The 57671-nt window shown below is 36.2% G+C and carries 58 protein-coding genes and 4 pseudogenes (2 of these 62 cut by a window edge); 26 read left to right on the forward strand and 36 right to left on the reverse strand.

The window, feature by feature from the left end; translation table 11 throughout:
- The 3 genes in view from YN1551_RS00645 to YN1551_RS00655 are tightly spaced (at most 37 nt apart) and all read right to left on the reverse strand, a layout consistent with a single transcriptional unit that may run on beyond the window.
- Positions 1 to 370, reverse strand: partial view of a uracil-DNA glycosylase gene (locus YN1551_RS00645; RefSeq protein ID WP_012712503.1) — the 5' portion only. 299 nt of this gene lie to the left of the window's left edge; only the first 370 of its 669 coding nucleotides appear in the window; the start codon lies at positions 368 to 370; its stop codon lies off the left edge, out of view.
- Between the two features lie 37 nt (positions 371 to 407).
- On the reverse strand, positions 408 to 671 hold the full coding sequence (locus YN1551_RS00650) for a hypothetical protein (RefSeq protein ID WP_012712502.1): 264 nt from the start codon (positions 669 to 671) through the stop codon (positions 408 to 410).
- Between the two features lie 37 nt (positions 672 to 708).
- Positions 709 to 996: a hypothetical protein gene (locus YN1551_RS00655; RefSeq protein ID WP_012714547.1), complete on the reverse strand. Its 288-nt coding sequence runs from the start codon at positions 994 to 996 to the stop codon at positions 709 to 711.
- Between the two features lie 156 nt (positions 997 to 1152).
- Between YN1551_RS00655 and YN1551_RS00660 the strand changes: the two genes are divergently transcribed.
- Positions 1153 to 1785, forward strand: a complete 633-nt coding sequence (locus YN1551_RS00660) for a carbonic anhydrase (RefSeq protein WP_012716967.1) — start codon at positions 1153 to 1155, stop codon at positions 1783 to 1785.
- Here the strand turns inward: YN1551_RS00660 and YN1551_RS00665 are convergent.
- Positions 1772 to 2323, reverse strand: a complete 552-nt coding sequence (locus YN1551_RS00665) for a DUF433 domain-containing protein (RefSeq protein ID WP_012716800.1) — start codon at positions 2321 to 2323, stop codon at positions 1772 to 1774. The genes YN1551_RS00660 and YN1551_RS00665 overlap by 14 nt on opposite strands.
- A 38-nt stretch (positions 2324 to 2361) precedes the next feature.
- Positions 2362 to 3675, reverse strand: coding sequence for a M20/M25/M40 family metallo-hydrolase (locus tag YN1551_RS00670; RefSeq protein ID WP_012716799.1), 1314 nt, complete (start codon positions 3673 to 3675; stop codon positions 2362 to 2364).
- Between the two features lie 129 nt (positions 3676 to 3804).
- On the opposite strand from YN1551_RS00670, the gene YN1551_RS00675 reads away from it, so the two are divergent.
- Positions 3805 to 5322 (forward strand): 4-hydroxyphenylacetate 3-hydroxylase family protein, encoded by a 1518-nt coding sequence (locus tag YN1551_RS00675; RefSeq protein ID WP_012716968.1) that lies wholly within the window; start codon positions 3805 to 3807, stop codon positions 5320 to 5322.
- Positions 5323 to 5337: 15 nt separating this feature from the next.
- On the opposite strand, the gene YN1551_RS00680 is transcribed toward YN1551_RS00675, so the two are convergent.
- Together YN1551_RS00680 and YN1551_RS00685 are read right to left on the reverse strand one after the other, a co-directional pair.
- The gene (locus YN1551_RS00680; protein ID WP_012716969.1) at positions 5338 to 6090 is read right to left on the reverse strand and encodes a CBS domain-containing protein; all 753 of its coding nucleotides are present in this window, start codon (positions 6088 to 6090) and stop codon (positions 5338 to 5340) included.
- 33 nt (positions 6091 to 6123) lie between these two features.
- Positions 6124 to 6657, reverse strand: a complete 534-nt coding sequence (locus tag YN1551_RS00685) for a hypothetical protein (protein WP_012716970.1) — start codon at positions 6655 to 6657, stop codon at positions 6124 to 6126.
- A 107-nt stretch (positions 6658 to 6764) separates the two neighbouring features.
- Between YN1551_RS00685 and treH1 the strand changes: the two genes are divergently transcribed.
- From treH1 to YN1551_RS00700, 3 genes are read left to right on the forward strand one after another with little or no spacing between them, the layout of a single operon-like run.
- Positions 6765 to 8501, forward strand: coding sequence for an alpha,alpha-trehalase TreH1 (treH1, locus tag YN1551_RS00690; protein WP_012716971.1), 1737 nt, complete (start codon positions 6765 to 6767; stop codon positions 8499 to 8501).
- 22 nt (positions 8502 to 8523) lie between these two features.
- Positions 8524 to 9717 (forward strand): Nre family DNA repair protein, encoded by a 1194-nt coding sequence (locus YN1551_RS00695; protein WP_012716972.1) that lies wholly within the window; start codon positions 8524 to 8526, stop codon positions 9715 to 9717.
- A complete protein-coding gene (locus tag YN1551_RS00700; RefSeq protein WP_012716792.1) occupies positions 9714 to 10490 on the forward strand; it encodes an SPL family radical SAM protein in 777 nt (258 codons plus the stop codon). The genes YN1551_RS00695 and YN1551_RS00700 overlap by 4 nt, the downstream gene beginning before the upstream one ends.
- A gap of 2 nt (positions 10491 to 10492) precedes the next feature.
- Here the strand turns inward: YN1551_RS00700 and YN1551_RS00705 are convergent, their stop codons facing one another.
- Positions 10493 to 10831 (reverse strand): DUF2173 family protein, encoded by a 339-nt coding sequence (locus tag YN1551_RS00705; RefSeq protein WP_012716973.1) that lies wholly within the window; start codon positions 10829 to 10831, stop codon positions 10493 to 10495.
- 206 nt (positions 10832 to 11037) lie between these two features.
- Positions 11038 to 12291 (reverse strand): MFS transporter, encoded by a 1254-nt coding sequence (locus YN1551_RS00710; RefSeq protein WP_012716974.1) that lies wholly within the window; start codon positions 12289 to 12291, stop codon positions 11038 to 11040.
- A 153-nt stretch (positions 12292 to 12444) separates the two neighbouring features.
- Here YN1551_RS00710 and YN1551_RS00715 point away from each other — a divergent pair, with 153 nt between their 5' ends.
- Both YN1551_RS00715 and YN1551_RS00720 read left to right on the forward strand, forming a co-directional pair.
- Entirely contained in the window at positions 12445 to 13233 is a 789-nt protein-coding gene (locus YN1551_RS00715; protein ID WP_012712489.1) for an aldose 1-epimerase, read from the forward strand.
- Positions 13234 to 13304: 71 nt separating this feature from the next.
- Positions 13305 to 14114 carry a hypothetical protein gene (locus YN1551_RS00720; RefSeq protein WP_012716975.1) on the forward strand — a complete coding sequence of 270 codons (810 nt, stop codon included), beginning with the start codon at positions 13305 to 13307 and terminating at the stop codon, positions 14112 to 14114.
- Here YN1551_RS00720 and YN1551_RS00725 read toward each other — a convergent pair.
- Positions 14109 to 15149, reverse strand: a complete 1041-nt coding sequence (locus YN1551_RS00725; protein ID WP_012716976.1) for an encapsulin — start codon at positions 15147 to 15149, stop codon at positions 14109 to 14111. The two genes, YN1551_RS00720 and YN1551_RS00725, sit on opposite strands and share 6 nt — an antisense overlap.
- Positions 15150 to 15318: 169 nt before the next feature.
- Positions 15319 to 15426 (reverse strand): annotated as a pseudogene (locus YN1551_RS16400) (IS5/IS1182 family transposase); the annotation flags it as partial.
- A 294-nt stretch (positions 15427 to 15720) separates the two neighbouring features.
- On the opposite strand from YN1551_RS16400, the gene YN1551_RS00735 reads away from it, so the two are divergent.
- On the forward strand, positions 15721 to 16881 hold the full coding sequence (locus tag YN1551_RS00735; protein WP_012715521.1) for an IS110 family RNA-guided transposase: 1161 nt from the start codon (positions 15721 to 15723) through the stop codon (positions 16879 to 16881).
- Here YN1551_RS00735 and YN1551_RS00740 read toward each other — a convergent pair.
- From YN1551_RS00740 to treH2, 5 genes are all read right to left on the reverse strand, one after another.
- Positions 16870 to 17703 carry an IS5 family transposase gene (locus tag YN1551_RS00740; protein WP_012716978.1) on the reverse strand — a complete coding sequence of 278 codons (834 nt, stop codon included), beginning with the start codon at positions 17701 to 17703 and terminating at the stop codon, positions 16870 to 16872. The genes YN1551_RS00735 and YN1551_RS00740 overlap by 12 nt on opposite strands.
- Before the next feature lie 87 nt (positions 17704 to 17790).
- Entirely contained in the window at positions 17791 to 19140 is a 1350-nt protein-coding gene (locus tag YN1551_RS00745) for an ATP-binding protein (RefSeq protein ID WP_012716979.1), read from the reverse strand.
- 2 nt (positions 19141 to 19142) lie between these two features.
- Positions 19143 to 19643 carry a hypothetical protein gene (locus YN1551_RS00750; RefSeq protein WP_012716980.1) on the reverse strand — a complete coding sequence of 167 codons (501 nt, stop codon included), beginning with the start codon at positions 19641 to 19643 and terminating at the stop codon, positions 19143 to 19145.
- Between the two features lie 318 nt (positions 19644 to 19961).
- The gene (locus YN1551_RS00755) at positions 19962 to 20495 is read right to left on the reverse strand and encodes a hypothetical protein (protein WP_012716981.1); all 534 of its coding nucleotides are present in this window, start codon (positions 20493 to 20495) and stop codon (positions 19962 to 19964) included.
- On the reverse strand, positions 20495 to 22249 hold the full coding sequence (gene treH2, locus YN1551_RS00760) for an alpha,alpha-trehalase TreH2 (protein ID WP_012716982.1): 1755 nt from the start codon (positions 22247 to 22249) through the stop codon (positions 20495 to 20497). Before treH2 ends, YN1551_RS00755 begins: the two co-directional genes overlap by 1 nt.
- Positions 22250 to 22571: 322 nt before the next feature.
- Between treH2 and YN1551_RS00765 the strand changes: the two genes are divergently transcribed.
- The gene (locus tag YN1551_RS00765; RefSeq protein ID WP_012716983.1) at positions 22572 to 23969 is read left to right on the forward strand and encodes a glycosyltransferase family 4 protein; all 1398 of its coding nucleotides are present in this window, start codon (positions 22572 to 22574) and stop codon (positions 23967 to 23969) included.
- A 2-nt stretch (positions 23970 to 23971) separates the two neighbouring features.
- On the opposite strand, the gene porB is transcribed toward YN1551_RS00765, so the two are convergent.
- The 5 genes from porB to YN1551_RS00790 form a co-directional block, all read right to left on the reverse strand.
- A complete protein-coding gene (gene porB / locus YN1551_RS00770) occupies positions 23972 to 24871 on the reverse strand; it encodes a pyruvate synthase subunit PorB (protein WP_012714530.1) in 900 nt (299 codons plus the stop codon).
- Positions 24840 to 26042 carry a transketolase C-terminal domain-containing protein gene (locus tag YN1551_RS00775; RefSeq protein ID WP_012716984.1) on the reverse strand — a complete coding sequence of 401 codons (1203 nt, stop codon included), beginning with the start codon at positions 26040 to 26042 and terminating at the stop codon, positions 24840 to 24842. Before YN1551_RS00775 ends, porB begins: the two co-directional genes overlap by 32 nt.
- Positions 26039 to 26302: a 4Fe-4S binding protein gene (locus YN1551_RS00780; protein ID WP_012716985.1), complete on the reverse strand. Its 264-nt coding sequence runs from the start codon at positions 26300 to 26302 to the stop codon at positions 26039 to 26041. The genes YN1551_RS00775 and YN1551_RS00780 overlap by 4 nt, the downstream gene beginning before the upstream one ends.
- Entirely contained in the window at positions 26289 to 26843 is a 555-nt protein-coding gene (locus tag YN1551_RS00785) for a 2-oxoacid:acceptor oxidoreductase family protein (protein WP_012716986.1), read from the reverse strand. Before YN1551_RS00785 ends, YN1551_RS00780 begins: the two co-directional genes overlap by 14 nt.
- A 63-nt stretch (positions 26844 to 26906) precedes the next feature.
- Positions 26907 to 28103 carry a 4Fe-4S dicluster domain-containing protein gene (locus YN1551_RS00790; RefSeq protein WP_012716987.1) on the reverse strand — a complete coding sequence of 399 codons (1197 nt, stop codon included), beginning with the start codon at positions 28101 to 28103 and terminating at the stop codon, positions 26907 to 26909.
- Between the two features lie 66 nt (positions 28104 to 28169).
- Between YN1551_RS00790 and YN1551_RS00795 the strand changes: the two genes are divergently transcribed.
- The gene (locus YN1551_RS00795) at positions 28170 to 28418 is read left to right on the forward strand and encodes a hypothetical protein (RefSeq protein WP_012712476.1); all 249 of its coding nucleotides are present in this window, start codon (positions 28170 to 28172) and stop codon (positions 28416 to 28418) included.
- Here YN1551_RS00795 and YN1551_RS00800 read toward each other — a convergent pair.
- Genes YN1551_RS00800 through YN1551_RS00815 form a run of 4 tightly spaced genes read right to left on the reverse strand, consistent with a single transcriptional unit; the run spans position 28402 to position 33501 of the window.
- Positions 28402 to 30690, reverse strand: a complete 2289-nt coding sequence (locus YN1551_RS00800; protein WP_012716988.1) for a xanthine dehydrogenase family protein molybdopterin-binding subunit — start codon at positions 30688 to 30690, stop codon at positions 28402 to 28404. The two genes, YN1551_RS00795 and YN1551_RS00800, sit on opposite strands and share 17 nt — an antisense overlap.
- A complete protein-coding gene (locus YN1551_RS00805; RefSeq protein ID WP_012716989.1) occupies positions 30687 to 31883 on the reverse strand; it encodes an acyl-CoA dehydrogenase family protein in 1197 nt (398 codons plus the stop codon). Before YN1551_RS00805 ends, YN1551_RS00800 begins: the two co-directional genes overlap by 4 nt.
- Positions 31884 to 31907: 24 nt before the next feature.
- Positions 31908 to 32771, reverse strand: a complete 864-nt coding sequence (locus YN1551_RS00810) for an electron transfer flavoprotein subunit alpha/FixB family protein (protein ID WP_012716779.1) — start codon at positions 32769 to 32771, stop codon at positions 31908 to 31910.
- 1 nt (position 32772) lies between these two features.
- On the reverse strand, positions 32773 to 33501 hold the full coding sequence (locus YN1551_RS00815; protein ID WP_012714522.1) for an electron transfer flavoprotein subunit beta/FixA family protein: 729 nt from the start codon (positions 33499 to 33501) through the stop codon (positions 32773 to 32775).
- Positions 33502 to 33597: 96 nt separating this feature from the next.
- On the opposite strand from YN1551_RS00815, the gene YN1551_RS00820 reads away from it, so the two are divergent.
- From YN1551_RS00820 to YN1551_RS00830, 3 genes are all read left to right on the forward strand, one after another.
- On the forward strand, positions 33598 to 35481 hold the full coding sequence (locus tag YN1551_RS00820; protein ID WP_012716990.1) for a 4Fe-4S binding protein: 1884 nt from the start codon (positions 33598 to 33600) through the stop codon (positions 35479 to 35481).
- 83 nt (positions 35482 to 35564) lie between these two features.
- The gene (locus YN1551_RS00825; RefSeq protein WP_012716777.1) at positions 35565 to 36542 is read left to right on the forward strand and encodes an NAD(P)/FAD-dependent oxidoreductase; all 978 of its coding nucleotides are present in this window, start codon (positions 35565 to 35567) and stop codon (positions 36540 to 36542) included.
- A gap of 30 nt (positions 36543 to 36572) precedes the next feature.
- A complete protein-coding gene (locus YN1551_RS00830; RefSeq protein ID WP_012716776.1) occupies positions 36573 to 37928 on the forward strand; it encodes a coiled-coil domain-containing protein in 1356 nt (451 codons plus the stop codon).
- Between the two features lie 29 nt (positions 37929 to 37957).
- Here the strand turns inward: YN1551_RS00830 and YN1551_RS00835 are convergent, their stop codons facing one another.
- Complete coding sequence (locus YN1551_RS00835; protein WP_012716775.1) at positions 37958 to 38554, reverse strand: immunoglobulin domain-containing family protein; 597 nt, start codon at positions 38552 to 38554, stop codon at positions 37958 to 37960.
- Between the two features lie 19 nt (positions 38555 to 38573).
- On the reverse strand, positions 38574 to 38717 hold the full coding sequence (locus YN1551_RS16920) for a hypothetical protein (protein WP_012953322.1): 144 nt from the start codon (positions 38715 to 38717) through the stop codon (positions 38574 to 38576).
- 111 nt (positions 38718 to 38828) lie between these two features.
- Here YN1551_RS16920 and YN1551_RS00840 point away from each other — a divergent pair, with 111 nt between their 5' ends.
- Genes YN1551_RS00840 through YN1551_RS00850 form a run of 3 tightly spaced genes read left to right on the forward strand, consistent with a single transcriptional unit; the run spans position 38829 to position 41681 of the window.
- The gene (locus YN1551_RS00840) at positions 38829 to 39758 is read left to right on the forward strand and encodes a mechanosensitive ion channel family protein (protein WP_012716774.1); all 930 of its coding nucleotides are present in this window, start codon (positions 38829 to 38831) and stop codon (positions 39756 to 39758) included.
- A 27-nt stretch (positions 39759 to 39785) separates the two neighbouring features.
- Positions 39786 to 41021 carry an amidohydrolase family protein gene (locus YN1551_RS00845; RefSeq protein ID WP_012716773.1) on the forward strand — a complete coding sequence of 412 codons (1236 nt, stop codon included), beginning with the start codon at positions 39786 to 39788 and terminating at the stop codon, positions 41019 to 41021.
- 33 nt (positions 41022 to 41054) lie between these two features.
- Positions 41055 to 41681, forward strand: coding sequence for a membrane protein (locus tag YN1551_RS00850; protein ID WP_012716991.1), 627 nt, complete (start codon positions 41055 to 41057; stop codon positions 41679 to 41681).
- Positions 41682 to 41683: 2 nt separating this feature from the next.
- Here the strand turns inward: YN1551_RS00850 and YN1551_RS00855 are convergent, their stop codons facing one another.
- The 8 genes from YN1551_RS00855 to YN1551_RS00890 are packed head-to-tail and all read right to left on the reverse strand — an operon-like array spanning position 41684 to position 48543.
- Positions 41684 to 42598, reverse strand: a complete 915-nt coding sequence (locus YN1551_RS00855; RefSeq protein WP_012716992.1) for a fumarylacetoacetate hydrolase family protein — start codon at positions 42596 to 42598, stop codon at positions 41684 to 41686.
- Positions 42599 to 42628: 30 nt separating this feature from the next.
- Positions 42629 to 44224: a thiamine pyrophosphate-binding protein gene (locus YN1551_RS00860; protein WP_012716771.1), complete on the reverse strand. Its 1596-nt coding sequence runs from the start codon at positions 44222 to 44224 to the stop codon at positions 42629 to 42631.
- Between the two features lie 25 nt (positions 44225 to 44249).
- Positions 44250 to 45299: a glycosyltransferase family 4 protein gene (locus YN1551_RS00865; RefSeq protein WP_012716770.1), complete on the reverse strand. Its 1050-nt coding sequence runs from the start codon at positions 45297 to 45299 to the stop codon at positions 44250 to 44252.
- 17 nt (positions 45300 to 45316) lie between these two features.
- Complete coding sequence (locus tag YN1551_RS00870; RefSeq protein WP_012714512.1) at positions 45317 to 45586, reverse strand: ferredoxin family protein; 270 nt, start codon at positions 45584 to 45586, stop codon at positions 45317 to 45319.
- Entirely contained in the window at positions 45583 to 46806 is a 1224-nt protein-coding gene (locus tag YN1551_RS00875) for an FAD-dependent oxidoreductase (protein WP_012716769.1), read from the reverse strand. Before YN1551_RS00875 ends, YN1551_RS00870 begins: the two co-directional genes overlap by 4 nt.
- A 19-nt stretch (positions 46807 to 46825) precedes the next feature.
- Complete coding sequence (locus YN1551_RS00880) at positions 46826 to 47182, reverse strand: hypothetical protein (RefSeq protein ID WP_012714510.1); 357 nt, start codon at positions 47180 to 47182, stop codon at positions 46826 to 46828.
- A 28-nt stretch (positions 47183 to 47210) separates the two neighbouring features.
- Positions 47211 to 47630 (reverse strand): universal stress protein, encoded by a 420-nt coding sequence (locus YN1551_RS00885; RefSeq protein ID WP_012712458.1) that lies wholly within the window; start codon positions 47628 to 47630, stop codon positions 47211 to 47213.
- Positions 47631 to 47664: 34 nt separating this feature from the next.
- Positions 47665 to 48543 carry an aldo/keto reductase gene (locus YN1551_RS00890; protein ID WP_012716767.1) on the reverse strand — a complete coding sequence of 293 codons (879 nt, stop codon included), beginning with the start codon at positions 48541 to 48543 and terminating at the stop codon, positions 47665 to 47667.
- Between the two features lie 101 nt (positions 48544 to 48644).
- Here YN1551_RS00890 and YN1551_RS00895 point away from each other — a divergent pair, with 101 nt between their 5' ends.
- Both YN1551_RS00895 and YN1551_RS15575 read left to right on the forward strand, forming a co-directional pair.
- A complete protein-coding gene (locus YN1551_RS00895; RefSeq protein ID WP_012716766.1) occupies positions 48645 to 49682 on the forward strand; it encodes a thiamine pyrophosphate-dependent dehydrogenase E1 component subunit alpha in 1038 nt (345 codons plus the stop codon).
- Positions 49683 to 49908: 226 nt separating this feature from the next.
- Positions 49909 to 50064: pseudogene (locus tag YN1551_RS15575) on the forward strand (DUF4322 domain-containing protein); the annotation flags it as partial.
- 272 nt (positions 50065 to 50336) lie between these two features.
- Here YN1551_RS15575 and YN1551_RS00900 read toward each other — a convergent pair.
- Positions 50337 to 51575, reverse strand: coding sequence for an IS256-like element ISC1332 family transposase (locus tag YN1551_RS00900; protein WP_012716994.1), 1239 nt, complete (start codon positions 51573 to 51575; stop codon positions 50337 to 50339).
- Between the two features lie 42 nt (positions 51576 to 51617).
- On the opposite strand from YN1551_RS00900, the pseudogene YN1551_RS00905 reads away from it, so the two are divergent.
- The 8 genes and pseudogenes from YN1551_RS00905 to YN1551_RS00940 all read left to right on the forward strand — a co-directional run.
- Positions 51618 to 52118 (forward strand): annotated as a pseudogene (locus YN1551_RS00905) (IS4 family transposase); the annotation flags it as partial.
- A gap of 169 nt (positions 52119 to 52287) precedes the next feature.
- Positions 52288 to 53321 (forward strand): annotated as a pseudogene (locus YN1551_RS00910) (ISH3 family transposase).
- Between the two features lie 13 nt (positions 53322 to 53334).
- The gene (locus YN1551_RS00915) at positions 53335 to 54264 is read left to right on the forward strand and encodes an alpha-ketoacid dehydrogenase subunit beta (protein ID WP_238527861.1); all 930 of its coding nucleotides are present in this window, start codon (positions 53335 to 53337) and stop codon (positions 54262 to 54264) included.
- Between the two features lie 60 nt (positions 54265 to 54324).
- A complete protein-coding gene (locus YN1551_RS00920) occupies positions 54325 to 54612 on the forward strand; it encodes an AbrB/MazE/SpoVT family DNA-binding domain-containing protein (protein ID WP_238527862.1) in 288 nt (95 codons plus the stop codon).
- A gap of 118 nt (positions 54613 to 54730) precedes the next feature.
- Positions 54731 to 54922 carry a hypothetical protein gene (locus YN1551_RS00925; RefSeq protein ID WP_012716763.1) on the forward strand — a complete coding sequence of 64 codons (192 nt, stop codon included), beginning with the start codon at positions 54731 to 54733 and terminating at the stop codon, positions 54920 to 54922.
- Between the two features lie 88 nt (positions 54923 to 55010).
- A complete protein-coding gene (locus YN1551_RS00930; RefSeq protein WP_012716998.1) occupies positions 55011 to 55595 on the forward strand; it encodes a DedA family protein in 585 nt (194 codons plus the stop codon).
- A 94-nt stretch (positions 55596 to 55689) separates the two neighbouring features.
- On the forward strand, positions 55690 to 56307 hold the full coding sequence (locus tag YN1551_RS00935; RefSeq protein WP_012716999.1) for a mechanosensitive ion channel domain-containing protein: 618 nt from the start codon (positions 55690 to 55692) through the stop codon (positions 56305 to 56307).
- A gap of 413 nt (positions 56308 to 56720) precedes the next feature.
- Positions 56721 to 57671, forward strand: the 5' portion of a protein-coding gene (locus YN1551_RS00940) for an ATP-binding protein (RefSeq protein ID WP_012717000.1). The gene runs 366 nt beyond the window's last position; only the first 951 of its 1317 coding nucleotides appear in the window; its start codon is at positions 56721 to 56723; its stop codon lies off the right edge, out of view.

Consider the following 57671-nt stretch of genomic DNA (forward strand, 5'->3'; position numbering starts at 1 on the left):
ATGTTGAACAGTTAATTATCTCATCCTTATTAGGCTTATTTTGTGGAGGTGCACATTTCACTGCAGAGGTAATGTAAACACGAAACAACTTTAAGCCATCATCCTTAGAAATTGAAAACGGCTGATTTGCAAATCCAACTGCATATAAAGCATTGGTAAGATTATTAGAACTCTCATCTCCGGTAAACATTCTTCCTGTCCTATTTCCCCCATTCGCTGCTGGTGCTAAGCCTATTATCACTATTTCAGCATTAATCTCACCATTTGGAGGAACTGGCTTTTTCCAGTAATTATCGGGAAAGGAGTTTCTATATTGTGTAAGTCTAGGGCACTTGTTGCACGAAATTAGCCTAGATATAAAGTTTTCCACTAATCTCTTTTGTAACAAAAGAATTTTAAGCTTTTATTTACAATTTAGTGGCAATATACCTAATTATTGTTTTCTTTAGAAAATTAACAATAACAAGATTATTACTATTATCATCAACTACCTCACATTCACCAGTATCCTTATTACATTTTATCCAATAGTTTTCAATCTTTATGCCATTCTGTTTGACGTCAGTTATCAAAGTGTTAAATTCGGTATCCTTTCTAATAGTTTCCAGTTTGAATCCGAAAATATCTGGTCTCTCCACGAGATACTTAATGTCAGAGATTGAAACTCCCATTATAAATAGAAACTACATAGTAAAATATAAGCTCTATTCAATCTGAGAAGAGAGACTCGTCTACGTTATATGCGTAAATATCATCGCTGACTTTAAACACTTTTATATCACTATCTATATCACTTATCGGTATTTCATACTTTACATTATCATTTCCCTTTTCATTAAATCTTATGGAATTTCCATTCACTTCCCCATAATAAATCATTCTCTCGCCATTGCAGACTGTTATAAATATGAATTTCTCATTTTTACAAAGACTTAGAAATGATTGGCATTCCCTTTTATCTTTAATTAATGTTCTTAGAATTGCAGAATAATCCATAACTAATAGTTTTTAATATGGTTTAAAAAGCATTATCCCTAATAATACCAAAATACTAAGATATGAATATTATTATAGCGCAATGTTATTTTAATCTTGTGTATCATTGTTTAAATCTTTAATAGATATTTTCTTAATAAATGTTTAAATTCACTTATGTCCGTATATAGTGGGATGAAGTTAGTTGTTTCTTGTATGGATAGGAGATTAAATTCTTATCTGAAGAAAAAGTATCCAGATGCTATAGTCATTAGAAATGCTGGAGCCAATGTTAATTCACTTTTGATAACGTTCGAAAAATACAAGGATAGAGTTGATGATGTGATTTTATTACCCCATACCGATTGTGGGGCAATGAAGGTTGTTTACTCCTCCTTAAAAGAAGGAAAGAAAATAACATCGCTTGTTGAGGAGAAGCTAGTGAGTCAGTTTAGCTCAAAGAAATTTAGCTCCCTTTCAGAGTTGGAAAGGTTGAACATGGAAATTCAAAAGGAAAATCTGAAAAGAATATTTGGAGATAAAGTAAGGACTGAGTTAATAGATGTAAATAAGATAGAAATTCCACCTTCTAACGAGCCTTACATGGCCTACGTAAGTAAACCTTCCCAGTTAGCTGAATTGAGTTCAAATATCTACCATATTTCAGCTGAAGATAAGGAAATTTGGGACAGTTTAGATATAGCAGTCTACGCTATGAAGATAAATAAAATTATAACTCCAGACGAGAAAACTGTTGAAAAGATAAAAGCTGCCTACCCTTCAGTTATCGTCTCTACTACTTCTTTCTAATATAGTTAAAGGATTCAATTACTACTGAAGCAGGATCCTTGAACTCAGATAACGATAAGTGAAAATCATCTATAAGTGAAGCAGAGTAGAGAATTGACTCAATTACGGCCTCTTTGGGTATACTTAGCTCCTCAGTTACTTGTGAAATTTCCTTTCCTTCATATAGTTTGTTTAGAACATCTACTACTTTCACATTAGAATTTTTTATTGTAGGATCATATTTATTATTTTCATTTTCCTTATCTATGAAAGCGTAGCTAGTAGGTCCTAATTTTCTCTTCAACCGTCTTGGGACTTTCGGCTTTACTTTCTTATAATATTTTAATATTTTCATCACATCAATGGCGTATTTTATACACTCCTTGATTTGTTTTAAGTTTATTTGATTGTAAAACGCCTTTGAAACTTCGTCAAATGTTTTATCTTTTGCAAGTTCATATAGTACGCTTTCCGGCCTGATTAAAGTTCCAGCTATATGTGGTCTCCCAAAATGAATATCCTTATATACTACGATGTAATCGTAACCTGGAAGGTCCACATTGAACTTTTTACTTTCTTATTTATTAAGATTATATATTATAGTGTCGAATATAATTTTAGAAATTCCTCAGTATGTTTTATAGCTTTATAGTAGTCATCTATCCTAATATTTTCATTAGGCGCATGCGCATTCGAGTAATACCCTCCAGCACCTATTGCACTGACTGCATCCCTTATCCCCAACTTATAAACAAAAAGCCCCATGGGTTGCGTACCAGCAGAATTAGGAATAACTTGTGGTTCAGTGCCATATACTCTTCTAGCGGATTCTATCATTGCTTTGACTACTGGAGAGTTAACTGATGTCCTAACAGGATATTCGAAGCCATGAGTAATTATTTCCCCATTAAAGCCAACCTTTTGGAGGTGTTTCTTCAACAGCTCGAAAATCTTGTAAGGATCTTGATTAGGGACTAGCCTAAAATCCAATTTCGCAAATGCTCTATGCGGTACGATTGTTTTACTGCCCTTTCCAGTATATCCACATTCGAATCCATCAATATTACAAGTTGGATAAGTTAGTAATGCTTCAGCAATCTTTTCCCTATCAGAATACCTTAATTCTTTAAACCCTAACGCTTTCCTTAGTTCCTCTACATCGATATCATATTTCTTTATTAACTCTCTTTCTTCTTCCGTTAATTCTCTTACATCATTATAAAACCCCTCAATCAACACTCTTCCTTCCATATCTACCAATGTAGATATTACCTTAGATAGGTCTATGCATGGATTTCTAACCAAGGGCGCATTTGAAGAGTGTAGATCTTTAGTTCCATAGTCAAGCACTAGTTCAACATATAATAACCCTTTTACTCCTAGCACTATTTGTGGTCTTCCTTTAGGGTCTAAACCAGCACCCTCCATTATCACTGAATCTGCCTTTAGTTTATTATCATTCTTTTCGATATAGTCTTCCAAATTTACACTGCCAATTTCCTCCTCTCCCTCGTAAAGTAATTTCACATTAACATTCAATTCGTGCTTATCTATTAAGTGCTTAATAGCAAATAACCTTGCCATTAAAGTTCCTTTATTGTCCGAGGCTCCTCTGGCGTAGATTCTGTCATTTTCAATTGTTGCTGAAAAGGGTGCTCTTTTCCACTCGCTTATTGGATCCACTGGTTGAACGTCATAATGGTTGTAAACAAGTAGCGTTTTTTTAGCATTAACGTTAATTTCAGCATACACTACCGGATGACCCTTAGTCTTCTCAATATTTGACTTTACGCCCAATAATTTCTCGATGGTTTCCTTGAGATAGTTCGCCGTTTCTTCTATTCCTTCTCCAGTTGCAGATATAGAGGGTTTCTTTAAGAATTCAATTAAAGTATAAAGTTCCTCATCCACTAGAGAATAATGTATTCTGTCTTTTTAAGTATGTTGGTTTGAATTTTAAAAATGTCAGTCATAAAGTTTTTATGATTATATTTATTGGCATATATCTAACTTTATAAACTAGTTCTACTATTATATAATATGGTTCTAAGAACTGGGGAAGAGTACGTTAATGCAATTAGACATAGGAATAAGGTTGAAATTTACGTTATGGGGAAGGAAGTAAAGGATGTAACAGAGCACCCTTTCTTAAAGCCTTCAGTACTTGCATTTAAAGCAACTTATGATGCAGCCCATGAGGAGGATAGTAAATCTTTAGGTAGAGCATGGAGTTCCTTTATTAATGAAGAGGTAAATAGATTCACCCATATCCATAGATCTCCAGAGGATTTGGCAGTCAAGGTTAAACTTCTGAGAAAGATTAGTCACAAAACGGGAGCTTGTTTTCAAAGATGCGTAGGTTGGGACGCACTAAATACAATATACGTCACCTCCAGACTTATGGCGGAAAAGGGTAAAAAGGAGTATTATGAGAGATTTGTTGAATATCTGAAATACGTTCAAAAGAATGATATAGCGTTAGCTGGAGCCATGACCGATGTTAAAGGTGTAAGAACGTTAAGACCTAATGAACAACCTCACGCCTACTTAAGAGTAACTCAGGTTACTAAAGATGGTATTTATGTCTCAGGTGCTAAGGCCAATATAACCGGAATAGCAGCATCTGAAGAAATTATTGTAATGCCAACTAGAGCAATGGGTGAGAAAGATAAGGATTTTGCGGTAGCCTTTTCCATCCCCTTAGATACTGAGAGTATTAAAGTTATAATAGGAAGACAAGTTAATGATGGGAGAAGGTTAGAAGAAGGGGAGATAGATGGATTGCCCTATCGCACTAATCATGAGGGCTTGGTAATATTTGATAACGTCTTCGTCCCAATGGAAAGAGTGTTTATGTTAGGGGATTGGCAGATGAGCGGAATCCTAGTTGAAATTTTCAGCTCCTATCATAGGCAAGGCTATGGAGGTTGTAAATCTGGATTAGGGGATGTGATAATTGGCGCAGCATATAATTTAGCTAAACAAATTGGAGTTGAAAAAGCTCCACATATTCAGAACAAGCTGAATGAAATGGTTTTGTTGAATGAGAACATGTATGGAAGTGGTATTGCTGCCAGTCTAGACGCAGTTAAGTTATGTGAGGATGGGTGCTGGTGGGTGAATCCCATGTTTGCAAACGTTACTAAGCAATTAGTTACGAGATTTCCTTACGAGATTACTAAGTTTTCAACAGATATCGCAGGAGGTATAATAGGCACTGCTCCTAGTGAGTGGGACTTAAAGAACCCTAAACTTAAACCATATATTGAGAAGTACCTACAAGGTATGATGGACTACAGTACGGAAGATAGGCTAAGAATGGTAAGATTATTGGAGAATATAGGGTTTAGTGTAGCGTTTCTCATTGAGTCAGTTCACGGAGCAGGTAGTCCAGAGGCTCAGAGAATTGCAATAAATAGGGTTTATGATTACGAGTATGCTGAAAAGATTGCTAAATACTTATCACAAACAGAGAAGAGAATTGAGTTTAAGGAAAACGCAGAGCCTTGGAGAAGTACAGATACGGAAAAGCTAGCTAATAATGGAGGCCAAAAATAAATAATTAAAAAGTTTTTATACTATGTTAATGTATGCATACATAAGGTCTCTTTCAGTAACTATTCCAACTAATTTTTGATTCTCCATAACTGGTAATGTGCCTATTCTCTTTTCTATCATCAATTTAGCCGCATTTAATATACTGTAATATCTGCTAATAGTTATTGGGTTTTTAGTACCAGCATCTAGGACTTTTCCTATGTTTTTATTCTTAGCTAGATATTTAACTATATCAGCTGCAGTAATTATGCCAATCAGTTTGTTATTCTTGCTAAATACTGGTAATCTCCTCACGTTATTCATGGCCATTAGTTTGGCAGCTTCTAATATTGTGCTTTCCTCACCTATGGATACTACGTTACTTGACATCACGGAATCAACTAATCCAGAGAACATCGAGGATGCTATTAGTTTCAAGACCTCTCTTTCAGTAAAAATACCCACAATAGCGTTATTATCAACTACTGGAATTCCTCCAATATTGTTCATTAACATTATTCTAACTACATGATTGACGTCATCATTGGGCCAGACAGTAATTAAATCCTTACTCATTAAATCCTTAACCTTTAAATCGTATATATTAGTCCCGTATTCGCTGAAAGAGGCAACAACATCCCTAGTAGAAACCATTCCAATAGGCTTTTCCTCCTTCAAAACAACAATTCTACCTGTTGGATTATTGGAAAGTATATCAATTGCCTCCTTTAAGGAGGACTCTGGGAAAACAGTTATTACAATAGGATTTGCTACATCAAGCACTTTCATATATAATATATTGTCATGATAGTTAAAAAAGTTTCAAATGACGACTCTTGTGTTTTTCCCTACCTTCTCCACATTTCTCAACAATTCCCTATAATCACTTACAAAGGTAAAATTGTGCAATTTCATGTTTATCTCATAATATCCCTCTCTATCCTTAGCCTTGATCATCAGCCTATCGTTCCTATAACTTACACTATAGTAGTATGAGCTTGACGACAACGTTGTTTCATTATCTCCATATTTTGAAATTGGGTTTTCTGCTAAAATAATAGATCTTATTTCAAAAAATGTTTTCGATAATATTAGTTCCACAAAGCCTTCGATGTCCTCCTTTTCGGAAACGAATATTGCTATGGAACTAGTAGCTGAGAGAAACGGATCATTTCTCAACGCGTAATCCAAATTCTCGAACAAGTGAATGCTATTTAAGCCGTCTAATGGGAAGTTCCACAACTCCTCATAACTAGCCATATAAGGCTTTCCATTAACTATAGCCCTTATTTTGAAATTATATGATGAGCATACAACATTAGCTGGTATCCTTTTCCTATCGTCAAGACAGTACATCTTTAATCATAATATTTCTTATCAACTTATATCTTAAATAATGATTATAATCTAGTTGCCTTATTTGGCTAATGACTTATATAGTTGTTTAACCTTTCTTGATAGTTATGAAAACACTTGGATTCATATCAAATCAGATAACATCAGCCCTAATTGATTTATCCTCAATTGTTTGGTTTCCAGTACCCAAGTTCGACTCTCCGTCAGTGTTCACTAGGTTGTTAGATGAAGATGGAGGAGAGTTTTCCATATTACCAGAAGGACAAGAAATAATAGCTGTTAAACAAGAATATGTTTATCCATTAGTAATAATGACTGTCATACGTACTAAGCAAGGCGAAATAAATATTACTGATCTCATACCATTGGGTGAAACAGTAATTATAAGAAAGGTTGAATCGGAAATTCCTTTTAAGGTCGTGTTTAGACCTAGATTCTATTATTCTCTATACAAGCCCATAATCGGTGGTAGTAAATTTGTAAATCCAAGAGGAAGGGATTGTATAGCGTTTCTTTACGACTTTTCAGGCAAGGTCAAAAGATCCGGAAATTACGTTTGGAATTTTAGTAATGGGAAAGGATATTTAATAGCCAACTATGCCTCTGACGTTAAACACGGCGTTTTTAGCGAAAGGGGTTCAACGTTAAATGCCATGTATGAAAGATCATTTGAAAATACGATAAACTATTGGAAAAGTACTGATGTGAAAGACGTTAAATCATTTAATGACCTTTATAAGGCATCCATATATACAATGCTAGGCTCTATTTATGCGCCTTCTGGAGGAGTAGTTGCAGCTCCTACAACTTCTTTACCAGAAGTTGAAGGTGGAAAGAGAAATTGGGATTATAGATTTGCATGGATAAGAGATTCTTCGATTATAGCTGAAGCCTTGTTAGAAGCTGGATTCATTGTAGAAGCTAGAAGAATAATAAACTTCTTACTTTCACTCATAAATTTCTCGTCAAAGCCATTTTACTATCCCCTATATACAATAGAAGGTACAATTCCTCCCCCTGAAAGGAAATTACGATGGCTATCTGGATACAAGAATTCTAAACCAGTAAGAATAGGAAACGGGGCTTCTTCTCAGATTCAATTAGATATCGAAGGATTTTTCATTTCGGCTCTTTATAAATATGTAAAGTTGACTAATGATCAAGTGTTTCTGAAAGACGTTTTTAGTAAAGTGAAGTACATTGGGGACTGGATAGCAGAGAATTGGAGCTTAAAAGATTCTGGTATTTGGGAGGATAGGGGGAGTCCTCAACACTATACTCACTCTAAAATTATGATGTGGATAGCACTGGATAAAATAGGGAAACTAGCAAACTTAATCGGATATGCTGACATTTGGGCTAAAGAGAGGGATAAGCTTAGAAACTGGATATTCACTAACTGTGTAAAGAACAATTATTTTATCAGATATTGTGGGAATACTGATGATGTAGATTCATCATTACTATCAGCATCATTATATGGGTTTATTGAAGTTAACGATAATATATTTATTAATACCCTGACGAAAATTGAAAATGACCTAAAAACTGATGTATTTGTGAAAAGATACAAGACCGATTTCATGGGAGAAGCGAAACACCCATTTTTACTGACTACAGTATGGCTTGCTAGAGTTTATATGCGATTAGAAAAAATAGATGGTGCTATAGAAATATTGGATAAGATCAATAAGATTTCAAGAGAACTACATTTAGTGGGTGAACATATCGACGTAGAAAAAGGGGAGTTTACTGGCAACTTTCCTCAAATTTTTGTACATGGGCAGTTAGTAATTGCAATAAAAGAGCTTAACGAGATGTTAACTGATAAAAATATTATATAGATAAGAAAGTAAGATTAGATTAGTGATAAGGCCAGAATTATGCATAAGGTGTAGAGGAGCAAAGTACCTTTGCGGTCTTTCATACTGTCCAATCATAGTTAATACTAAAACGGTAAGAATAGATTTCAAGGAGGTATATGGTTCTTCCCCACCAACCGTCTTTGTAGGTAGATTTAGTTATCCCAAAATTACAATTTATCCCTCTACTCCGCCAATTTTGGGTGATACAACTAAGTTTGAAGACTCCAAATATTGGCTTAATACTGACTTAAGTGAGTTCTTATCGATGAGGCTTTCCTTAGTTAGAGGTGGTGTCAAATATCACAGAGATGATGCAAGATTACCAGATAGGTTTTTACTGGATATTCAGAGTATAACAATATCATCGAGACCAGTTGAATTGGATTTAAGGCTGAAGAGAATACCTTCTGGAGGTATTTTAGATGAAAGTCTGCCACCTCTAGGTCCTTCAGCACCATTGGAAAAGCTTGAAATAGCTACATTGCCTCCTCCCTTAGCAGTAGTAGAGAAGGTTTATGATGATAACGATATGAGAGCTAAAGATGGTATAATGAAATTATATAATGCAGGGATTGACGTAGAAAAAATATCCAGGATATTAAGTATTGGTGGAATTGGGAAGGAAAGAAAATTAGTACCTACTAGATGGAGTATAACAGCAGTGGATAAGGCTATTTCCGATACTCTAATTGAGAATATAAAGAGTTATGACACGATAGACAAGGTTGAAGTATATTTCAGAAAACATAATAAGAATATTTTCATCGCAATTCTTCTTCCTAGAGATTGGAGCTTTGAATGGGGAGAAGCCTGGTATCCTGGAAGTACTTGGAATAAGTTTGGCAACTATGTTGATATAGAAGTGGATAACGAAAGGTATCATGGTAGATCTGATTATCCAGAAATAGGTGGCTGTTATTACGCTTCTAGATTAGGGGTGACGGAATTCTTGGCAAGCAGAAAGAGACAAGCCACTGCAATACTATGGAGGGAAATATATGGAGGATTCAACTTGCCATTAGGTGTTTGGTTTGTTAGGGAAAACGTTAGGGAAATGTTTAAAGGCAAGCCAGTAGTATTTGACGACATAACTACTGCCTTAAATTTCGTTAAGAGATTATTAAGGTCTGATTTAAAGCAGTGGTTAAGCAAGTCAGTACTCTCCTTTAATACCATTGATAAGTGGTTAAAATGATTGTAAAGTCCATTAGGGTGAAATCTGCTTTAAGTAAATCTGGATTGAAAGAGTTAAACTATAGTCTAAATCCTTATTTAGGTTGTGTATTTTCTTGCCCCTATTGTTATGCCCCCAATTTCACTCCAGATAGGGAGGCTTCAGAAAATTGGGGGAAAGTTGTAGCCGTTAAGGAGAACTTGCTTGAGGTTTTAGAGAGAGAAGTGAAAATCTATAAGAGGGGAGTAGTTGGGATATCCACGATAACTGATGCTTATCAACCAATAGAGGCTTTAAGAAAGCTCACTAGGGAAAGTCTAAAGATATTATTAAAAAATGGTTTCAGAGTTTCAATTCAGACCAAGTCACCCTTAATTTTAAGGGATATTGACTTACTCTTAGAATACAAGGATAGAGTTGATGTTGGATTTACAGTTACTAGTTTAAATAATAAGTTAGAACTTAACGCACCTCCAGCTAAAGGTAGATTGAGAGCCTTAGAGAAACTCAGTAATGAAGGGCTAGAAACTTGGATTTTCCTAGGGCCTATTATTCAAGGTGTAAATGATGCTGAGATAGAGAATATAATCCGAGAAATTTCAAATATTAAGGTAAGGGTAATTTTCGACAGTTTCCATTACTATAGGGGGTTAAAATTTAAGGAGGGTTCTACGCAGTGGTGGGTTAATTTGAGGAATAGAATATTGGAGAATTGTAAGAGATATGGTATGGAATGCCATGAAGAAAGTGAGGATTGGATTTATGAAAAAAGAAGATATTATAAAACTTTTTAGCCTTAGATTCCAGCTACTTCTCTTAATGTCTTAAATATTTGATTGAAATCTGCCTCAGTAAGTCTAACGAACACTCCATAATTTCCCATTACGCATACTACATACTCTCCTGCAGCTACAGCCCACCCTAAGAATGGTGTCCATCTCATTCCAGAAATCTTTGTGAAAGACTCTGCTTCCACAGTTCCCATTAAAGTGTTAGCTGCTACCATCTTTGCTATCATCTCAGCCATCTCCTTAGGCATTGGTCCCTTATACTCTACAAGTTTTCCATCTGGTGTATATTCTCCAGCAGCTATTGCTCCTTTTAATTGCATTAGTTTATCGAGCTTTTCACTCATTTTTTCACCTCTACTAAATATTAGATAAATCATTTTAATAAATTTTATGATTAAACATTATAAAAAAGTATAACATATCAAGTTTTATTTTATTTATTTTCTCTAAAGTTTAACAAAATAACGTATAAAATCATCCTAAAGTTTACGTCGATAAAATGTCATAAAGTTTAAATATTAGTCTATTTTTAATAAAAATTAAGATAAAATCATCCTTCCTCCAGATATCTAAATATCCATGAAGCAATTAAGAGTATAATCCCTGCAACTATAAAATCTATACCGTAACTAATATAGTGCGTGATATAACCAGATAAAAGTGACCCCACAAATAATGATATCCCTACTACTGTACTATAAACTCCAAGTCCAGTTCCTTGTCTTCTCTCCCCAACAATTTTGAATATTAAGGTAGTAGATGAGGAGTAAAATACTGCATAGGCAATTCCGGCTGCCAATGGATAGAATATTAATCCAGAGATTAATATTGGAATACCTAAAAATAGTTGGGCAAATATACCAAGTAAAACGTATAACACACCTCTCAGGATAAGTGAAATGTATGCTAATCCTTTCTCATCTTTATTCTCCAGTAACGTTGAGGATATCCTAAATCCTAAAATTTGAAATATCATACCAACGCTTATTACAGCCAACACTTCAGATTTATTTAATCCCTTCACGTACAAACCTGCTGGATATACAGTATTGAATATTCCGCTGCTTATGTAAAATAACACTATTCCTAAGTAAAGTAGAGGAATGTAATTAAGGGGTTTCCTAAATAATCTACTCACGGAAAACATTTTAAAGTGATGAATATTAGGTAGATGAAGGAACATCATTGGCAAGTGTCTCATTCTAGTCAAAAACGATTCCTTATTGTGTATAATAGCTGCCCTTTCAAATGTAATTATGGGTTTAGGTAGTATTTTTACACTTGCAATTAACGTAGCCAGTACTGAAAATCCCAGTATTTCCTCTATTTGGTCAATTCTTAAGAGAATTACTAGAAAAGTCGAAACAACCAATCCTAGCAAGACACCTATAGAGGAGAGTAAAGAGAATCTTGAGAAGAGAGAGCCCCAGTGTTTTTTCTCAGCGGACTCCATTATTAGTAAATTGAATGGTGTTGTTGACGCAGTGCTCATAAATGTAATTAAAGCGTAATTTAAGGTAATTAATGAGATACTTTTCATGAAGGGCATTACAATAAGGGGAATTGAAACTCCAGCTAAGCTTAGCAATATTTGTTTCTTTCTATCCATCTTGTCAGCTAGGAATCCCCATATTATTGAAGCTGGAATTAGAACAGCGTTACTTAAGGAGATAGCGTATGCTACGTCAATTGCATTCCCTCCAAGCGAAAGAATCTGTAATGTTACTAACGTGGATAAAGGACCTATTGAAGCATTATAAGGTATCACTAGATACATCCATCTGGTATCCTTATACTTAATCATTACTTGTTTTAGCCACAATGTAATGTTTAAAAGTTTTATTGTAAAGTTTAACGAAAAGTAGATCCTTGTATAAGTTTAAATTTTTTAAATATGAAAAACAAGAGGATGCTCAGACAGAAAATAAATTTAATCCCAGTCCGAATGTGAAAGTGTATGAAAATAAAAAAGGGAGATACAGAAGCTGAAATTTTAACAAAAGGTGCATATCTTAATGCATTTAGAATAGGAAGTAAAGATATGATATTAAAGGGTGATCTGGAGAGACCAACAAGGGGTGGTATGGCGATTCTAATACCATATTCAAATAGAGTGAAAAATGCAGAGTATATATTTGAGGGAGTAAAATATACCTTACCTCAAAATAGGGAGGGAAATGCAATACATGGACTAGTAATGGACAAGGAATTCAGCGTGGTAACCAAAAGTGACGATAGCGTTAGTTTGGAGCATGTTTTAGAACATGAAGGATATCCTTCTAGACTGGATTGTTTAATAACCTACAAGGTTTTCAAATATGGTCTTAGGACAAAGATAGTTGTAAGAAATGTGGGAAATAAAAGAGCCCCGTTGACAGTTGGCGCGCATCCTTACTTTATTACAGCTGACGATTGGAGGATAATAGTGGAAAAGGAGGAAAGCGTAAAGAAGTGTGTAAGTTTCAATAAAATTCCCACTGGGGAATTGATAAAGACTAAACTTGAGCATACTGATTATGATGATTGTTTCTTGATAAGTGGAAGTATTCAGTTACATTCCTCATACTCAAAAGTTAGAATTACAAGACGAAACATGCCGTTTGTCCAAATATATACTGGTATAAGGGGCACAGTTGCGATAGAACCTATGAGTGGTGCTCCAGATGCGTATCACAATGGTTTAGGACTTAAAATATTGGAGCCAAATGAAAGCTCATATTTTGCGTTTGCGTTTCGTTTCCACTAAACGTTTTTATATATAGGTAATCTTCTATATAAATCAATAAGGTTTATATTTTAAAATTATATATTAGATTTATGCCCTATGCAGAAGAAATGGAAGTGAAAGCTAATAGATCTCAGTTATTGTCGTTCTTTATAGACCCAGTGAGGTTTACTGGAATATTAGGTCATCTGATGATTGTCAATATATTTGATAAGAGTGAAAATAAATTTGTGACAATGGGTAGTCTAAAAAATCCAGAGAATAGGTTCAAAGTTCTCTATGTAATTGGAGATCCTGAATCACGAGTGACAATGTTCTCGGGTACAATGGAAGGACCTATGCTTACATTTAATACTATTACATATAAAGGGGAAGGGGATAATGGGAAATTAACATGGAAGACAGATCTCATTTTGACAGAATTAGGTAGACTAACAAGAATAAAAGTGGTTGTTGATGCGAAGCAAAGCTTCGGTTTTCTAGATAAAGTCAGAATGGGAGATTTTGATTTTGCAACACATTTAGTAAAAGAGCACATAGCACCATTTCTAAGATTTTATTTCAAGCCTTCTATAAACGAAGAAACTCCAACCCTTAATGAGGTATTTAGATTTAGAGGAAGCGTTGAAGAGGTTATATTGAAATTAAGGGAAGTTATAATAAATATTAAACAAGGAGGTATAATTATTCTTGGAGAAGATTATAATATAATGACATCAATTGTCAATGGAGAAGTTTCTCATGCACAGATAAATAACATGGATGTGAATGGAAATGAGGTATTCGCATATTTGCTTAAGGCTAGCGGAAATGTAGAATTAATCGCGTATGAGATTTCTTTAGATGATTTAATATTTAAGAACTTAAAAAAGAGACTGGAAGAAGTAAAAGCTAGATCATGATGTTTTTTGTGTAATTCTACAAGATGCTGAGCTACTTATTAATCTAGGTGCAATCTGTTCTGTGATTAAATATACCTCATAATCCCTTTCTTTGGACAAGTATTCAACGTTAGCTTCAGAGAAAACTAAAATGTCAAATCCCTGCTTACTAATTATGTAAATTTCATCATTATTGACAATGTCCGTAGGTATTACATTTCCTATCTCCTTTATCATTTCAATTTCGTAGGTCCCAGTTCTATCAACTACCCTAAATGTTTTAGAATAGTTTGAGCTAGATATCAATACGTAAATATCTTTCCCGAATCCCTCTTTAGCTAAATTCTCATACGCTTTTAGAACATCGAGTAGAATATTTCCAGAAATATTCCAATCAGATGCGGTTATTTGCGAGCCCATTTTTAGAGGGGATAACAGATGATTCTTTAGCAATAGTTGATTCTCTGTCTTAGCAAAAGATTTACCAGCCACTATAGCTGTCCTTCTTGAATCGTTCTTCTGACCCGAATAAAATTTAACTTGAGAACTAATTAATGGAACTTCATATAGTGTCACACTTTTGCTTTGAACCGTATCACCCGAATCTTCTTTTACTTCTGAAAAAGGTACAGTAGTAGATTCATATTTTATCATATTTCCTATATTTCTTACTACTCTATTTGACATAATTCCCTCAATTATCCAGCTCACTATAGGGTCTTTACGACTCTCGCTAGGTGTGGGCTGAATTAAAGGAAAATCCTTACTTTCTCCAATTAGTTTGGAGGCTTCTTCCCATCCCTTTTTAAAATAACTGAAATCCTCTGGAGAAAGTTGGTATAGCAATCTTAGGAATTCCCCAAAATGAGTCATCTCCTCCCTAGTTATATCCTCATGTACTTTTCTTAACTTCTCGTCATCTATATATTTATTTTGTTGTAAATAAAAGTTTATAGCATCGATCTCAGCAGCTATCGCATTTCTTATAGCTCTGACAGCTTCCTCTTTGTCAAATTTTTCTTTTCTAGTTAAAGTAGAGGGGTCATTAGAGAACAAAGACTTAACACCCCTATATTTTATAATATTATATATAAAAATTATGATGTCTCCTTAAGTTTTCTCTTATCATATGCTTTGTTGATCTCTTCAATTTATTTCATAAGCATGATATGATGCACTGAGAATTTTTCAGTAATTAATATTTATTTCAACGTTATTCGCAAGCTCACACCCTAATACCCGGAGCTCTACCAACTAAAGAATTAGCCAAGTGGACCATCCATGCATAAGCCCAGAACTTGAGCTTAGCCTCAACCACTTGCCCTAAAAAACTCCTACGGGGCAATCCACGCAAAACAAGAGAACGAATAAAACCAAGTATTACAAGAGAAAAGGAAATAAACAAGTAAGGAGAAAAACAACATAAGCTCATAGAAAACATGGGGATAAAACCCCATCTACAAGGCTAGCTGTGAAGCCCCTAGAACGATCTAACAAGAGGGGATAAAAACCCCCGAGTAGGAGGTTGTAACAAAATACTCTAGGGGCTGAAACACTTAACACTATGCAAAGAAAACAAGGTATTATGAGAACAAAAAATATCTCGAGAAACGCGTAATACACAAGCATGGAATTAAAAGTTACAAACAAGGCCTTCGCAATTGATATTTCACAAAGCAAACTAACAGCAGCAAAGGGAGAACTAGTAGTAGAACAAGAAAAATCAGCAGTATACGTCAAGGAGGTAAAGGAATTCAACCACGACAACGAGGGAATAGAGGAACTAATTAAATTCCTAGGAGAATATAAGGAAGGAATAATAGAGGCAACTGGAATATATTACTTCTACCTACACGAAAAACTAACGGAAAAAGGATACAAGGTAACAGTAATAAACCCACTACACCTAACAGAAATACTAGGGAAAAAGACAGACAAACTCGACGCACAAAGGTTACTAGTAGCACACATGACCGGAGTAATCAAGGGATCATACATACCAACAGGAGAAATAATGGAGCTAAGAGAACTAACGAGATATAGGGAAAGCTTAGTAGAGAAGACAACACAAGTAAAGAACGAGATAAGGAAAATATTAGAATTCGCGGGATATAAAATACAACCATTCGACAAGAAGGGAAGAAAACTACTTGAAAAGCTAGTAAAGGGGGAGGGACTAAGCAAGGAAGAGAAGGAGGAACTAAAAGAAAAACTAGGGAGAAACTTAAACGACGCGGAAAAACTAGCGTTAAAACAATTAGTTGAACTGTTAAAAAACTTGGAGAAAATGATTAAGGAGGTTGAGGATATGATAATTTCCAAGATTCCAAAACCAGTAATTGAGTTGAGTAAGATCCCCGGAATTGGTTTGATTAGTGCTGCAACTATTTACGCTGAGTTCGGTGATGTTTCCCGTTTTTCCAGTTCTAAGGCTGCTAGGGCTTATGCAAGCTTTGCACCCAAAACTAAGCAGAGTGGTGATAGCGAGTCTCACTCCGGTATGATTAGGGGTAATAAGTATTTGCGTAGAGCTCTCTACTTGGTTGCCAAGGTTGCTAGGGGTCTTGAGCCTTTTAAAGGGTATTATGAGAGGCTTATTGCTAGGGGGAAGAGTGTTACTCAAGCTACTTGTGCTCTTGCCGGAAAGCTTGCAAGCATTTGTTATCATGTTATAAAGGACGGTGTTTACAAGGGAGTTGTCAAGAAGAGTTTTAGGATTCCTAGGGGTAAGGAAGTTAATGTCAAGGACTTCGACGTGGGAGACGCGCTAGACTCGTTATCCCCATAGGTTTGTTAGAGGCGTCAGCATGTAGTGCCTTGTAGCCCTAACAGATTCCCCAAAAGTACGCTTCACAGCAGATAATAAGGACTCAATCCTCCACCTAACACCGTAACCCTTCTCCTCCCTCCAACGATTATAACCCAACCTCTTGAACTCCCTTACAGCCTTTCTCCTAGCAGGATGACCGCGTCTAGTGGAGGCGTTCTCCCTAGGTGGGGCAACAACCTCAACCCCAGTCTTGTAAACCTCATTAGCATCATAAGCTTTATCTCCATAAAACTTCTTGACCTTCTTTCCCTTATCTTGTAAATCCTTAACCGTCTTAACTGCAGTCTGAACCTCGTTGCTGGTTACTTCAGCGTTTATTACGTTGAATTGGTCCTTATCCATTACTATTTCGATCTTGAGGAATTTTGAGTCCTTGGTTTTTCCCCATTTTGCGATAATGTATTGTCCTCCCTTGTTTGTGCTTATTCCCGTTGCGTCTGCTATTACTTCAAGTTGGTCATTTGCCTCTGGGAATTTTATGTTCATGTTTCTTACTCTTTCCCATATTGTTGAGTAGTCTAGGCTTGTTGGGATGATTTTCAGTCTCTCTAGTGCTCTCAATACTCCTTCTATGGCCCTATAAGGTAGGAACAAGTGCAGGAACGCTAGGAAGTCGTTGAACTCCTTTGGCGCCTTGTAGGTTTTCTTGGCATTCCTATTCTCTTCTGCTAGTAATTCCCACCAGTGTTGGAAGACGTAGAAGGGGAACATTAGCTCGTATCTAGTTATAACGTTCTCGTCGTACTTGCTCCAATCCCTCTTGTACTTACTCTTTCCCATGAGTAATACTCGGTATAATTATTTATAAATTTTTGTATAATTCTGAAGTAACCCACAAAGCACTTATCATACTAAATTCCTCTTACTCTAAAGGGCGAGGCTTTCTGTCTCATTCCTTGTAAACGTTTGATATTGATCAAAAAGGATCTTTATTCTCTCTTCTAACAGAAATATGTCACCATTTAATATTTTTACAACTTCTAGTGTAGGAATATTTAGGGCATATATGTCATTAATATTAATATTGATATTAGTTATTATGAATCTACCCCTAACCTTATATATTTTCTTCTCATGTTCAACTTCCTCAACTTTACTTAACAATTTCAATTCCTCCTCATTATGTAATCTTCCGTCATTTGAGAATACTACATCTCCTAAGAATACTTGATTATCCGCAATGAAGAACAAACCCACTACTAGACTCTTTCCGTCAATTTCTATTCTCTTTCCTCTTGGATGAACGTAGCTTATCCCAAACTCTTTACTTATATTACTTAGTAAATCCCTAACCTTCTTTTCAAATTCCTTAGCATCATCTTCCGGATTCCTCAAGCTAGTGTATTTCCTTAATTCGTTTCTAATACACTCCACGTCATTTTTCTCGCAAACTTTTTCAACTTTATCCATTTCATTTCGTATAAATTGTAATATTGAACTCACATTGGTTATCTCCTTACTACTCCACAATGTAATAATTATGGGTAAAATATTCTCTCCTAGATCCTTACAATACGCCTCAACAATTTCCTTTATGTCCTCAGTTGTTAAGGCGTCATCAAGGTGAATTCTGCTCTCCTCAATCCTCCTTCTTATTGCTAGGTCAGAAATCTTGCTGTAAGCTTCAGTAGGCATTGCCATAACTATTGGTATCTCGAGCCCTGCATTGATTAGTCTGTGTATTAGGCTTAAGTGATAGTCCCTTATTTCATCAACTAGTAAGACTGGCTTACCCAAATTCTTCATATCTCTTAACGCATTTATCATTCCATCAAAATTCCTTTCGTAGTTAAAACAGTAAACCCTCAAAAAGAGATTGTTGTATTTATTACAAATCTTCAATAACCAATCCTCAAATTTAACTCCAGTTATTTTTTTCCAAAACGAATATCCAAGCTTCCCCTTTACCTTTTGTAATTCGGGTAGAACCTTTTCCCTCAATTCGAACTGATTAATCTTGGTCCAAAATTCCTCATCTATACTTTGCTTATTAGCTAAGTCTAGATAAATCGTTAAGTTATTACTTTTCGTTATTTCCTCTATTTTCTTAAGCAATGTAGTCTTTCCCATTCCTGGCTGTCCAACTACTGATGCTACTTCGTTATTTCTTACCACATCCAATGCCTTTTCCAGGTACTTCCTATAAGTTGGACCTACTAATATGACACTTTTAGATGACCAGGTGGTTACAGTTACTCTAGGTATTTCACAAACCATGTTTATCTCCTTCTTTTAATTATTCCGTAAGTCACGCCCTTTCTCGTAAATCCCTCATCTCCTCCTGCTATCAAATCATAATTTTCCTCTATGTATTTTCTAAATTTCGAGTAGAATTCTTCCTTAGAAAGTCCGAGTTCTATCCTTATTCTCTCTAAAGGCGCATATCCTAAAGAATCCTTTATCCTATCATAAGCTTCATCAAAATCCTTATATGAAAAACTCTTTGATTCTATTAATTTCTGTAATAGATCTAGCACTCTGTGAATCTCATCCCTTAATATTTTCAACTCCTCTGCTATGTTTAAACTATCTATTGGCTCAAAACTAACTTTACCCTTATTTTCAACTCTTCTTATTTTTTTCTCCTTCTCTAATTCCTCAAGTACTTTTGCGATGCTTTCGTCCTTAAATTTTCTCTTAATCTTAGATATTGAAACGGGTTTCTGTGAATTTTTATACTCATTCAGTATAAGAGTAAAAACGTCATCCTTACTGATCATGGTAATGGGTTTAGTTCCAAAAGGTTCATAAGGCTTACAGCCCTTAATACTAGCTTTAAACGCTTAAAAAGATATAAGCAAAAAGTGGTCATAATTTCCTTCCATCCTTTTCCCCAATCCTTCACCTTTAGGCTCTAACGGATGAAGAATATAGTGTATGTTCTTCTCGACGTCTTAAATTACGTATGTATTCAAACCAAAACCTTAATACCATCAGCTAAAGGCTTTTGAGAAAAAATTACTGGTTTAGCCAGTGATTCAGAGAGGTCTCTGAAGAATAAAAATTTTGTATTCTCATTATAATCTTATCTTCTACCATTATCCCAAAAGATATTTTCTTACAAATATTTTTATGTCCTTAACTTTTCTTAGAGATTTTAAATTTGCTACAATACTATCAACTTTTGTACTATCCTTTTTTCCTATATTTATACTTTCAGCTTCACTTATACCTAATTGACTTAAATAGTATAGTCTATCCTTTTTTAGGATCAGACCCCTTTTTGATAGGCTATGTAAACGAGAATCTATTCTAGGACTATATATAAAGTGTCTTTTATTCCATTTAATTGAAAAAATTGGATTTTGTACATTATAATGTCTAGATAAATAATCGTAGAGTAAAAATGAAAGCACGAAAAGCCTAGTCTTGTCAACTCCTTCACCATATTTGTATATTGTAAATAGTGTTAGCGAATCGACTGTCATGTGATAAATCACCTCTTGTTCTCGGCACAACTTTTCTACGTTACTTTCAGCTACCGACTTCAAAATATAATAAAGGGAAGTCCAAGATCCATAAATTTCAATCTCATCTAAAGCCTCCTTCAAAAGTTGTTGTAATCTATTCATTAAACTAGCCTCTCCTCTAGTTCTACTATGGCCATTACTAATCCTGCATGGGGAAACGCTTGAGGAAAGTTCCCTCTGGGTTCACAAGTATTTTGATCTAGGTGTTCAGCAAGTAATAATGATGATGTGGAACAGCTTATTAGTTTCTCAATTACTTTTTTCGCCTTGCCTATTTCTCCTAATCTAATATAAACCCTGGTTAGCCATGTCGATACTAAGGTAAAAGGATGCTTCGCACTCCCCATAAAGTCATCCTTATATCTTAATAAAAAACCATCTGAAATCATTAAATCTTTCTCGATTTTTTCATGTGTCTTTAAAAATCTAGGATCTTTAGCATCTATAAAGTCGTATAATGGTAAGGTAAGCAATGCAGAATCCACTGAATCACTTCCGTAATACCTCGTAAAGTAACCAAGTTTTTCTGAGTATCCATTATCAAGAACGTCCTTTCTAATTTCTTCAGCGATACTAATCCACTCCTCAGCCTCGTTCTTATATCCTAATTCCTTTGCGAGTTTACTAGCCCTATCAAGTGCTACCCAATTCATAACTTTAGTATGTGTGAAATGTTCCTCTACCCCTCTTTGCTCCCATAAATCAGTACTTTTCCATTTCCAACTCTTCTTGGTCCATTCAGCTATTGCCTCTATAGCCCACCATATTTCGTTAACATATTTCGAATCTTTACTGGTATTGTAATATTCATATAGTGCATTCATATAGGCACCTTCAACGTCCATTTGTATTTGCATATAAGCTGCATTTCCAACTCTAACTGGAAACGATTTCTTATGGCCCTCGAGCCAATCCAGAATTTCCTCTGCAGGTGGTGCAGTTCCATCTATTGTGTAAAGCGGATGATCAAAACTCTTAGATGATGGATCTACCATTGCAGTTAGAAAGCTTATTATATCCCTAGCCTTTACTAGCAATCCTGCCTTTATTAATGCTTCAGCTGAATATGACGCATCTCTAATCCAAACATATCTATAATCCCAATTTCTTGACCCACCAATTATCTCTGGAAGAGAAGTAGTTGGAGCTGCTATAATTCCTCCAGACGGTTCATAAATTAAGCCAAGAAGTACCAGTAATGACCTATAATACGCGTCCCTATATATGTTAACCTTTTTAGCGTTCTCTAACCTTCCTTTCCAATATTTTATAGCCTTGTTTAAGGCTTCATATGGTTCGGAATAGACAAAGCCCTTATTACTGAATAGACCATATCGTAAATCCTTGGAGTAAAGTAAGTATATATAACCTTTACCTTTCTTCAACGTGAACTCAGTATTATCAAGGGGTATATATTCACCTCCTATCAGTATTTCTATACCTTCTTTAGATTTAGGATTTCTAAATATTAAGCCCCTTCTAGCTTTAATTATAGCTGGTGTTACAAGGCCATATTCAAAAAATGGCTTTATATCTACTTTTAAATCTATTTCACTCTCATATATTCGTATAATTCCCGATAATGATAAGGGTAAGAAGTCTAATATTTCAGCCTTACCTTTCTCACTTTTGAATGCAGTCCTTAAAATCAATGTATTTTCAACATAATCCTCATGGATTATGTCGTATTTTTCATCTGCAGGCCTTATACTGAAATATCCTCCTCTTTCTTCATCCAAAATTCTTGTGAAAATTGATGAAGAATCAAATTTAGGTAATGGTAACCATTCAACACTACCGTTTTTTATTAAAGCTGACGTAATGCCATTGGAAAGAAATTCGTAGTATCTTATCACGCGAATAGTAGAGAGTTTGTCCTAAAAAATTTTAGTCTTAAGTGTTATACTTGCTCAAGTTATAAAGGGCAAGGTAAAATTGGGTAATGATAACGTGTGAACTAATAACTTATGGGTTGACTTATGCTGACCTTAACCTTTAAAGTCTGAGGAAGTATAATAGTTGAATATCTAATGGTAAAACATCAGCAAATTTTCATTCGCTAATAACAATAGATGCTTTATTTTATCCCTATTAAAATGATGGGCACAGAACTGACTTTTCCCCACCACCCTAAAGGGTTTCGGTTTTAATATTTTTAAGGTTCTCTCAATAAGGCTGATGAACACAATAGATATAAATTTGTATATTGATTTGCCCTTATTTCAAGATAAACATAAATGGATAAATATGGAAAGGAATAGTATGTTTAGCGTTGCTATTAATACTCAAACACCACCAATAAGATTTACATTAACATACAGAGATTTATTGGAAAAGTATGGCTATCTGGAGCCTCCAATAGATCTTGGTTTATTAAGTAATGAGGATTATCACACTTCAGTTGGTGGAGTTGCGAAAATGATGTTGAGTCTCATAAACGCTAATGCCTTCTCGAAATCTAGATGGGTCTCATTAGGACCGGGTTACCCTCCATCGGTAAAAATGACTAGTACTGAAGTTCATTTCGTAGATCTAGAAGCTAAATCTTTAGCGAATTATACTAGATTTAAAGAGGGTCTATATAATGAAGCTCACGGACTAGGTAAATATGAACTTGTAGGAGAAGAGTATATAGCTTATGCAAATTATAATTGGCTTTCAGCTCAGAAATTATTGGAATTTTATAAAGACACAGATATCTATTTTATAAATGACTTTCAACAGTTATTGGTAGGGGGAATAATTGGACCTTCTGCTCCGGCGGTTTTATGGTATCATATACCCTTTGTTCCAGAGAATTTAAGCAAAAAATTAAGGGAATTTCTGATTAAAGCATTTGAGAGTTTCGATCTAGTGATCTTAAGCACAAAAAGGGATCTGGAAGGTCTAATAAGAACTGGAGCTAAAGTCAAAGTTAAACAAATTTACCCATTCATAGACCCTTCAGATTATAAGACAGTTGGAAAGAAGGAGATTCAATACGTCGAGGATAAGTATGGATTTAAGGGTGATGATAAGGTAGTTTTAGTTGTTGCGAGAATGGATCCAATGAAAAGTCAAGACTTGGCGATATCCGCAATAAAGAATGTTGACGCTAAATTAGTATTAGCTGGGGATGGTAGTTTTACCAGTAGGACTCTGGGGCATGATAAGGGAAGTATGTGGGTAAGTAGGTTAAAGGAATTAGCGAGGAGCTTAGGAGTACAGAATAAGGTCGTATTTACCGGCTATGTGCCAGATGATGAATTATTTGCACTTTATCAAAGGGCTAACGTGGTTCTTTTACCTTCTAGGATAGAGGGATTTGGGCTAGCAGTATGTGAAGGTTGGGTTTACGGAAAACCAGCAGTCGTAAGTAGTGGTACTGGGGTTAGTGAACTAATTATAGAGGGAGGAAATGGTTTCGTATTTAAATCCGGAAATGTTGAAGAATTGGCTGAAAAACTAAAGTTAGCACTAAAGGATGAGAAGGTTGGATCACTAGGACGAGAAACCGTTAAGAGGTGCTCAGTGAACAATGCTGTAAATGAACTGAGGGAAGCATTTGACCTAGCGTCTGAAGAGTATAAGAAATAACGTTACTGATTATCGAGCATGGATTTTAACTTCTCCCACACGTTATCTATATATTGCTCTAAAATCTTTATTTGATCCTCTGTCAATCTCTTGAATCTTCCTTGAACACTCAGAAAGTCTCTTATAGGTCTTCTAGTTCTTCTGTCAAGACAATGTAAACTTTCTGAACTAATGCTTAATTTTCCATTATAGTATTCAAAGAGTGGCCAATAGCAAGTCTGTACTGCCAATTTTGCCACTTCAGCAGTTTTTGAAGGATCAAATAACCAACCGTAAGGATCAGGAGTTAGGACGTGAATATATTTGAAACCTTCGACTTGCTTGGCTTTATTTAACTTCTCTATATAATCATGTGGATATCCTACAGATGCAGTAGCCACATAAGGTACGTTATGCGCTATCATTAATAATGGCAAGTTTTTCTTATTTTCCTTTTTTCCCTCTGGAGTTGTAGTAGTAATTGCTCCAAAGGGAGTTGAGCCACTTCTCTGCCCTCCACTATTCATATAGGCCTCGTTATCCACAGTAAGGTAGAGTATATTATCATTTCTCTCAGCAGCTCCGCTTAATGATGCAAATCCTATATCAGCACTTCCTCCATCTCCAGCCCAAACCACTACAGTGACATTCTTACCTCTTTGTTTATACGCTCTAGCCAAACCAGCAGCCGTAGCTGGACCAGCCGCAAAGGCAACGTTCACAGTAGGGAAGTTGTAAGCATTATAAGGCGCATTTCCTTGTATTACTGAGGAACATCCCGCAACTACTACTAGAACCATATCTTTACCTAGTCCCATTCCTAGCATTCTCATTGCCATATTCTCTGGGCAGCCGGGACAAGCTGAAGTCCCGGATAAGATACCATTATGCTTATTCAATATCTCTCGGAGTCCTAAACTCAATCTTCCCCACCTCCTTTGGATAATACCAAATTACATCATCCTTTAAACCTTCTACAAACTTGTTAAATATATACAATAGCTCGCTCTTGTTAACTGTAACACCTCCCAACCCACTCACTACACCTTTTACCTGTGGTACAATGTCCGATATTGTGGACTTTACTTCAACGTAAAGTGGTCCTCCACCCCTACCAAAACTCGTACTTCTATCTAACACTAGAACAGCCCTTTTATCCTTCAACGCATTTCTTATCTCCTTCTCACTCCAAGGTCTAAGATACCTTATTCTTAACATGCCTATTTTTATCCCCTTCTCCCTTAATGTATCTACAGCCTCCATGGCATCTCCTGCCCAAGCTCCCATTAAAACTATTGCGTAATCCGCATCTTCTAGTTTATACGACACATTTAGTGTGGAGTAATCTCCTAATGGATTAATTTTCTTATTATATTCTCTTCCTATTTCTTTTATTATATTCTCTGAATTTCTAAGTGCTAAATCTATTGATTCCCTTAGTCTCATATAGCCCTCCGGAGGGAATATGTTACCCATACCTATTGGGTCCTCTGTATCTATCACATATGGCTGTCTCCTTGGAGGTAAGAATTCGTCTACTTGATCTTGATCGGGTATTAGTACATTAGTCTTAGTATGCGAAAGGATGAATCCATCCATACCGACCATCATTGGTAAGAATACTCTCTCATCCTCTGAAATCCTAAACGCTTGTAAAGTTAGATCTAATGCTTCTTGCGGATTGGATGCAAAAGCCATTATCCATCCACTATCCCTCTCACTTGTAAAGTCGGTATGCTCATTCCAAATGTTCCAAGGAGCTCCTACTGCTCTAGTACCTACAACCATTACTACTGGTACTCTACTCCCAGCCACCCACCAAATCATTTCGTGCATGTAAAGCAGGCCTTGCGATGCGGTAGCAGTAAAAGCCCTAACACCACCTAAAGCAGCACCGAACGTTGCAGCCATTGCCGAGTGCTCACTTTCAACTCTCACTATTTCGGTTTCAATTTCACCTTTAGCTCTCATCTCAGCTAATTTCTCAATTATCGTAGTTTGTGGCGTTATTGGGTATATTCCTGTAACTCCTACTCTCGCTAGTTTCACACCTAACGCAACAGCTTCATTTCCAGAAATAATCTTTCTAATCATTGCTCATTCACCATACTTATAGCCTTAACTGGGCATACATTGGCACAAACTCCACAGCCTTTGCAATACTCATAATCCACTCTTACCTTACCATTGCTAGGGACTATTGTGGATTCTGGGCAAAACATAAAACACACTTTACAGCCTATGCACTTGTTATAATCAACAACAGGTTTTACTATTCTCCATGCTCCAGTTCTTCCTCCAGCACCCTTATTGGGTCTAGTTACAGGAAAGTATTGATATTCAAGCAGTGACATACTCAACACCAACTTGTTCATAGGCCAATCTTGTACCTTTTATGTTGAGTTCAGCTATTTTGCCTCCAAATTCCTCTTCTATTGCTTGCTCAAGTGAAGATAATTTAGGTATTCCCATTACCCTTATTAACGCTCCTAAGATGATTACGTTCACCATCGGCCACCCTGACTTTACTAGGCCTAGATCTGTTGCAATTTTAGTTGCATTAACGTGAAAAGTTCTCCAGTTAAGATCCGGTTTGGAAGGTGAATTTAATATTATCGTCGAAGTATCTTTTAGTCCTCTGAACAAATTCCTAGATATTTGGAGAAGGGAATTATCTATTACGACCAAGTAATCTGGTTCTTCTACTGGGGAAGTAACCCTAATCGGGTTCTCGGATATTCTACAATATGCCTCTATTTCTGCACCTCTCCTTTCCGCTCCATAAATGGGAAAAGAAGAAGTGTAAAGGTTTTCATATCCAGCTGCTTCAGCTAATAGTTGAGAAGCCGTTACAACACCTTGTCCACCTCTACCGTGGAATCTTATTTCGAGCAATAAATAACCACCTATTAGAACTGTATACTCTTCATCGTTTAAAAAACTAACTATAAAAAATGTTTAAACTTTAGGTAAGCCGTAATATATAACTTTTTCATAAAATTCTTTCCTATGTTCGGTTTCAGAAACAATATTCATAATTTCAACTATAATGATAATTTCAGGAATTATGATTGAAATTAATGATATGAGAATCGAAACAATGTTGAGGCTCGTTCTAACTTTAGACCTCATGTGATTAGAGATTATTTCTATAGCTAATATTATCACTAATGGAATAATAGTTATTGGATCGTGGGTTAAAAAGTATGCAATTGGTAGAGACATTGTAAAGATACTCCCTACGAATGAAACTGGAGTATCAGCCTTATACCACGACGGCCTACTTTTCAACATATAGATTATAATACTTGAGATAACTCCAGCGGTTAGAAATACTAACGCGGGATAGTAAAATACGGGTTTCACTATACTTAAGATATAGAATAGTATCGATAAGGATGAAAATAATACTTCTCTGCTTAACCAAGATGTCTTCAAGTTGTAAATAACTCTGTAAAACCTATCAGTTCTCCTAGCGTGATTTACTGATAAGAGTAAAGAAGCTACTAGTAAGATAACGCTTACAATACTCCAGAATGGCAATTTAAAGAGAGAATAACCCAACGCGAATTCACTCCCAATTGTAAAAGCTAATAGTCCCAAGTAATTCTCCTCCTTTTTAGTATGTAAAACATTTGCTTTAAGGCTCTCCTTTATTTCTGGTTGTTTTATTACTATCCTTGGTTTAGTTATCTCCGAGGGAGGAAGATAATCTACTTCTGCCTCTCCTTTCTCTATCCAACCAAATGCTAATGCCCCTGTAGGACAAGCTTCGACACAGTATGGTATGCCCTTTCCCTCTGCTAAACGAGCATAACAAAAGTTGCATTTAGTCATGATTCCTTCATTATTGAACTTTAAAGCCTCATATGGACAAGCCCACGTACAGAATCCACATCCTATACATTTATCATCTCTTATTCTGACTATTCCCATTTCGTTCTTCTCTATTGCATTAGCGGGGCATACTTGCATACACGTTGGATTATCGCAATGATTACAAGCAATTGAGAGCGCTGTTTTACTCTCACCATATGGCATCACGATTAAGCTTCTCCAGTTAAGGTTACCATAAGCTTTATTGCAAGCATCAACGCAAGCGTTACAGATTATGCACTTATTATGGTCAAATATGAATCCTAATTTCCTTTCCATATGTTAATATCTCGTAAAATAGGTTAATAACATTAGCTTTATATCGATATAAATTGATTAAATTTTATGGAAACACCATTTTACAAATACGCATTAATGAGGAATTTCATAAGAGAGATGATAGAACATGACTCCATTAGTGATTTTGTAAAGGAAAAATTGACTAGTGATCTAGAAATGAAGAATAGATTTTGTAATGAAGATGAGGATACTTTAAAACAGTTGATCAGCGAGGTTATTGAATACGTTACTTTGGGTAAAGGGAAGGGAAAAGAAGAGGAAATTTTGAATGCGATAACTAGCTCATGTCGTTAATTAGCTGTAATACATACTCTGGAGTTATTGGTATTTCAATCCTATTGATTGGTTTCTTTAGTATGTCCTCTAAGGCATTAATGATAGCAGCTGGAGGTACAGTAGCTCCTCCTTCCGCAACACCTTTAGTGCCTAGTGGTGTAAAAGGTGAAGGGCTAATCATATGTTGGATCTCGAATTTAGGTACCTCTTCTGCCGATGGAATCCAATAGTCTGCAAAAGAAGTTTGCCTTGGAATCCCATTTTCATCATATTCAACTTTCTCTAAGAGCGATGCTCCTATCCCCATTGTAGTACCTCCCATTAGTTGTCCATCCACTATCATTGGGTTTATCATAGTTCCGCAATCGCTCAATACTACGTACTTAAGTATTTTTATAAATCCAGTATCCTTATCAACCTTAATTACTACACCATGTGCGTTAACACCATAGGTCGTGGAGAAATTCACTCTTCTCTTATCATCAGCTACGTTTACATTATATGAATTGATGGTAACCGAAACGTCTAATCCTATTTCGTCTCCTATTAAGTACGATCTGTTATATATTATGTTAACTGCTTCCTTAATAGAGAACGACTTGTTACTTATTTTTACTATTCCATTATCTATTTTTACCTCGTCTTTTTCAACGTTGAACATTTTAGCTAAGTACTGTCTCATTTTTTCCTTTAATTTTAGGGCAGCGGTGTAAACAGCTGAAATACCGACTACAGAGAATCTGCTACCATAAAATCCTGTCCCTGGGGGACCTGCAGTATCGCCTAATACGACTTTCACGTCATCAATCGGAATACCTAGAACATCAGCAACTACTTGGGATATACTAGTTTCATGCCCTGTACCCATAGTATTAGTTGAGAGAAACACCGTAACGTCGCCTCCGCTATCTATCCTCATATACACACCCTCATAGTAAGGTGTCCTAGGTTTATTGACAACTAGCGTTTGGAAAGCTAATGAAGATCCGGGTTCCAATGCCAATGCTATCCCAATTCCTGTGTACTTATCCTTGTCCTTTACCTCCAGTTGACTAACAAGTTTCTTTAATGCCTCTCTGTAATTTCCACTATCATATACTGCACCCGTTATGTGTTCATAAGGAAGTTTATCAATGAAATTTTTCATTCTTAATTCCATTTCATCAATTTTACTTACTTTAGAAACGCTTTTCACGAGGTTTTCCAATACTAGAACTGCTGGTGGAATTCCTAGTCCCCTATATGCCCCCGTTGGTGGTTTATTCGTAACTACTCCGGATACTCTGAACTTAAGGTATTTCATTTTATATGGACCAACCAATTGATATATTTGTCTGAGAATTGGTAAGGGTTGGTAAGTGTGCAAGTATGCCCCAAAGTCCTCTACTAAGTCAATTATTGCTCCTAATAGTTCATCCCCCTTATATAAAATCTTTGCAGTGTAATGTCTATCTGGTCCATGAATTGCAGAAATTATATGTTCATATCGAGTCTCTATATACTTTACCGGCCTTCCAGTTATTATTGAGGCTAATGCTGTCATGGCTATGGGTTTTAGAAAGATCTTTCCGCCAAACCCTCCTCCAGAGTCTGGGACAATTATCCTGACCTTAGATCTAGGAATATTGAAGATAATGCTCAATGCCGTCTTAAAGACTTGTGGAACTTGTGTATTTGCATATATTGTTAAGTTTCCGCTAATCTTATCAAATTCAGCTATTACCCCATTGGTTTCAAGAGGAGCCGGTAGGATCCTATTATATCTAAACTTTTTTTCTATGTAATTGTAATCCTTTGGCTCCTCTCCATATTCGAAAATATCGCTATACACAATGTTGGAGCCTAGTTCTTTGTGTAAAGTAGGTGAGTTAGGACCTATTGCCTTAAACGGATCAGTTATCGGCTCTCTAGGCTCATAATCCACATCAATTAGTTCCAATGCATCATAAGCCTCATATCTATCCCTACCTAATACTAATCCTATTGGTTCTCCAAAATACTTTGCCTCATCTTTAGCTAAAATATACTCCTTTGGTACTCTCTTAGGATCAGGGACGAAAAAATTGGGCAATGGCGAAAATTCCTTTGTATCTTCAAACGTTATTACGCTGAAACCTCTTTCCTCAACTCTTTTGGGATCAATCTTGAATTTAGTCCAAGCGTAATTCGACCTCAATACTGCCATGTATAGCATGTTAGGAAAGTAAATGTCGTCAATGTATCTACCTTTTCCAGTCAAAAATCGTAAATCTTCAACTCTCTTAACTGGACTACCAATATACAAGGTCACACCTTATAACCAATGAATTTATTGTAAAGAAATCTTGCTGCACTAATCCTTTGAATATCGTTTGTCCCTTCATATGTTTTCATTATTTGTAGATCCCTTAGCATTCTCTCCAATCCGGTAGAGGTAGTAACGCCATAACCACCGTAGACACTCATAGCCCTTAATATAATTCTCTCAGCAGATTCGGTGGATATGAATTTCGCCAACGATGCTGCTACTGTGTATTCATTTTCTTTACCATTCTTGAACAATGTCCCGGCCCAATAGGTTATTAGTCTTGCCACTTCCAAATCCGCTAACGATTCAGAAACTTTGGTTTGAACTAATTGAAATTCCGCTAGTTTCTTTTCGAATGCAGTTCTTTGAAGTGAATAATTTATCATTTTCTCTAATGCAGCTTGTCCAATTCCTAAGGCTTGTGAAGCTACTATGGTTCTAGCGAAATCAAAAGAACTTACCGCATATTTAAATCCATTGCCTTCCTCTCCTAGTAGATTTTCGGCGGGTGTTTTCACATCCTCAAGTAAAATTTCAGCAGTATGTGAGGACTTTAATCCAGTAGTTTCGATTCTACTTACTGGTTTCACTGCGTCTTTCTCCACAACAAGCATTGATATGCCTTTCCATCTGGCCTTAGGATCTGGAGGTGATGTTCTAGCTGCAATTAAGTAATAATCAGCAATATCACCATTAGTTATGAAAATCTTTCTTCCATTTATCACATATTCACTATCTAATTTCTTTGCTGTTGTCTTTATACCAGCTACATCTGATCCAGCCACAGGCTCAGTAACAGCAAATGCAGCTACTTTATCGCCATTAGCTACTGGTGTGACATATTTTTTCCTTAATTCTTCGTTTCCAAACCTAGATAACGCATAAATAAACATCCAATTTATTAATAAAAATGTGCTAAATGAGGGCCAAATTCTAGCCATCTCCTCTGTTGCTGTAAGCAATGATAAATAATCCGCTCCTTGTCCCCCTAAATCTTGTCTAGCAAATAAGCCATATAGGCCTATTTCCTTAGCCTTTTGTTTAACCTCTAAAGGAATATCTAATTCTTTTTCACCTATTTCAACATACTTTGCCAATATATTTTCAGCAAAATCCCTAACTGCACTTCTTAATAATTCATGATCTTGCGTTATTTCTACTTTAAAATCCTCCAAGGACTTAAAAGGAAATACCATAAAATAAAATCGTTTTTATCATTATTATTTTTTCCCTAGCTTACTCAACATAACTTTACAGAAATCGATTGCGTTGCCTACAACAAAGTAATCCGCGTTTTCAAGTATTGGTGCATTCTTATCAGTATTAACAGCAACTATAATTTTCGAATCCCTTATACCAGCTATATGTTGAGGCTGACCAGATATTCCCAAGGCTATATATAATTTGGGCCTAATTCTTAAACCGGATAAACCTATTTGCCTATCTTCTGAAACCCAATTGAGCTCAGCAGCTACCGGTCTGCTTCCACCAACTGCTCCACCTAACGCTTTTGCCAATTCTTCTGCGTATTTTACGTTTTCCTTAGATCCAATCCCTCTTCCTACGCCAACTACAATATCTGCAGTAGCTAAATTAACTCCAGAGGAAGTTGATTTCTTACCGGCAATTTTAACCCTACCCTCTTTCAATTGAACCTTCTCTACACTAGGCTGAAGTTCCTTAGGTTGTAATTGCGTATTTGCAATAGTTATAACAATTGGTAACTCGCTCTCTAGAGTAACCAACCCCATTCCACTATAGGCTACCCTATTTAACGTGATTTTCTTATCTTCAACCTTTAGTGAGACTACATCAGTAACTATAGGTAACTTTAACCTCCCCGCTACTCTTCCAGCTATTGCCCTATCCCTTCTCACATTTCCAGTTAGTATTACATCTGGAGAGAGTGAAGATATTAGATCTACAATACCATCTTCATCCATTTTATCAATAATGTATAGTTTGTTTACGAACTTAACGTTCTCGTTGTCGGATATTCCTATTACTTCTCCTCCGAAGCTTTGAGCTACAGCTGCTGCCATTTTTAAGAATACTGGACTTTCCGAAAACACTACAGCTTTCATACTAGATCACCCCATCAGACTTTAAATATTCAATTAATTTATCAACCGCCTTATTTATGTCACTTTCCTCAATAACTATTCTCTTTCGATTCACGATCATTGGTTTAATTTCCCTTATTCTAACCTTAGATTGTGCATCAAATTTGACTTCCTTAACTGGCTTCTTAGAGGATTCCATTATTTGCTTAACGCTTGGGATTCTAGGAGTATTTATTTCACCACCAACACTCACAACTAAAGGTAGACTTGATTCAACAGTCTCAATATAGCTTACCATTCCCCTATCCGCTGTAACCTTATTTCCCTCGATCTTAAGTGATTTTACGTTAGAAATGTAAGGAAGGCCAAGAAGTTCAGAAACGTAAGCGGGTAAGGCTGAAGTTCCACTATCAGTTGTCATTTCCGAAAATAATATTATATCTGGATTTAGCGTCTTCACATTTTCAGCTATCGCCATAGCAGTAACGTAGACGTCTGGATCTTTAACTAAGATAGCTATTACTTCATCAACTCCCATAGCTAAGGCTTCCCTAATGCTTTTCCTATCGTTACTACCTACTGTAATACCCGTAACCTTACCTCCAAACTTCTCCTTTAACCTTATGGCTTCTTCAATAGCGTTCTTATCATAAGAACTTACCTTTAACGGGGCATCAGTATTTAGCTTGTCCCCCACAACCTTAACCATTTGATCATCTGGAACTATCTTAAAACCAACAATAATATTCATATTTTATTCTCGGATTGACTATTTATAAAACTAGTCACAATTTCTAATATTTTAAGCAAAACTTTTTAGTGTTAAAAAGAAATATTAAGCGAGATTATGATCTTGCTTCCAATAATAATTACTGTTACTATGCTTCTGGCCATGTTTTACGTAATTTACGAAGTGGAAAGGTGGAGATCAACAAGGAGAGTATTATTAGCACTATACGTTGAAGGAATGATGCTAACAATGAATATAGGAGGTTATCTTTATCTAATTAGCAACAATCCGTTCTACTTTTTGATAGCTAACTCCGCATATATGATTTTCGGATTATATCCATTACTTAACGTGAAGGAAGTTAAAATGAGACAATTTGTATACAGCTTATTTGCGTTACTTATGGTAATTTCTGAAATAGCAATGGGAGCGTTAATTTACACTTTGGAAACCTCAATTCCAGCTAACATAGATACGTCTATTGGGAACATATACTTCGTGAGTGTAATGATGGTGGAAATGGCGTTTACGCTAATATTGTCCTTTAAAAATATTGATAAAACATTGAGGAACTATCTAATTGGTTTATTACTCTTAATGCCTTGGTTTCCCCAAGTGTTTCCTTTAATAAGTTTACCAATATGGCTCTCTGCCATCATAATGATTGGGAATACGATACTAATTTACGATTCTCTGTATAAGCAGAGATTAAGGGCTTCACAAGAGACCTTTACAACGATCGAATTAACATCTATTTTCACATTGATGATGATAGGGGAGTTCTTATTCTTCCTCTATGACACCTTAATAGTTTTTGACATATCTATGATAATAGGAATGGCGTGGTTCGTTTATAGGGCATTGGCTGGACCAAACCCGAGAAAAGGGAATTACACTAGAAATCCTTTATTGGCGTTCACAATAATCTTCCTCACATTCATTATGGAATTCTTCATGGGAGGGGTATTGGATTTCGTTGAAGGAATCTTTTCGCCCAGAATTTCTGGATTTATAAATAGTCTAACATTACCGTGGCAACCCTTGACAAATCCAATAAATGTGTTGTGGGATTTCATAGACTTAGTTGGATCAGTTCTGGGTTCCATGTGGTTTTTAATAATGATGGGAATAGAGATGGGATTCTTAGCGTTTAAGAAAATGTTAGAAATGAGAGTTAAGGAAGTAAGGGTTAGGATGAGTTTAATGATCCTAGCTTATGCGTTATACACTATTTACATCCCAATGTTTAGCCCACTTTCAGATCGTCTACCCTACATACCCTATATGTGGTCAATGGGGATAGGAACGCTAGGAGGATTTTCAAATTCCGTACTCTTAGGTCTTATAGGAACTTACGTGGTTTACGCAATTCTCTCTTTCTTATTCGGCTCGAGAAATTTGTGTTCTGTAAGTTGTACTGCACCCTTAATGTATCAAGGTACCTTTTATGATTCACTTAAGGTTTACAATAGAACCTCAAAAGTAGGGAGGAAGTTGATGACGTCCAGAAGTCCGAATTGGGTTAAAGGGATAACGCTTGGTGTTTCAATATTAGTACTAATAGCCGCAGTCATATCATATCTTAATTCATTGGGCATAATTAGTTTTACGCTATTTGGCACTGATATTACTTTTCTAATGTATTTTATGTGGTTTGATATAATTTGGTATCTCTTATTCATTTCTATACCATTCCTAGGTACATTCGCGTGTGTTACCACTGGATATTGCTATTGGGGAGTATTTAATCAAGCCATTAGTAGTATAGGTTTATTTAGATTGAAGGTAAAGGATCCGATGTTATGCGTTAACTGTAAGACAGTGGATTGTGCCTTTGCTTGTCCAGTTGGAATTACAGATATGAGGGGATGGTTTATAAAGAAAGGGGAGTTTAAGTCATTTAAGTGCGTTGGAATAGGCGAATGTGTTAATGCTTGTCCATATGATAACATTTATTTCTACGATGTAAGGCAATGGATAAAGGAAAGGTTTAAACACTAAGAACATTTTTTATTCACATTTAACTTTTTTACAGATGATCGAAAGATAACTTTTTATTATATAAAGTATAAAAGAGATATAGTATGCCGTTAAAGACATTTGATACAATAATAGTTGGGGCAGGAATTGCTGGATTAAGTGCTGCATTATATTCTTCTAGACAAAAACTATCAACGTTAGTACTATCAAAAGATCTTGGTGGGCAATTAACGTTAACAGATTTAATAGAGAACTATCCCGGAATAGAGTCAACTGGAGGATTAAGTCTGGCACAAAAGATTGAGAAACAAGCTAAGAAGTTCGGCGCGGAATTCATTTATGGAGAAGAGGTTAAGGAGATAGCGCAAGAGTCTGACGTATTCATAATAAAGGGAATTAAAGGTGAATACGCTGGAAGAGCTATAATTTTAGCGTTTGGTAAAACGCCTAGGGAAATTAACGTCCCTGGAGAGCAAGAGTTTAAAGGAAAAGGAGTATCATACTGTGCAATATGTGATGCGGCATTCTTCAAGGGTAAGCCAGCAGCCGTAGTAGGCGAAGGCGAGCCTGGGATAGAGGCTATAGAGTTGTTGTCTAATTACGCAAATCCAGCATATTATATTACCTCATCGTCTTATCTGGCGGGTGAGGAGGAGATCGTGAAGAACGTGTTGAATAAGCCTAACGTTAAAATATTTACGTCCTCAAAAGTTTTAGAAATAAGAGGGAACAGTAAGGTTGAGGAGATTATGATAAAGAAGGGAGATGAGATAATATCGTTGAGGGTTGATGGTGTTATAATTGAAATGGGTTATGTTCTGAAAACTGAGTTCCTAAAAGGCTTTGTTGAGTTAAATGAGAAAGGCGAGATAGTTGTCGATGAATTAGGAAGAACAAGTAGAGAGGGAGTATTTGCAGCGGGGGATGTTACTCAAACGCCGTATAAGCAAGCCGTTGTAGCTGCCGCTGAGGGAGTTAAGGCTGCATTATCAGCCTATAATTATATTAGAAGTAAGAAGGGTCTCCCACCAGTTAACGTAGATTGGAAAGCTGAAAAGAAGAAGGTTAGCTTCAGGCTCTAGCTTTTTATCTTTCTCTTTTTATTATTATTGATGCAAACGTATTTTGTTCCTTTAGCTGTAGATCAAAATTATAATGAGATAAATTTTCATAAACAAATTGCAATCTCCTTATTGAATTTGGATTTAGAGAGGAAGGAGAAAATAGTAAGAGCGTCAATAATAGGATGGCCCTTACTAATAAAAAAGACCGACCAAGGGTTTTTAGTTTTAGATCAGACTTTAAAAACTTCCTCAAGAATACTAAAGTATCTCTACCCTCCATTCAATGATATGGCTTCACAATTTTCTTCAATAAATGATTATACAACATTTGTATCTAATTTGAAGAAGATAAATTTAGAGCGAGTAAGCTCCAGTGAGATAACGCTAGTAGGTTTATTAAATTTTGAGATTGATAGGTTACTTAGAGTTGCAAAGAACACCTCAAACGTAAATCATCAATTATTTCTGCTAGATTCCAAAATCAGTGACCATGACGTGAAGGTAATTAACGATACTTTGATTAACTTAAAGGCTGAGGCTTTATCCACAATAACGTCGCTGGAAAACCTATTAAAAGAAGTTGATGATGCTAGATTAAGGATAAAAAAGGATTATGTCAGTAAACTAGATGAGATTAATAAAAAATATAATGAGTTAATTGAAAACAAGAAAAAGGAGATTAATAACGAGATTCAGAAAGTCTACAGTGAGATATATAATGAAACGAATAACGAGATTAACTCCCGAGTCTCAAGACTTGCTGATACGACAACTAGGCATGTTATTACAAGTTTAAAGTACGAAGGGGGAATTGTAGGAAAGGACGAATTTGAAAACTCTAAGAACGAATTTGAAAGTCTGTTAAATGAACTAAGACAAGTAAGGGATTCGATTGCTGGGAAATATTTGGAAGAGGTTAAAAATTTAAGAAAGGAACTTGACTCCTTATATTCCAATAAGAATTCTGAGATCGAGAATATAAATAAATCGATTAGAGATTTGGATAGTCTTACTAACGACTTTAAGAATAAGGCTAATAAGATTAAAGAAGATATTGAGAACTTCATCAAGTATATAGAATCGTTCTATAATACTAAGCTAGATCTAACTGAGGATACTACTTTAATCGTGCCATTCCTTATAGCTAAAACAAATACAGGAAACACATTGGTAGTGGAACCTCAATTATACAAGGGAAAGGCTAAGGGTATTCTGGGAAAGGTTTTCAAGAAGTCCGACCTATCTGAGACTTTATTGAATCTCCAAATCTTTACGGAATACTTAAAAACTATTGATATTATTGATAACGTTAAGATGCACTCCATACAAGTGAACAGCGCATTTAAGGAAATTAAGGATGAAGGGTGGAAGAGTATTGATTCCCTAGAAGAACTTTACGACTGAAAGCCTCGCCATTTATGGCAGGGATGAAATCAGACATGACCTGGTACAGCATTTACGCGTCTTATTACCAGAAAGTAGTAGAATACTATCAACAACGCTATGTAGATGGCAATATCTATATAATAAGGTAGAGGTATTAGATAAACTAGTATTAATAATAACGGAATGAAATAAATTAGTCCCCTATATTTCGAAACCCTAGAAGTTCTGTATCTAGGATATGGCATTGCATTAGAGAAATTTGAGAGTAATACTAAGTAGACTATGATAATATATGGATCGTACGTATCATTAAGATATGCCTCTAAACCGTCTTGAATTCTCCTTATTTCACCCACCTCAGTGTTACTAGTGGTGAAGATTTTTACGCTATTCTCATACCCTCTCATGAACGCAACCAACTGTGGTCTGCTTACAATGAAATTGAACATACTATATTGTAGATTAAAGTTTTTAATTTCACCGATCTTAGAATTGTATTGATAAATATCATAAGTATTAAACCCTTTGCGTTTTAGCAGTAAATTATAGCTACCCTCAACTCTTATTTGGTTACCCTCAACCTTAACAGTACACAACGTTAAATCTTCTGAGCTTATTGTACCGTTAGAATATCTAAATATCATTAGACTCTACCAGTTATCCCTAGAATATTAGCTTTCTCATCTTCCTAGCGTAATTTAGGGCGTATTTTCTAGACAATAAATACTTCCTACTTTTAAGATAGAAGTAGTAAGCCTTGTAGACTCTCGGTAACCTAACATGGTAAAGACGAGATCTATAACCCATGTAGTGAAATAGTATTTAAGGATAATAAGGATTAGTTAACATTATAGGGAATGCTGATTTTTCCTATTACTAAACATAAGTGATATAAACGATTACTCAAAAGGTAATACTATGGCTTTAAACGAGAGAAGAGTGATAGCAATTATCTTAACAGTGATATTAGCTGGAATAGCAATTGGTGGAGGAATTTTCGTATTATCCAGCGTATTTAAAATAATTCCAAGTGATTATCTACTCTATATTTATGCTGGAATTTGGTTTATAGTAGCAGTTATCGTTTCATACTTCATAGGATCTCTCATAAGGAATAGGTTAGGAAATGTGATAGGGTACGATAATGCTAGTAGTGTTTCGTTTGTAGTTAGACTTATTGGGTATATTATAGCCTTTATAGGATTCTTTGTACTGGTGAGAGTGAGTTTAGGGGCAGCATTAGCAGCAGGCGGTTTCGCTGGATTGGTTTTAGGCTTAGCTTCACAAGATGTGCTTAGTAACATATTCGGTGGGATAATGCTAGTAATTTCTAGACCGTATAAGGTAGGAGATAGAGTGACAATATCAACGTGGCAATATGGTCTAATAGCCCCGACTTATCCTCCAAAGTTCTTCTCCAATGATTTCTTGATTCCAGGATATACTGGTACAGTCACGGACATATCCTTGCTTTATACTACAATATTTACTGATGAGCAAGTTCCAGTAAAAATACCAAATAGTATAACGATTCAGGCTGCAATCTTCCTTCATAACAGAGAGGAAAGAAGGAAGGTTAGAACTAAGTATGAAGTTTTCAAGGATATCGATCCTGACGTTCTAATAAACGTCCTTAAGGAAAAGATAAAAAAATTGGATTTCGTAATAGAAGAACCTTCAATTAAAGTTCTAGAAACTACATTAAATACATACATATTAGCAATCGATACGATATGTAAAACTACATACGAAGAACCCCCAAGAAGCGAAATATTGAAAGTTGTTATGAGGACAGTAAGAGAACTTCAAGCTAAGACCGCATCTAGTAGTGGAAACAATAATAGATAAAAAGTCTTGTTTTAACATTTTACCGAAATGATTACGATAAGGAATGCGAGACTATTAGACGGAAGGATTGTAGATATTGGAATAGAAGACGAGAGGATATCCTGCCTAGGTGAATGCAGAGGTAATGACGAATTAATAGACGCTGAAAAGAAATTAGTAATCCCACCATACTTTAACATGCACTTCCATTTGGACAGCGCTTTTACCAAAGCTGTGAATAGGAGTGGAACACTATGGGAAGGAATAAGGATATGGCAAGATATGAGGAATAGGATAAGCGAAGATGAAGTAATTAGAAATGCATTAACCGCGGTAAAGCTATTCGTAGCATACGGTACTCTTTGGACAAGGACACACGTTGATATTACTGAAAGATCCTTTAAACTATTGAGGGCAATTAATAAGGTTAAGGAGGAGAGTAAGGATATGGCAGATATTCAGATTACTGCATTCCCTCAAGATGGTATATTTACAGAGAAGGGCAATGACGAACTTCTTAGGAAAGCTTTAGAAAATGGCGTAGATAATGTTGGATTAATTCCTCATAATGAGATTACTAGAGAGGATGGGTTTAGGTCAATTAAATTCGCATTTGAATTAGCTAAGGATTACAATAAGGATGTTGATGGGCATATTGATGAGACTGACGATCCCAATTCAAGGTATTTGGAAGTTTTGTTAAAGGAAACCATCGAGAATAAATGGGAAGGGAGAGTTACCGCTGGTCACGCTACTGCAATGCACAGTTGGGATTCAGCATACAGGTTTAGGATATTGCCATATGTAGCTAAAGCCGGAATAACTGTTATACCGAATCCTTTGATAAATGTTGTTCTTCAAGGTAGGTTTGACGGATATCCTAAAAGGAGAGGAATGGCCCCCATAAAGGAAATGTTAAACGCCAATGTTAACGTGGCATTGGGTCATGATTGCATAATGGATCCTTGGTATCCTTTAGGAATAGGAAATATGTTACAAGTTCTCTTTATGGCTATTCATTTGGATCAAATGACGGGTTTTGAAGAGTTAATTTCCTCAATTAATTTGATAACTTTTAACGGGGCTAAGGCATGGAGAGTTAAAAATTATGGGATTGAAATTGGGAATGAGGCAAACTTGCTAGTAACTGATGCCGATGACGTCATAGATTTAATTCGTTTCATGTCACCTCCTAGATTTGTGATAAGGAGAGGAAATGTGATAGCTAAGGAGGGCAAATACGTTTTATTCAAAGGTAAGTGGGAAAAGGTAAAGGTTAAATAATAATTTTATAAACTTACCCGCGTGATCCAAACTATGGATGTAAGTGTTTTCCTTGCTGCATTAGGGATATCCCTTCTTGAACTAACTGAAGCTGGAGCAATAGCTGCAATATATCATAATATTTACAAAAACAATTTGCCATTCATTTACGCGGTATTAGGCGTTGCAGTTGTCCTAATACCAACCTTCACTGTGGGTAGGTTAATTTACTTGGTTCCATTAAATTATGTACTTTTAGCCTCTGCGGTAATTCTATTCTACTTCGGTTATAGATTAATAAGGAGTGCTAGGATGTCATTCAAAGGAATTAGAAAGAAAGGAGGAGAAGAAAAAGAAGAAGGGTTGTCAGTGGTGTTTACAGTTTCTGCAATTGAAGGATTTGAGGCAGCACTGGTCATATTAGCCCTTATACCTCAAAGCTACTCATCAGCATTAATAGGCGCTATACTAGCTTCATTTTTAGTAGTGATTCTAACAGCAATACTAAAATCACAAGTGGCTAGAATTAGATTACCTCATTTGAAGTTTGTTCTTTCAGCGTTACTCTTTAGCCTAGGTACCTTATGGATAAGTGAGGTTGTCTTCGATATACCAGACCTTATATTACCATTGTTCTTTCTAGCATATTTGGGGATAAATTACGCCATAATAAAGATATGATTTTATTCCTCTTTTACTAAATAATTCCTCAAGACACCTATCTTACTTATCTCAGCTTCAATTACATCTCCAGCTTTCAAAAATTTACCACTAGCTAATCCGACTCCGGGTGGAGTTCCAGTTGATATTACATCTCCAGGTTTAAGTGTTATACCATTTGATAAGTACTCAATTATTTCGTCAATCTTGAATATCATATCCTCAGCGTAAGCATCCTGCCTAACCTCGCCGTTAACCCTTAAGGTTAATCTCAATTCATAGGGGTTCGGTATTTCGTCCTTGGTAACTATCCATGGCCCCATTGGAGCCCCAGTGTCCATACCTTTACCGTGAACCCATCTCATACCGTAGGGCATTTCTGATGGAAATTGTTTATCCCTATAACTAATATCGTTAAATACTGTGTAACCAAATACGTAATCAGAGACTCTTTCCTTTCTTATATACTTCCCCTTTTTCCCAATTATAACTGCAAGCTCAACCTCGTAGTCAACCTTATTTGAAGCCTTTGGATATAATATTGGTTGATTATGGCCAATTAACGCATTTGAGAATTTGGTAAATATGTAAGGTTCCTTAGGTGGCTCATTGTTAGTCTCCTTACCATGAGCCTTGTAATTAACGGCTAATAGGAAGATCTTCTCTGGATTTGTAATTGGTGGGTAATAGAAGATCTTCTCTGGATCATAAGACACTTTATCCTCATTACCTCTCAAATTATCTAAAATAGTCTTTATCATTAACATTGAACCATCTCCACCTTCAATTAGATCCTTAGTATCGTAAAACCAATTTGGGGGCTTAGCATCATACAATAGTTCATAAGCCTTTACAAGGTCAATGACCTTATTGTTCTCATAAACGCCAACTCTCTTAAATTCATTAGGATTTGGAGAAAATAGTAGTATCTTAACCATAAGTAAAATACCTTATTTTATTATAAATAGCTATCTTTTCATTAACAATCTAGAAGGTATACTATTAGAATTAACGTGAACTCTCAGAATTGTTGGACTCTTAAGGGATAATACAACAGCTTCTTCTACACTTTTCTTAAGATCTTCCTTATTCTTTACCTCAATTACATTGACCCCGATTCCCTCCATAACCCTAGTGTAATCAATTTGAAATACATCAGTTGCAAAAGTATTCCCATATCTCATTTTCTGATTTAATCTTAGAAAGTGCTGTACTCCATCCTCTACTAATACTGTTAAGAAGTTAACCTTATATTGGACCGCAGTAATTAACTCGTTTAAACACCCTTGAAACCCTAGATCTCCTATAATACTTACTATTTGCCTCTCTGGAGACGCAATTTTGGCTCCTATGCCAGCTGGAATGGCTGATCCCATCGCGTTAAAGATAAGGGAATTAAAGTACGAATTAGGCCTATATACTTTTATATCCATTGCCATAACCTGATTGGTACCTGCGTCAGCAATTATAACTCTGTCCTCACTTAACATCTCATCTAAAACCTTGGCTAAGTAGTCATGAGTTATTCCGCTACTACTACTTTCTATATTGGTTTTTTCATCTACTTTATAGCTCCATTTGGGCAAATTAACCTTCTCAACTATCTCTTCTAGAAAAGCTTCAGCACTAGCCTTTATGGTAACTTCCGCATTAAAGGAGGTGTTAAATACATTTACGTCTGGATCCACGTGGAGTATCTTTCTTGGCAATTTAATACTCCATCTACTAGTTTCGAGATCGTTAAATGACGTTCCTATTGCTATGAGGCAATCTCCGGGTATTTCACTAAGGTTAAATATTGTTCCAGCATATAAAGGATGATTTTCCGGAATATTCCCTTTCCCTCTAATGGTAGTAAACACTGGAATTCCCAACCTCTCAATGTAACTTATGATGTTCGATCTTGATGCACCATAACCTAAAAGTAGAATTGGTTTTGAGCATTCGCTTAGGAAATTTAATGCTTCCCTTATTTCCTCTTTTGTAGGGTAGACTAATGTTCTATTAATCCTCTTACTAGCTTTATAATCTTCAATATTACTCTTCTCTTCTAGTAGATCAACCGGAACTTCAATGTAAACTGGCCCCATCTTGTCTTCTAGGGCTATTCTAAAAGCTCTTTCCATTACAATTGGAACGTCTTCTGGGGAGTAAATTCTAAAAGAAGCCTTAGTTGCTTGTCTGGCCATTTCCAATTGTAAGTCATAATACCCAGAATCGTGGAGTTGCTTCCTATGCCTATATTTAAATTCCTTATTTAGAGAGATTAGTACAAGAGGTGAACCTTCAGAATAGGCCTCAACTAGACCAGTCAAAGAATTAGTAAAGCCTGGACCATTAACTGACATGAAAATTCCAACATTTCCCTTTAATCTAGCATAATAATCTGCCATTATGGCTCCTCCATACTCTAATCTAGGCATGTAATATCTTATCTCCCCGCTACTTACTCTCTTTCTGAGCTCCTCATATAATGATAAACCATGAGTTCCTGGTATTCCAAATACGTCGGTTACTTGGGAAGAGATTGCGTCAATTAGAAGCTCAGATGTTGTTTTGCCCATAAATTACTATTATTATCCCTATAAATTAATCTGATGTTTTACGAACCAAGTAATTGTAATATTTCTCAGAACTCTTGTCCCAATCATAATTTAAAGATTCTTGATAACTGTTTTTCCATAGTTCCTTAATTCTATCCTCATTTCCTATTAAGTTATTTATTATCTTGCTCATCCTCTCAATATTCTTATATTCTACTATATAGCCATTTACGCCATTCCTTATAATTTCTGGCAAAGATCCCTTATCATAGGCAACTACTGGGGTTCCACACGCATTAGCCTCAACTGTGACCATGCTCCAACCCTCTATGAATGAAGTTACTATTACGATCCACGCTGACTGGTATAGTCTTATCTTGTCTTCCTCACTAACTCTTCCAAGATATTCACCATTAACACTCTTTATTTTCTCGATTACCTCTTTTTCTAGATCTCCTCCTCCTGCCATAATCAGTTTAGCCTTAACTCTCTTAGCTATCTCTATGGCATCTAATGGATTCTTATATTTCTTTAATCTTCCTATCCAAAGTATTAGTGGCTCACTTGCCTTATTGCCGGGTTTGTAAACGTTATGATCAATTCCATTATGAATAACCTCTATTCTATCCTCTCTAGCCTTTAACTTCTCCACTAAATCCCTTTTGGTAGTGTTAGAAACTGCAATAATACTCTTATAATTACTTACACTCCGCTCGGAAAAAGCTACAGCCCTAGCTATTATTGGGTTTAACTCGTATTTAACTACGTCTTGGTGAACGTGATGTACCAATGCAATTGCGTTCTTATTTACTAGGTAAGAATAGAATGGTACAGCGTGGGCTACACTATCGATAACAATCTTATGTTTCCTAGCTTCTACTGGCGCATAGAGGTGTAAGGTAAGTGAATTTCCCCTTCTTATTATCCTAATATTTTCAATCTCCTCTTCCTTGGGTAACCCTTTTACCTCTTCAGAAAGCCACGTTATATTAACTCCTTTCTTTACTAATCTTCTGGATATCTCGTAAATTACTTGTTCAGCCCCTCCAGCTTTATTGTGCCTTAAGTCCCTATGATTAATTATTAACAAATCCACAATTGGAAATGAAAAATCTATCCATATTTATAGCTTATACCTCCTTCTGGAAAGCGGAACTTTATGGCACCATAGGGGCATGCTACTAATGCTGCACCGCATTCCAAGCATCTCTCATAATGTACTATAATTCTCCCATCTGGGGAAGGTTCATAAGTTCCAGCGGGGCAAACTTTAGTGCAAGGCTTATCTTTACAAGTTAGACAGATATCAGTATTTACTTCTATATGAGTGGTCCTATCTACATTATACTTGTTTAATGATAATCTTTTTAGGATATCCATCATATAAATAACCTCATAAGATCAGATAACATCTTCGTAGTATTTACGTTTTCGCTTTTACTTTCTTGAAGCAAAACGTTTATTGGCCTCTCCTTTCCATCGCCAGTCACTGTAAATAACTTGCCTAGAACATTACAAATAACCTTAGGGTACTTAGTGAAAACTTCCTCCTCACTTAATACACTAAAAGACCTTAAAGCTGTTTTCATATCCTTTAGCACAAACGATTCTTTGAGCATCTCGTAATAGATATCAGTTCTACTATAATCGTTAAGCTCCTTGATCTTCTTGGCAGCCTTTCCAGCAATAATTCCAGAACCTATTGCCAAATCCATTCCTCTAATATTAAATCCGTCATTTATTAGAAATCCAGCTGCATCGCCTACTAAGATTAAATTCTTGTCATGAATCTTACCTATCTTATCATAACCGTAATATGGAATTAAGTGTGCGGAGTATTCGAGTATATTCCCGCTTAAGCCTAACGATTCCCTAAATCTTTCCACAATTTCATGTGATGGTATACTAGAATTATATAACGATTCAACTTTTATCGTAACACCTATGGATAATGTATCCTTATTTGTGTAGACGAAACCTCCTCCTTTCAAATTTCCTATTAACCCCATTATAGTTCTAGCCTCACCCTCATTTTCTGGTATCTCTGGTTTAATATCCAACACCTCTTTAACTCCTAACATTAAAGTTTTAGGTTCTAGTTTTTTAACTCCTAAGAATCTAGACACTGGAGCAGTAATTCCACCTGCATCTATAACCAAAGGTGCCTTAAGTTCACCTCTGTTTGTTTCTATTACCACGTAGTCTTTTTCCCGTCTAGCGTTGATTATGAGCGTAGTATAAGAAATCAATACTCCCTCATTTTCAGCCTCTTTAGCTAGCCATTGATCGAATTTAGCCCTTAATATAGTATAACTATTTTTAGTTTTATGTTGGAATGAAAAAGTGATTTTCTTTCCTTCCTCACAATAAATCTCATATGTTTCTTTAGTTACTGGTCTTTCTAAGGGTGCTCTCTCTAATGCATCTGGAAATAGTTGTGATAATGCGTGGACATACATTCTTCCTCCAGAAACGTTTTTACTTCCAGAATATTCTCCCCTTTCTAATACAATTGTAGACAATCCTTCTCTGTTCGCAGTAATTGCAGCAGAAAGTCCAGCTAATCCTCCCCCAACAATTACAATATCGGCGTCGAAGCTCACACTATTATATTTTGAAAGGTCATATATATGTGTTTGGCTTTCCTATATTTGCTTTTTTTATCATGTTCAATAATATCTCATTTCCATTACTAATTATGTAAAGTGTATGAAGTATTAATGCTTTTAATTTGTTCTCCCTACATACTCTCATATCTTCAATACTTTTCTTAACCACTTCCATAAAAGGGGAATCATCTCTATGTAAAAAGTCATTACTACTTCTGAATTCCTTTATCTCTTTCTCTATTTCAGCTAGCAAATCTATTATCTTATCTTGATTCTCATAATCCTTTGCTACTGATAGCAACTCATTACCAGCTTCAATCACGTTACCTTCATTAAGCTTATCAATAACCGCTACTAGCTTTCCAAACATAAAAAATAATTTGAATTCGCTCCCTTATTTACTTAACTACAATTACGGGAATCCTGGATTCTTGGACAATTTTATTCGATACACTCCCTAGGAATATGCGTTGAACCTTTGATAAACCTCTACTCCCAATTACTATTACATCGACTTGGTTATCTTTAGCAAACTCTAGAATAGAATGAGCTGGATCTCCCTCTAAAGTAATACCCTCTGTATCTACACCTTTGCTTTTAGCCTTTTCTATTGCTTTTTTAACATCTTTCTTAGCTTTCTCTTCTAAGCTCTTAGTAGCTTCTAATGGAGGTAATACCCCTGAATTATAAAACAATGTAAGGTCTATAACTTCTACTACAAATAGTCTAGCGGAAAATTTACTAGCCAATTCTATTGCGAAATCTAATGCTCTTTCAGCGTTCTCCGAACCATCATAGCCAACTAGGATTCTCTTCATAGATATTAACCAGATTACATGGATTTAAAATTAACTAGGACCAAGGTCTTATCGATTTCAGAGACGAGACGAATTTATCTAAAAAGTAACTCTTCTCTCTAAAATGCTCATCTATTTCCCTCCAATCTTCTTCCGACAATCTCCAGCCCATTGCACCAGCATTCTCCTCAACGTGGGGTATTTTGGAAGCCTTAACTATTGGTATTAAACTATTTCTACCAGTGATATACCAGTTTAAGGCTACTTGGGTAGCAGTCTTATTGTACCTCTTACCTATGCTTGCTAAGAATTCGTTTCTCGCCAATATTCCATTTTCCAATGGAGTATAAGCCATGTACATCAATCCATTTTTCTCTGCATAAGCTAAAGCTTTCCTCTCATCATCCCTATTTAGCAGGCTATAATGATTCTGAATTGCCACAATCTCGTATTTACTAACACACTCTCTAGCTCTCTCAATTTGATCTACATCGAAATTGCTTAGGCCAAAATACCTTATTACACCATCATCAACTAACTTCTCAAATGCACTTATTGTCTTACAAATGGGTACTCTTGAAGGGGAGTGAAGTAAATAAAGGTCGATGTATGTGCCTAGCCTTTTAGAACTATTTTTAGCTGACTTTATCACATTATCATATTCAGCATGGCTAGGCCAAACCTTGGAGACTATAAACAGCTCATCTCTATTAAATCTCTTAATTGCCTCACCTACTAATTCCTCAGCGTGACCATTTCCATACATTTCGGCAGTATCAATGAGCCTTATTCCTAGCTCAATTGCCTTACGAATCGCACTCACCCACTCGTTATCTCTATCATGAGAAGCGTACCAATAACCTCCTCCAATTCTCCAAGTTCCAAAAGCCAGTGACGATACGGTAAAGTATTTAAATTTCTTAACGTCCTCCATAAATATATCTTAAATTTGTACCTTTTAAAAATTGCTTCTTAATGTACATCATATCTAATATAGGAAGAAAAGGATATAAGTACATAATTTAATTTATTAATATGATAATAAAACCAGAACCCTCATTAAAGGACTTATCATATCTAATAGAAAGTTCTGGACTGAAACCGAGTGATCTACTCAATATGTATAGGAGAATGTTAACGATAAGGTATTTTGAGGAAACGATAAGAAAAATATATCATGAGGGGAAGAATCCCTTCAATATGGCTTCTGGTATAATTAGAGGGGAAATGCACTTATCCATAGGTCAAGAGGCAGTAGCTGTAGGTACATTATATAAAGTTAGGGATGAAGACGTCGTAGTGAGTACTCATAGACCTCATCATCATGCGATTGCGAAGGGCGTAGACGCAAACAAGCTAGTAGCTGAAATTTTAGGTAAGGTAACTGGACTTTGTAGAGGAAAAGGAGGACACATGCACTTGTTCGATAAAACTAAAAACTTTGCTTGTAGCGGTATTGTAGGGGCATCTTTTCCCCAAGCTGCTGGTGCTGCTTTCGCATTTAAATATTCTGGTAAGGATAACGTAGCTATAGCATTTGCAGGTGAAGGAGCAGCAAATCACGGCACTTTCGCTGAAACGTTAAATATAGCAAGTGCATGGGAACTACCATTAATATTAGTTATAGAGGACAATAAGTACGCTGATTCCACACCTAAATCCTTTGTAATGTCAACTACCTTTCACTATCAAAGGGGATTGACATATAACGTTCCGTCATATCTAGTTGATGGAATGGACGTAATAGATGTCTATTCAACTGCAAGGAAGGCGATTGAGAGGGCTAGAAAGGGTTTTGGGCCTACATTAATAGAAGCTCTAACGTATAGATATGTGGGACATTTTGAGGGAGATAGCGAGGAATATAGAACTAAAGAGGAAGTCGAGATGTGGAGTTCACTAGATCCCATAAGGAGATTGGAGAACCGAATATTACGTTTAAACTATGCAGATAACGAAATCCTAGCTAAATTAAGAGAAGAGGCTAGAAAGCAAGTTCAAGATGCAATAGATTTCGCCCTTAGAAGTCCCTATCCAGACCCTAATGAGGCATTAACGGGTGTCTTCGCATGAAAATAAGGGGAATTGCACAAGCGATTTCAGAAGCGATAAAGCAGGAAATGGAAAGAAATGACAGAATTGTGGTGTTCGGTAGACCCAAAATCGTATTATGAAAAATAATTCTAACAGAATAATATCGATTCATGATAGATAACAGGATTTATATGAGTATTAAGAATTCAATTGAAGAAAGGGTTTAAGATGAGGGAGATGTGGTATTACCACGTGACATAGGAAGATGGTAACACCCGGTCTCCCTCACCAAAACAACTTACAACAAATAGGATATAAATTACTTTCCATGCTGAACTTCAAGGGAAAGAAAGGGGAAGAGGTGGCGAGAACCCTCATCTCAGCGTGTTTATGGAACGATTCGGTGGAAAGCAAGTCGAGAGAGTGTCCCAAGTGCAAATAATTGAATAAATCTATGTAAAGGTTTATAGCTAATAATTCAAAAGATATCGTGAATTACTGAGAAATTTTGAATTTTCGCTTGAAGCAAAAAGTCGCGTAATATTTAAAGGGAACCGGGACGATGTAGTACCGATTCACATGAAGCCTTGGATAGAATACTACAACGGCCCGGTCCCCTATGAACATTTATCAGCAAGGCATAAAACAGGGGCTACTGGGTATAGTTGTGTAAGAAAATATGTAAGCAGAAGGTTAAAAGTCTTCATCAAGACTCACCTGGAACCTTGAAGCGTGGAGTTGTTTGAGATGATATGAGTAATGCCTTATCACCGACATGGGCCTGAACTTCCAACGCGAATTACTTTCATGGATCGAAACGTAGAGATAGACCTCCAAGGAGCGAAGAGAGGGAAAGTAACCTCCGAGCTCCTCCTCGAACCTAGCCAGGATCGAGTTGAAACTCTCCGACGTGTTATTAGTGTAGAGGTAGTGTCTAATCTCCCTGGGGAAGTTGAGAAAGGAACAATACTTGTCAGCAGCGTCAAGAAGCCTCTTGGCTCGGGCTGGAGAAAAGGGTTGGACAAGTTGGCTGAGGGACAATATAGCCTTCCTTCCCTCCTCCACCTTCCTGGAGGACTTTAGATCCCTAACTCTAATCATTAGTTCCTCCTTGTCTGGGAGGACCCTCATGAGGTTCCTAACCATGTGTGTTATACAGAGCTGGTGTTGAGAGGAGGGAAAGAGCGTGGACACGACGCGATCGAGTCCAGAGAAGTCATCGCTCACGATTACGTCAACCCTGCTGACTCCCCTGCTTACGAGTCCGCTCAAGAAGGACTTCCAACCGTCCAAGTCCTCCCTATCCCTAACTTCGTAGTCCAAGACGAACTTATTCCCTTCTAAGTCAACTCCTATGGCAATGTAAATGGCTCTCTCCATGATCGACTCGCTGATTCTGACCTTTACGATCTTCACATCGATGTAAAGGGCTAGGAGATCGTGAGGTAGTTCGCGGCTCTTGTATTCCTTGAGTTTGTTGGATATTCTCTCGGCAACCCGATTCATTACGATCTCACTATACGGTATTCCCTTGGCTGCTAACACGGCCTTGACTTGACTTGGAGTCATGCCTGATAGAACGAGCTGCTGGAGGAAGTCCTCGTAATCTGGGCTGGTCCTCTCGTACTTCTCCGGAAGGATCTTGGGTCTGAAGCCACCCTTTCTGGTTCTCGGTACTCTGAGTCTTAATACTCCGTCTCCGGTTCCCAGATATCTGAAGTAGGTCCCGTTCTTGTGGTCGTCCTCAACTTCTAGGTAGGCTTCCCTCTCTTCCATCATGGCCTCTTGCAAGATTATCTCCTCTATTTCCCTTAGGCTAACTCCTTCTTTGATTGCCTTTCTTATCTTTTCTCTTATTTCTTCCATTACCTTCATGGTATTACTCTCCCTTATGGTATTACCCCTTCCGGGGTTATTTTTACTTTTTGTCATTATTTTTCACCTTTTGCTACCACAACTATAACTGGTAGCCCCTTCATTTCACAGTTTAAGTATATAGTTGCTGTGCCTGTTGGGGATGTTAAGGTGTTTGAGGAGTTTGACGGGGATTACACAACTAATAGTAAGAGGCATAGGAGGGATGAGCAGGTCAAGTTCAGGCTTCTCGTGTACAGCAAGGAAGAAGTGAGGAGAAAGAGTCTTGTTTATTTTGCTAGGGCTACTAATCTAGACCTATCCAAGAGGGAAGTGTTGGATTTGTATAATAAGGTAAGGGGTCCCATAGAGACCTCTTATAGGAACATTAAGGCTTTTCTTCCATTTACTGGTTCTACTAAGTTTGTTTTTCGCACGTTGATCTTCGTGCTGGCCGTGGCCTTCTACTCCCTGTACACCGTGTTCAAGGGGGAGGTGGGGAGAGAGGAGTTTAGATTATTATTAATTCTTTTATTTCCTGATTTATTCAATCCAGAGAATTTTACATTTAATGTAATTGAAACACTTATTTACACTATAGATTTATTTTTAAGGAGGTGATTTTGGGTCTACCGTGTTCGGTAGACCCAAAATCATATTAGAAAAAATATTTCTAGTAGGATAATATCGAATTTATAAAAGATAAAGAAATTTATAAGAGTATAAAGAATTCAATTGAAGAAAGGGTTTAAGGTGAGGGAGATGTGGTATTACCACGTGAGTAAGTGAGATGGTAACACCCGGTCTCCCTCACCAAACATTCAACAAATAGGATATAAATTACTTTCCATGTTGAACTTCCAAGGGGAAAAGGTAGAGAAGGTAGCGAAAACTCTCATCCCCGCGTGTTTGTGGAACGACTCTGTAGAGAACAAGTCCAGAGCGTATGACGTATCCCCACAGACCGTGAGGAATTACGTAGTGAAACAAGGGATGGAAGTGATTGAAAAGCTATTGGAAAGAGCTAGGAAAATATCCTTGGAGATATTAAAGGGGGTAAAGGAGATAGATCTTTCAATAGACTGGACAACCAAGACGTGGTATGGGAAACCAGTGAAAGGGAGCTCTGAAAAAGGAAACTCGTGGAACTACGCAACAACCAAGTATAAGGGGAAAGTACTTTTACTTGCCTTTATTCCGCAAGTGAACGGTATGACTAAGGACGAGATAGTGAAGGTTCTTGTGGAGCAAGTAATGGCAATGGGATTCAAGATAAGGTTGATGACTCTTGACGCTGGTTTCTACACAGTTGATGTGCTCAATTTCATTTCACAGTTTAAGTATATAGTTGCTGTGCCTGTTGGGGATGTTAAGGTTTATGAGGAGTTTGACGGAGAGTATATGACAAATAGTAAGAGGCATAGGAGGGATGGGCAGGTCAAGTTCAGGCTCCTCGTGTACAGCAAGGAAAAAGTGAGGAGAAAGAGTCTTGTTTATTTTGCTAGGGCTACTAATCTAGACCTATCCAAGAGGGAAGTGTTGGATTTGTACAATAAGGTAAGAGGTCCCATAGAGACCTCTTATAGGAACATTAAGGCTTTTCTTCCATTTACTGGTTCTACTAAGTTTGTTTTTCGCACGTTGATCTTCGTGCTGGCCCTTGTACTCTACTCCTTATATACCATATTCAAGGGGGAGGTGGGGAGAGAGGAGTTTAGATTATTATTAATTCTTTTATTTCCTGATTTATTCAATCCAGAGAATTTTACATTTAATATAATTGAAACACTTATTTACACTATAGATTTATTTTTAAGGAGGTGATTTTGGGTCTACCGTGTTAGGAGAGGACGTAACGTATTGGGGGGCAGTGTTTGGATTTACAATGGGTTTATTTGAGAAGTTCGATAGAAAAAGGGTTTTCGACACGCCAATAGCAGAGCAAACTTTTATGGGAATGGCAGTAGGCGCAGCAGCTGCTGGCTTACATCCAGTAGTTTCCTTGATGTTCGTTGATTTCTTAGGAGCTGGATTCGATCAAATGTACAACCATATGGCCAAAAATTACTATATGAGTGGTGGACAATTCCCAATGCCAGTAACTATAATAACAGCAATAGGAGGAGGGTATGGAGATTCATCTCAGCATTCTCAAGTGTTATACAGTTTGTTTGCCCACTTACCTGGATTTAAGGTTGTAGTACCATCAACGCCATACGATGCTAAAGGTTTAGTAACTAAGGCGTTAAGGGATCCAAATCCCATCGTAGTGTTTGGGCATAAATTATTAACTGGATTACCGTTCTTACCCTTTGAGGGTACAGAGGAGGAAGTCCCAGATGAGCCTTATGAGGTTGAGTTTGGTAAGGCTGCTTTAAGAAGAGAAGGTAATGACTTAACAATAATTTCCGCAGGATTAATGGTTCATAGGAGTTTGAGGGCTGCTGAAATGCTTCAACAGGATGGAATTTCGGCTGAGGTAATTGATTTAAGAACATTAATACCTTTAGATGAGGAGACTATAGTTAAGTCTGCAAAGAAAACTGGAAGGGTTTTGATAGTGGATGAGGATTATATGAGTTATGGAATGACGGGAGAAGTAGCGTTTAGAATCCAAGCTAAAGCATTAAAGGACCTTAAGGTACCAATTGGTAGGTTAGCAGTTCCAGATGTTCCAATACCCTTCTCTGAACCATTAGAGAACGCTGTAATACCTAGTATTAAGAGAATATATAATGAGGCGAGGAAGTTATATCAGGGAAGTTAACGTTAATCATTCTTTTTCTTTTAAAAAACTTTTATAGTATTAAGTTCAATATAAATAGTAGTGGGAAAGCAAGTGCTATCATATGAGTATATATTAAGAGTAGATGAAAAGGGAAGGATTATGATTCCAAAAGAAGTAAGGGATAAGCTAAAGATTTTCAATTCAGTTAGACTAATTGTAAATGAGAGTGGTGAAATTATTATAAAGAAAATGGAGAGAAATATAGAGAAATATGCTGGATATTTTAGAGTTGACTGGAGTAAACTTGCAGGAATGGATATCGATAAAATATTGGATGAGGCGTTGAGAGAGAGGAGTGAAAAGTGGTTAAGAGATATTTTGACGTGAACGTTTTCTTATATTTTCTAACTAATCATCCTAATTATTTTCAAAGGGCAAAAGAATGGTTTCAAAATACAAATGAAATTTACACAGGAGAAATTACCATTATCAATTAATTGTAATATTGAAAAAGCTAACAGGTAAAAGCGATGAGGAAATATTAAACGTGTTATCTTCTTTCTTCCGAGACGCCGAAATAAATTTAGATCACTTAGAGACTAGTGATTTGGAAAAGGTAAGAGAAATCGTGGAAAAGTTCAAATTGGACTTTGAAGACGCAATACATTTCTTTTATCGCAAAAGATTGGTGAGTTAATTAGCAATGATAGGAATATGCAAAGAATTGGCGCTAGATTCTAGCCATGATGAAAAATAATTTAATTTTGATTTCACGTTAATAATAGATGATTTACGTATTTAAAGGCTTATCGGGTTACATTATCCTTTTTCTCCTCATGATTGGTGAGGGATTAGGACTGCCTTTACCTAGTGAAGTTATAATGCCGTTGGTAGGTTATTATTCATACTTGGGTAGTATATCCTTATATATAGCTATAATAGTAGGTACTTTGGGTAGTCTAGTTGGCTCTATAATAGCATACGTAATAGGTTATAATCTAGGCTTACCATTCCTAAAGAGATATGGGAAGTACATTTTAATAGATGAGGGTAAAATAGAGGCGTTACATAATTGGTTTTTGAGATATGGTGATATTGCTGTATTTGGATTTAGGTTCGTACCGGGATTGAGGGCTCTCATATCGTATCCTGCGGGGATAGGGCAAATGAAAATTCCTAAATTTCTAGGATTTACTTTTTTGGGGCACACTATTTGGGACATTGTGCTTTCCCTAGTAGGTTACGAGTTAGCTAACCAGATTAATTTTGTTGTAACACTAGCTGAGAAATTTGGGAACTATATACTAATCGTTGTAGTTATAATAATTGTAATTTATATTCTGGTAAGAGTATTACGCAATAGACAGTAAACTTAAATTATTTTAATTTATTAATAAATTAAGTTAATCTTTTACATAAAAGTTTTTATATATGTTCCTATAAGTTAATTGTTAGGTGATAAATATGGCGAAATCTACTACCACAAAGGTTGGAAGTGCAATAGGAAGAACGATAGTTTATATAATTCTTTATGTCACTGTAAGCGCGATAGTTAAGTTCCTAATTGAGGTGTTATTACCATCAGTTCACTTAAACGCCGTGAGTTATGAATCGTACATACAGATATTATTGGCACTGGCATTTGGTTACCTAATTGTCTCCGGAATTTCTCTAATATTCTATTATTCCCTATTGCCAAAGTACGGTCATCCAACAGCTACTGCGGTAAGGAATGTTATGAGAATTATTGGAATTGGGGCACTAGTAGCTGCGATAGCAGGTGCAGTAGCTGGTGGAGCAGCCGGTGTTGCATTGGGCGGTTTCATAGGTATAGTAATAGGCTTTGCATCACAACAAGTATTGGGTCAAGCAGTCGCTGGAATGTTCCTATTAATAGCTAGACCGTTTAAGATAAATGATAATGTTAATCTAGTGGGCGAAGATGGAATAGTTGAGGATGTTAGTACGTTATTTACGACTGTCATAAAATCGGATGGGACTAAGGTACTCATACCCAATAACGCCATAATAGGGAATAAGATTTATTTGAAACCTGTTCAACAACAGCAAAAGAGTTCTTAGTTTAAAACTTGGAAAAATAATTTTTCTCAATTTTAGTATCTTTTGTATTATAATTCCCTCTATTATTGAAACTACTATTTTAGCTTTCATGAAACCGTAGAACAGATCATCAGTTATATTGCAGTTTAAAAGGAGTCGTAGCGGGATTTGAACTCGGGACCTCTGCCCTTACCAGGACTTATGTAGTTACATTCCTTCATTCTATACAACATGTTCATGTTACACCTGAGTATATTTAAACCATAAACGCCATTGTATAACATTAGTAAAATAACTCATATAATTTGTTATTACTCACTTTGGCAAAGCTTTCCCCCCAAACTTGTGTATAGCTTGTCATATGCGACAAACTAAAATGTAAGAAATTTGTCATATGTAACAAATTTATATTAGCAGAAGAATTATACTATATTATGAATGATGAGGAACTCCTTAAGATAATGTCAGAGTGGAACTTTTGGGGAAAGGAAAAACCCAAAGTAGGAATAGAGAGGGAATGTTATGTAGAGAGAATAATAAAACTATTAAATAGCGTGAAAGTCATAGCTATTTCTGGGGTTAGAAGAGCTGGAAAATCCTTTATTGTAAGAGAAGTATTAAACAGACTAATAAATAATGGAGTAAACCCAGAAGACACTTTGATTATAAGGCTCGATGACGAAAGATTGTTAAACCTTAACTATGAGTTACTTCTGAAGATATATAACCTTTATCTAACTTACGTAAAAAAAGATAAGAGTAAACCAACTTATCTAGTGCTTGATGAAGCTCAAGAGGTTGAAGGTTGGGAAAGGTTCGTTAGAGGTTTAGAAGAAAGATGCGAAGCTAAAATAGTTGTTACGGGATCATCAGCAAAACTGTTAAGCTCGGAATTTACAACCCTACTTTCCGGTAGGCATGTTGAAGTTAGAGTTACTCCTCTATCTTTCCTTGAAGTGCTGGAATTTAAAGGGATAAAAATAAAAGGTGTGCTGGAACTCGCTGAAAACATAGATAGGATAGGGAAAGAATTGGTAGAAGTGATGAATTATGGTGGATTTCCGGATGTTGTGCTTAATCCCGAAGTGAGGGCTGAGCTCGTTCATTCTTATTTTGACACTATTATTGTAAAAGATGTCGTTAATAGGTATAAGCTTAGAAGGGAGGATAAGATAAGGACTCTTGCAAAGTTCTACGTTTCTTCATCTGCCTCTAAAATAACTTACAATAGCGTATCAAAGTTCCTTAAAATCCCAGTAAAGACCGTTGAGAGGTATTCAGAATATCTTGAAAAGTCGTTTCTGGTCTTTTTCCTAAAAAACTATTCGATATCTCCAAAGGCGGTAGAGAATTCACCTAGGAAGGTTTACGTAATAGACAACGGC

Source organism: Sulfolobus islandicus Y.N.15.51 (assembly GCF_000022485.1).
Classification (GTDB): domain Archaea; phylum Thermoproteota; class Thermoprotei_A; order Sulfolobales; family Sulfolobaceae; genus Saccharolobus; species Saccharolobus islandicus.

Excerpts from the sequence above, each read along its gene's own strand:
- YN1551_RS00755 (WP_012716981.1), bottom strand. The coding sequence starts at position 20,495 with ATGAATAGATTACAACAACTTTTGAAGGAGGCTTTAGATGAGATTGAA.
- YN1551_RS00680 (WP_012716969.1), bottom strand. The coding sequence starts at position 6,090 with ATGAAAGTGCTTGATGTAGCAAATCCTATTGTAATAACTGTTTTCCCA.
- YN1551_RS00710 (WP_012716974.1), bottom strand. The coding sequence starts at position 12,291 with ATGATTAAGTATAAGGATACCAGATGGATGTATCTAGTGATACCTTAT.
- YN1551_RS00885 (WP_012712458.1), bottom strand. The coding sequence starts at position 47,630 with ATGAAGAGAATCCTAGTTGGCTATGATGGTTCGGAGAACGCTGAAAGA.
- YN1551_RS00935 (WP_012716999.1), top strand. The coding sequence starts at position 55,690 with ATGGCGAAATCTACTACCACAAAGGTTGGAAGTGCAATAGGAAGAACG.
- YN1551_RS00835 (WP_012716775.1), bottom strand. The coding sequence starts at position 38,554 with ATGATATTTAGATATTCTAACGGTACAATAAGCTCAGAAGATTTAACG.
- YN1551_RS00830 (WP_012716776.1), top strand. The coding sequence starts at position 36,573 with ATGCAAACGTATTTTGTTCCTTTAGCTGTAGATCAAAATTATAATGAG.
- YN1551_RS00820 (WP_012716990.1), top strand. The coding sequence starts at position 33,598 with ATGATCTTGCTTCCAATAATAATTACTGTTACTATGCTTCTGGCCATG.
- YN1551_RS00810 (WP_012716779.1), bottom strand. The coding sequence starts at position 32,771 with ATGAAAGCTGTAGTGTTTTCGGAAAGTCCAGTATTCTTAAAAATGGCA.
- YN1551_RS00895 (WP_012716766.1), top strand. The coding sequence starts at position 48,645 with ATGATAATAAAACCAGAACCCTCATTAAAGGACTTATCATATCTAATA.
- YN1551_RS00740 (WP_012716978.1), bottom strand. The coding sequence starts at position 17,703 with ATGGGAAAGAGTAAGTACAAGAGGGATTGGAGCAAGTACGACGAGAAC.
- YN1551_RS00650 (WP_012712502.1), bottom strand. The coding sequence starts at position 671 with ATGGGAGTTTCAATCTCTGACATTAAGTATCTCGTGGAGAGACCAGAT.
- YN1551_RS00655 (WP_012714547.1), bottom strand. The coding sequence starts at position 996 with ATGGATTATTCTGCAATTCTAAGAACATTAATTAAAGATAAAAGGGAA.
- YN1551_RS00745 (WP_012716979.1), bottom strand. The coding sequence starts at position 19,140 with ATGGTTTGTGAAATACCTAGAGTAACTGTAACCACCTGGTCATCTAAA.
- YN1551_RS00675 (WP_012716968.1), top strand. The coding sequence starts at position 3,805 with ATGGTTCTAAGAACTGGGGAAGAGTACGTTAATGCAATTAGACATAGG.
- YN1551_RS00900 (WP_012716994.1), bottom strand. The coding sequence starts at position 51,575 with ATGACAAAAAGTAAAAATAACCCCGGAAGGGGTAATACCATAAGGGAG.
- YN1551_RS00840 (WP_012716774.1), top strand. The coding sequence starts at position 38,829 with ATGGCTTTAAACGAGAGAAGAGTGATAGCAATTATCTTAACAGTGATA.
- YN1551_RS00685 (WP_012716970.1), bottom strand. The coding sequence starts at position 6,657 with ATGTACTGTCTTGACGATAGGAAAAGGATACCAGCTAATGTTGTATGC.
- YN1551_RS00845 (WP_012716773.1), top strand. The coding sequence starts at position 39,786 with ATGATTACGATAAGGAATGCGAGACTATTAGACGGAAGGATTGTAGAT.
- YN1551_RS00660 (WP_012716967.1), top strand. The coding sequence starts at position 1,153 with ATGTCCGTATATAGTGGGATGAAGTTAGTTGTTTCTTGTATGGATAGG.
- YN1551_RS00860 (WP_012716771.1), bottom strand. The coding sequence starts at position 44,224 with ATGGGCAAAACAACATCTGAGCTTCTAATTGACGCAATCTCTTCCCAA.
- treH1 (WP_012716971.1), top strand. The coding sequence starts at position 6,765 with ATGAAAACACTTGGATTCATATCAAATCAGATAACATCAGCCCTAATT.
- YN1551_RS00700 (WP_012716792.1), top strand. The coding sequence starts at position 9,714 with ATGATTGTAAAGTCCATTAGGGTGAAATCTGCTTTAAGTAAATCTGGA.
- YN1551_RS00780 (WP_012716985.1), bottom strand. The coding sequence starts at position 26,302 with ATGTCACTGCTTGAATATCAATACTTTCCTGTAACTAGACCCAATAAG.
- YN1551_RS00870 (WP_012714512.1), bottom strand. The coding sequence starts at position 45,586 with ATGATGGATATCCTAAAAAGATTATCATTAAACAAGTATAATGTAGAT.
- YN1551_RS00795 (WP_012712476.1), top strand. The coding sequence starts at position 28,170 with ATGGAAACACCATTTTACAAATACGCATTAATGAGGAATTTCATAAGA.
- YN1551_RS00880 (WP_012714510.1), bottom strand. The coding sequence starts at position 47,182 with ATGTTTGGAAAGCTAGTAGCGGTTATTGATAAGCTTAATGAAGGTAAC.
- YN1551_RS00715 (WP_012712489.1), top strand. The coding sequence starts at position 12,445 with ATGAAAATAAAAAAGGGAGATACAGAAGCTGAAATTTTAACAAAAGGT.
- YN1551_RS00775 (WP_012716984.1), bottom strand. The coding sequence starts at position 26,042 with ATGATTAGAAAGATTATTTCTGGAAATGAAGCTGTTGCGTTAGGTGTG.
- YN1551_RS00930 (WP_012716998.1), top strand. The coding sequence starts at position 55,011 with ATGATTTACGTATTTAAAGGCTTATCGGGTTACATTATCCTTTTTCTC.
- YN1551_RS00890 (WP_012716767.1), bottom strand. The coding sequence starts at position 48,543 with ATGGAGGACGTTAAGAAATTTAAATACTTTACCGTATCGTCACTGGCT.
- YN1551_RS16920 (WP_012953322.1), bottom strand. The coding sequence starts at position 38,717 with ATGGGTTATAGATCTCGTCTTTACCATGTTAGGTTACCGAGAGTCTAC.
- YN1551_RS00855 (WP_012716992.1), bottom strand. The coding sequence starts at position 42,598 with ATGGTTAAGATACTACTATTTTCTCCAAATCCTAATGAATTTAAGAGA.
- YN1551_RS00720 (WP_012716975.1), top strand. The coding sequence starts at position 13,305 with ATGCCCTATGCAGAAGAAATGGAAGTGAAAGCTAATAGATCTCAGTTA.
- YN1551_RS00850 (WP_012716991.1), top strand. The coding sequence starts at position 41,055 with ATGGATGTAAGTGTTTTCCTTGCTGCATTAGGGATATCCCTTCTTGAA.
- YN1551_RS00705 (WP_012716973.1), bottom strand. The coding sequence starts at position 10,831 with ATGAGTGAAAAGCTCGATAAACTAATGCAATTAAAAGGAGCAATAGCT.
- YN1551_RS00815 (WP_012714522.1), bottom strand. The coding sequence starts at position 33,501 with ATGAATATTATTGTTGGTTTTAAGATAGTTCCAGATGATCAAATGGTT.
- YN1551_RS00790 (WP_012716987.1), bottom strand. The coding sequence starts at position 28,103 with ATGGAAAGGAAATTAGGATTCATATTTGACCATAATAAGTGCATAATC.
- YN1551_RS00825 (WP_012716777.1), top strand. The coding sequence starts at position 35,565 with ATGCCGTTAAAGACATTTGATACAATAATAGTTGGGGCAGGAATTGCT.
- YN1551_RS00805 (WP_012716989.1), bottom strand. The coding sequence starts at position 31,883 with ATGGTATTTCCTTTTAAGTCCTTGGAGGATTTTAAAGTAGAAATAACG.
- YN1551_RS00735 (WP_012715521.1), top strand. The coding sequence starts at position 15,721 with ATGGAATTAAAAGTTACAAACAAGGCCTTCGCAATTGATATTTCACAA.
- YN1551_RS00765 (WP_012716983.1), top strand. The coding sequence starts at position 22,572 with ATGAACACAATAGATATAAATTTGTATATTGATTTGCCCTTATTTCAA.
- YN1551_RS00750 (WP_012716980.1), bottom strand. The coding sequence starts at position 19,643 with ATGATCAGTAAGGATGACGTTTTTACTCTTATACTGAATGAGTATAAA.